The organism is Halomonas litopenaei (genome assembly GCF_003045775.1).
In the GTDB taxonomy this organism is placed as follows: domain Bacteria; phylum Pseudomonadota; class Gammaproteobacteria; order Pseudomonadales; family Halomonadaceae; genus Halomonas; species Halomonas litopenaei.
The window spans coordinates 574,888-622,139 of record NZ_PXNS01000005.1 but is presented as its reverse complement, the minus strand read 5'-3'; the positions used below and the strand labels follow the sequence as shown (position 1 = coordinate 622,139).

The following is a 47,252-nucleotide window of genomic DNA, read 5'->3' as shown; positions in this document are numbered from 1 at the left end:
ACCATCTGAGGGTGGTATCAGATTGATGGGGTGAAGGTGCCCCATCAACCATTAAATCCGTATACCCCAAAAAATCTCGTCAGGTCCTGGCGCAGAGCCATCCAAAGGGAATACAATTTAGACATTCCGTCACAGATATGACCCAGAGGAAGCCACATGTCCCTGTTCCCGGACCTCGATAAGCAGGACGCAGCCGACCCAACGGCCCACACGTCCCACTACGACCTGCTGGATGACCGTCAGCTGCTGGAGCGGGTGCTCGAGATCTACGACCAGGGCACTGTCGCTGCTGCCCTGCGGGAGGTAGACGACCGCTGGTGTCGCGAAACCCTGAACCGCACGATCAAGGGCCGGGCGAAGCAGAGGATCACCCGTAACGAGGCACGCCGCCTGATCGCCATGCTGCCGAAGGCCCCCCGCCATCAGGGCCGTGCCGCTTTCACCTTCATTGACCTTTTCGCCGGCATCGGCGGGATTCGTCAGGGGTTCGAGTCGATCGGCGGCGAGTGCGTCTTCACCTCGGAGTGGGACAAGTACGCAGTTCGCACCTACAAGGCCAACCACTACTGCGACCCGGCAACACACCGATTCAACCGCGACATTCGCGATATCACCCTGTCGGCACGCACCGACGTGGATGAGGAAACGGCCTACAAACATATTCACAGGGAGATCCCGAACCACGACGTTCTGCTCGCCGGCTTCCCCTGCCAGCCTTTCTCACTCGCCGGTGTTTCCAAGAAGAACTCGCTGGGCCGCAAGCACGGGTTTGAATGCGATGCCCAGGGCACCCTGTTCTTCGACGTTGCGCGGATCATCGCTGCCAAGCGGCCACCGGCGTTCATGCTCGAGAACGTCAAGAACCTCAAGAGCCACGACAGGGGCAAAACCTTCCGCGTGATTTGCGAGGCACTGGACGAGCTCGGCTATGATGTGGCCGACGTGGAAGCCCCGAAGGGACAGGATCCCAAGGTCATCGATGCTCGGCACTTCGTGCCCCAGCACCGTGAGCGCATCGTGCTGGTCGGCTTCCGCCGGGACCTGAACGTGCACCAGGGCTTCACCCTGCGGGATCTCGGGAAGGTCTACCCGAAGCATCGCCCCTCCTTCAGCGATCTGCTGGATGACGACGTCGACGACAAGTACATCCTAACGCCCAAGCTGTGGGAATACCTGTACCGCTACGCCCAGAAGCATCGCGAAAAGGGCAACGGCTTCGGATTCGGCCTCACCGGCCCGAACGACGTTGCGCGCACCCTTTCGGCCCGCTACCACAAGGACGGCTCGGAGATCCTGGTCGACCGCGGTTTTGATGATCTAAAGCCCTTCGACTCACCGGAAAACCTGCGCAACCGCCCCCGCCGCCTGACCCCTCAGGAGTGCGCACGCCTGATGGGCTTCGACGCACCCGGCGAAAGCCGCTTCGTCATACCGGTCTCGGACACCCAGGCCTACCGCCAGTTCGGAAACTCGGTCGTCGTCCCCGTGTTCGAGGCTGTCGCCGAACTGATGAAGCCCCGCATCATCGAGGCGCGTCGCAAGCTCAGGGAAATGGAGCAGTCAGAGCAGCAGCAACCCGAACTGCAGCTTGCCATTTAGGGCCACGTTACCGCAGCATGGCGTTACTCTATCCGAGATGAGGGCGGCCACTGGCCGTCTTCTTCGTTTTCGTTGTGTTATGGAACGGCCATGTCATCTCTCAGTCACCATTTTGCCGGGATCTCCATCAAGCGTCTGAGCGCCGTCGAAACAGAGCGGCACACCTCAAATCAGCACGAATTCAACGGCACCAACGCCATGAAGAGCTATCTGGGAGTGGACCGGAGAATCTTTCCCGCTGCATTCATCTATCTTGGCGAGGCCGAGGAAGACCGCCTTGCACTGGATGATCAGGTAACCTGGTACGACGCACGGGAGCGTCATCCTTCACGAAGCGAACATAGGCTCTACTTTCGCGATAACGAGGTAATGCAGAAGGCTGCCGAGGGCGACACGCTGATCAGCGCGCTTCGCCACGACGGCACAATGCTGCTTTTGATCCTCAGTGAGGAAAGCCCTGACCGAGGCGACATCCTTTGGTTGTTCGGGATGTCGAAGGTGCCGGGCAAGAGCTTCACCACGATCGACACTGATAAGGTCACTCCGCAGTCCAATGCCCTTTTCAACTACGTGGCAGAGAGTGCCGGGCTTGAAGTCGAGGAGGAGGCCTCCGACACCTGGCTGGAGCTCATGCTCGACCGCTTCGGCCCCAGATTTCCGAAAACGCGCGAACTCTCGGGACTGGCACTGGAAACGCTTGGGCAGGATATCAACGCAATCGAGATTCCGGATGAAACACTGGTCAGGCTGATCGACCGTGAAGAGACGCTGTTCCGGCAACTGGAAAGCCACATAGTCAGCGCTCAACTCAGGGGCAAGGCCGAGACCTGGGCGAACAATGTCGATGAATTCATGCAGTTCTCGCTTGGCGTCCACAACCGTCGAAAGTCCCGGGCAGGTCACGCGCTGGAGAATCATCTCGAATGGATCTTTCTCGAAAACGGTGTGGATCACCAGCGAGGGGCCCAAACCGAAAACCGATCAAGGCCGGACTTTCTTTTTCCCGGCGCCGAGAAATACCAGGATCCGGACTGGCCTGATGCTAGGTTGACGATGCTTGGCGTCAAGACCACTTGCAAGGATCGCTGGCGACAGGTGCTGAATGAAGCACGGAGGATCCCCGAGAAGCATCTTCTTACCCTGCAACCTGGGATATCGGAGCATCAAACCACGGAAATGAAGCAGGCAAGCCTGACCCTTGTCCTGCCTCGGAGACTGCATGAAACCTATTCCACGACGCAAACGGGCAACCTGATGGACGTTTCCGAACTCATTACCCTATTGCGAGAGCGTCAGACACTCCAGCTATAGCAGGGGGTTAGTTGAACGACATCGTCGACCCACAGACTCGGTCGCGGATGATGTCCGCGATCAAGGGCAAGAATACCAACCCCGAGCTTGCCGTACGTCGCTACCTGCACGCCCGGGGCTTCCGCTATCGTCTGCACCGCGCGGGCCTGCCGGGAAAGCCGGACCTCGTCCTGCCAAAATATCGACTCGCGATCTTCGTTCACGGCTGCTTTTGGCATCGTCACGCGGGCTGCTTCTACGCAACCTCCCCTGCCACTCGAAAAAATTTCTGGCGTGAAAAACTAGATGGCAATGTCGCTCGTGACAAGCGCCAACAGACGGCCTTGACTGACGCAGGCTGGCGTGTGCTGGTGATATGGGAATGTGGTTTAAAACATAACTCCAGTGAAGCATCCCAAATCGATGATTTGATTATGGGCGAAGACTCCTGGACAGAGTGGCCAAAAAAACCTCCCAAAACTCGGCCGAAAAAAACATGAATACGCAAAGCACATCAAGAAACTGCTGAAGCGAACAACTGTAGCTTAACCAGAAAAGAAGATTCAACAATCAAAGAGAGAAAATGAAAAATAACCCAGAGCTCGATATTGAAAAACCATCTGAAGATGCCGATGTTTTATTGCAATTCCTCGACAGGGCCAGCCAAGTATTTGTCAAAAAGCTTGAGAATAATGATAGAGACTGGTCTTATGACCAAACCAAACATCAGAATGGCGTATACATCCCGCACGCACAGCGTGACAGTGGCTTCTTTCCGACATTGACATTAAAAGAGCGAGAGGATGGGAAAACCAATGAGATATGGGAGGCCTATTTTTTAACATACTGGCCGCAATTCGAAAAAGGATATAGAAAAAGTCGTCTCGTAAATTATCGAAGCAAGAGTGAAGAGACTCATCTGACGAGGATTCCCAAGTCAGCTTTTTCAGAACTGTTACCCGCTTCATTCCTGCTTATAGGCTGTATCCAGCTCGCCGACGAGACGGTTTTTGAGTGCCTTACTCTGGATTCGGCTAGCGAAGAAACTGCCCTTCTCTCTGATATTTTTAACCTCGACCCTGATTTCAAAGTCGGCATCTTCAGGCCTGAAGAAAAAAAGTCAGAAGAAACTGCGCGAATCATGGATTTCGCCGAAGAGGTTATTTCAGCCTGGGAAGACGGCGCCATTGCAAGGTTCGCAGCAGAAAATTCTGTCATGCCAACAAGTTATGAGATAGCTTTTCGTGCAAGACAGGTTTTCATGAAAAGACATGGATTGGTAAACATTAGTCCATTTTCCATGGATTCTCCCGGAGACGCTCTTCGAGAAATTAGCCGAAAGATTGAGTGGGGTATTTTTCGCGAATTTCAACGTCGCGAACGCTCTGTGGAGCTTATCCGAATAGTCATGGGCGACGAGCCAATCAAAATAAGGACTTCAGACATTATACGCAAACTGATTGACGAACTGCCCGCTATTGATGCGTTAATGCTCTCGGCTAGTCAGCAGCGTAAATCTCGTGCCGGTTATTCATACGAGCACCATATCGAGGCAATGCTAGGCGATGGAAAAGTTCCATTCGAAAAGCAGGTTATTCTCGCCTCAAAAAAACGTCCTGACTTTATTTTGCCCTCACTCGAATTCATCGACAGCAAAAAAGAAGGATCGGAAACAGGCTTGATCCTTAGTGCAAAAACGACTCTGCGCGAGCGCTGGAAGCAGGTCGAACGCGAAATGGAGGGCCGCCGCCTGTTTCTTACCACAGTCGACGAGAACATTGCCAGCAATACTATCGAAGATATGGCTTCATTCGGCGTGCATTTAGTGATTCCAGAAAGCCTAAGAAAATCAAAAGAAACCGAGTACGAGGGGCACGAAAACGTCCTCAGTTTCCGGGAATTCTGTGATGAAACCCTTACTCCGAACCTAAAAACTTGGATTAAAACTGGTTCATCGCATTGACAATAAAGCCGGTACGAAGATTGGCATTATGCAGCAGGAATTCTGGCAGTTTGCGTTCAGCATAAAAAATGTATGATAACCGGTGCCGCCCAAAAGGCAGCACCGGTTTTATGCCGTGGCTAGTAATCACGGGTGTGGGTGAGTCTAGGTCAGAAGGCATGTGATTTTAAAATTCGTATTCATGCGAAGCTATCAAAAAAGGCGTTAATCCACGGGTTGTATCAGTAACCGGAATGCAACATTGACCTATCAGGTATCGTGCTGCCATGATCCGTTGCCACATGTAGGGTCCCGGATGATGGAGCTTCTTCAGAGAATCATCCGGGAAAAGATGTGCGGGCTTATAAATGTCACTATTAGAGTGACGTTAATTCATCTACATGCTGGAGGAAGATTCAAAACTGGGAGGGTAGGTTAGTCGTCTGAGCCTACGTATGCGTATCTATCGTAGTTCGACCGTATAAAATTCTCGATAAGCCTGATCTGCTCCTCAGTCAGCTCATCATCAGGAACATACTCAAACCCTAATGCTCTCTTCGCTTCTTGCCATACATCCGGGTGAACCTCGACCACGCTGCTTCTCCTTGAGTTGATTGGTGAGAAAAACAACGAATTTGAAGGAACTCATCGAGAAATTCAACGAAGCTGCTTGATAATGGCAAAAAAATTTAGATGATATGCCGGCGCTGCCCAAAAGGGCAGCGCCGGTGAATGTCGTGATACGCTTTCAGAGAAACCCCAGCTCCGCGAATGAAGCACACCCGTCACTCCCGACCACGATGTGATCGATGACCCGGATTTCCATCATTCCTAGCGCTTCCTTCAGGCGCTGGGTAATCCGTCGATCAGCATCGCTGGGCTCGGGGTCGCCCGATGGATGGTTGTGGACCAGAATCATCGCAGCGGCGTTGCAGGCCAAAGCCTGCTTGACCACTTCGCGCGGGTAGACGCTGGCCGAGTCGATGGTACCGCGAAACAGTTCCTCGAAGCAGATCACCCGATGCTGACTGTCTAGGAACACGGCGCTGAAAACCTCGTGCTCGACGTCCTGCAGCAGGATCTGCAGGTACTCGAAGGCCAGCGCCGGCTGGGTGATCTTGCGCCCCCTGGCCAGCCGGCGACGGGCAAAGGCTTTGGCGATGCTCAAGAGCTCCGCTTCGGTCACCGTGTCGGTGATGCGATAGGTGCCGGCGTTCTCGCCGGCGCTAAGCTTGCGGTGGTACATGTTCTCTCCTCATGCCGCCATGACCATGGTCAGGCGACGCTCCAGTTCCTCGTGGAACGCCTCGACACGCTCGGCGATGGTGCGGATCAATGCATCGTCGCGGTAGGCCCGCTTCACGAACAACGGCATGCCCGGCCAGTAGCTGACGAAGTCGATCCACTCCCGCTCGCTGACCCACAACCCGCCCTGACACTGGGCGACGTGCTCCGAGGGGATCTCACCGGCGAGCAGCACCTCGATCTGGTATCGGGGCAGCTTGGTCTTGATCTCGGCCAGGCCGCGGCTGTCCACCAGACAGTCCGGCGAATAGCCGACGCCGTGGTTGAGAATCAGGCCCACCTGCTTTAGGTGTGGCAGCCCCGTGGCTTCCTGATAAAGCTCGCGGGCCATGGGTTCCAGTTCATGACCCCGCTGGGTATGGGCGTTGCCCTGAAAGGCATCGGCCGGCTCGCCGGTGATGCGTTCGCCAATCAGTTGATGCATGTAGCTCAGGGCCCCGGTGCCGAAACCGCCGGGTCCCTTACCCTTGACCAGCAATGTCTTGAGCTCGGACATGGTGATGATGCCGAGGCGCGCGGCCTGCCACTCGGGCGTGCCCTGTTCCATGGTCAGGATCTGCATGACATTCTCCTTCTTGGGTTATTCGTCGGGATTTCGCCGAGACGGCATAGATGGCGAGGGGCGGTCCCCTCGTTGGCCGGTCAGTGCTGTCGAGGATTGGGCTGGGCCCGCTTGTGCAGGGAAGCCCGCAGCTTGTCGAAGTCGCTGCGTGGCACTCGCTCGGCCTGGCCGTACTTGCCGATGAACCATTCCTGGGTGGCCGGCGGGCAGGCGGTAATCAGCTGTTGGAGCTGGCCGGCCTGGAAGGGTGTGACCAGCTTGACCGGGGCGGCGGTCTGGCCATTGTCGTCCTGGCCCCGGGTGGTGATGTTGAGCAAGGCACAGAGCACGTAGCGCTTGCCGTAGCTGGTCGAGGAACCGAAGGCCTGCACGGCGTTCTTGTTGCCGCTGCCATCGGCCGGCAGCAGCATGCTGGTCTCCTCGCGATGACCGTCCTGGTGCATCAGTACCCCAGTCACCTGAATGCCGCGTTCCTGGGTCTGAATGCGGAAGCTCACCGCAAAGCCGTGCTTTTTCATTATCGGGCGCACGGTATCGACGATATCCTCCAGGGTGGCGTAGTGACCGTTGTTGGTCTTGCCACGCTCGACGATGCTGGGTAGTTCGGTCTGCATGGCCGCCATGGCGGCGCTGTAGGCCATCAGCGCCTGGCGATCCAGCACACGCTCCTGCATTTGCAGGAGCCTCTCAAGTTTGTCGATATCGACATCCGGATTGAGCGCAGCGCGCTCGATCACTTGGATGATCGCGGTGCTGTCGGGTTGAGACTGGGTAACGACCGGGATCGGCTCGATCGCTGTCTGTCGGGTCTTAGGGGTGGTAGCCATGGTGATATCTCCCGATTCATTCATAGGCGTTGATGACGTCGCGCACCTGCTCCAGCGGTACCGGGGTCAGTTCGACGGTGACGCGATAGATCCGGCCGCGAGCCAGTACGTGGGTCCGGGCCTCCTGGCGCTCGCTCTCGAGCAGTTGTCGGGCCAGCTGGGTTAGCGACTGGCACAGTACAAAGGGCAATGACGAAGACATGAGTGACACTCCAAACAGAAACGCCCGGCCCTGAGGAGGCCGGGCGCTATGCCGTGATGGGTCAGGGGTGAAAGGGCTGACGGGGATAGAGGAAACAGGGACGACTTGAAGGACCGTTGCGCCGGGGACGCCTGGCGTTAGGCGACCAGCGCAAGCGCCGACGCAAGGGCCTTGTCTTTGAGGTTGGCGCCCTGGCCGAACCACGCAGAATCCATGCGGTAGTCGTTGCTGCGGGCGCGTTTCTCGTGGTCGACATACTCGGTGACGGCGTTGAGCAGGCCCCAGGCGGTGTCCCTGGCGGTACACAGATCGGCGCCCCGGCCCTCGCCGTGATAGAGCTTCTGGACGCGATTAAGCGCACGGTAGTTGGGCAGCCTGGACGGATCGTCCAGCGGTTCCTCGGCATTGCAGATCACCGCCTGGAAATACGCCCTGGCCTCATCCCGGCTGATCTTGCGCTCGGCGAGGGCCTTCATGCGGACCATGAAATCGTCCCACTGGGAGACCGAGATACCCAACTGCTGCTTGACGCGCCGGGCATCGAACTCAGTGCTGTGCGGCACCCTCACCCCCTGGGTCATGCCATCCACGGCGATGGTCAGGGTGTTGTTGCACACCACGCGGACCGTGGTCGGTGTGGCCACGGTGGCCAGCGAGCCATCGCAGGACGTGGCCAGCAGCAGGTAGCCGTTGACCGCATCCTGGCCCTTGAGTGAGGTGCTCAGGCCGCTACGCGCCAGTGCCCAGAACTTGCGTCCACCCTTGAGGACCCCGGCGGTCTCGAGCTCGTAGCCGGCGGATTCGGTGAGGTCGCGATAGAACTCCATCACCTCCGCCGGCTGGACCACCTTGTAGCGTTGGGAAACCACCGACAGCGGTGCCTGGGTGTCGGAACGATAGAGTACCTTCTGCTCGGGGAAGGCATGGATGCTGCCCAGGTGAGACGTCGAATTGGCGACGAAGCGTACCGGGGCTTCTTCGATCCGCCAGTCCATGCCGGCCTGCTGCTGCCAGATCTCGAGGGGCTGGTGGCGCGACAACTGCTGCCCCAGCCCGTGCCAGGGGGTATCGCCGACGTAGGCCATGCGTTCGATCTGATGGGCCATGGGAATGACTCCTGTGTGAGGGTGATGAATACGGCATAACGACCCGCCGCCGGCGAGGCCGCGGGCCATGGGAAGAGAAAGCGAGGGAACAGCGGGCTAGCGCGAGGAGCGCTTGGAAGTTACGGGGTGGATCGGAAGGTGTGGCGGCAGGCCAGGCACTCGTGGTTGTCGAGCACCCGGGCATCGAGTTCATTACCCAAGCGGGCACCGGTTATCCCGCCGGCAGTGCCGCCGACCAGTCCCCCAAAGACGGCCCCGGTGAGGCTGCCGAGGGCCAGACCGACCGGCCCGGCCCAGGCACTGACCAGGGCGCCAGTCTCGGCCCCGCTCAGGGCCCCGGCAACGCCACCGGCAGACCCCGCTGCCATGCCGATGCCGGCCCCGGTCTTTCGCCCCCGATGCAAGGGACGCGTGCGCAGCGAGCCGCAGCTCGGACACGTGATCGTCATGCTGACCTCCTGATTACGGAAAAGACGCGTCGAGATAGTCATTGCTTCCCGACTTCAGGGAGGTAATACGTGGCTGAAAATTTTTTAAATTTAATCGGGAACGAATTCTTGAGATGACGCAGGGATAGCGATGAATGCCCTTCCCACTAGGGCAACACTGCGTAAAACAGGCACTATCCGAATCGCTGACAGCCAAATTCCTGCGCTGCCGTATTTTTTCACCACCAGGGTTAATGACATGAGACGGCGTCAGAGGCGAGTCACGAACATAATTGCGAGCCTGGTTGGCTCGCGTTATTTAGAGCAATCCGAGTGGGATAACTTTTTACAGCAGCAGGCGCGCCAATCGCTTGGCCACACTAACGTTTATTAATTGAAAGATGAGGTGAATCATAGCCAGGGAAATAATCCAACTCCGGTAAACGGTAGTATGGTGTCCTAGACACCTAGATGTTGCTTGTCTTATATAGCACCCAAAGCAAACCCAACCAACTTATAAAATAATAGTACTTATTGAAACATAGGCAACCCTACCCAAGGGTTGCCTGAGTGTTATTAGATCATACAACCTGCTATTAAAACCTCGCCCAGGACTACCATCTATACCTGGTATTCGATTCATTAAACTGCCGACTCGTCTACACGTTATCTAGCCCTGCTTAACAAGGCTTAGGGACCATATTGCTGTTTAGATGTGAGCTTATATCCCAACGACCCTTCTCTCAATCCCTTAGCGGAGACAAACCCATGTCCATGAACCCGAATTCCATCTTTTATCTTTACCCCAAGCGACATCCCCTGCGCAAGCACCTAACTTGCCACTGGGCCAACACTTACCGTGGCTACCATGTTAAGCAAGATCGTAAAAAAGGACCTTTGGTATTGAATTATTTAAATGAGGCGTTTGCGCTTATTAAATATCTACAGTCAAAGTACTATCATACTTTTGGCTTTCGGGTAGATCTGCATACTCCTGAGAAAATGACTGACCCGCTGAAATACGATCATAACGGCTTAATACGAAAATTCCAAGATCGATTACAAGCGGAGTTAAATCGAGCGAGCGGTAAGCGTTCAGCCAAACTGCATGCGATCTGGGCGAGAGAGAAACTGGACCGAGTATGGATGAAGCGCAAGCGTCGACGGGGCGATAAGATCCTTGACCCTGACAAGGCCAAGCCCCATTACCATGTCCTCATTCTAGTCAACGGTGATGCCTTCAGACACTTGGGGAGCTACAAACCGACGCCTGAAAGCGATGGTCAGTACCTGAGCAACACAATGGCGCACCGCGTGATACGGGCTTGGGCTTTCGCCCTGGGCAATCGTGCTCATTCCGAAATGCCTGGATTGGTCGAGTTCTGTAAGCAACGCCGATTTAAGGACATCCCGGCCAAGGATGGAAAACCGGCCAAGAAGATTATTATCAAAAAAGTCGTACCCTTCCATATCTACCGCAAGGATGGTCCAGAAGGCTTGGTCGAGATCATGTACGCGGTCAGTTACCTGTGCAAAGCCTACTCGAAGGATCTGAGCCCGGGCACTCGTTGTTTTCAAACCACCCAGTTTTCCCCAGATGCCGCACATGCGGTTTGGATGTTTGAAAATGAAAAGGACTACTACGGCAAGCCTTACGCCTTGCGCCAAGGGCTCGATTGGGAAGCAGGCGCCGATTGAACCACCCAGCATGCGGTTTCGCCATGCATGCTGCTCAGTCATCTTCTGAGGCAACAGCAGCCCTGCTGGTCCTTGGTTCACGACCGCATATCTAAAATTATGATGAATGTACTTGATGTTAAACGCGAAATCCGCGAATATTCGCACTTTTCGCAACACACAAAAACTTTAAGATATGCAAAAATACGATGCAGCCGTCCCATTTGAATTTCCCTTACTTAGTGACAAGTGGCCCCGGCTCAGCGCGTCATCCAGGTTACAAAGCGCCGTTGACGAAGTGGCCAATGAGCTGCAGGTGAGCCCTGAAATGGCCCTAACGACAGCGCTTGGGGCGCTTTCTGTCGCCTGCCAAGCCGGTTATATGGTCAAGATGCCGAACCGGAATGTGATCCACCCTGTCTCGCTGATGCTGCTGACGGTGGCTGAGTCCGGCGTCCGCAAGACCGCCTTGGAATCAAAATTTTTCAAGAGCATTCGCGATTTTCAAAAAAAGCAAGAAAACGAAAATAAAAAGCGTCTGCGTAAGCATGAATTCGAGCATGAAGTATGGAGCACCAAACGCCAGACATTGCTTTCTGTATTACGCAAGGCCGTAAGAAGAGGGGAGGACTGCGAACAAATTGAAATGCGACTTAGGAACATGGAAGACGAAAAACCCGAGCTTGCTAAAACTATTAATTTGCTTCATGAAGACACCTCGATACAGGCGCTTCTGAACTCGATGCACGATCATTATCCCGTTGCTTGCTTAGTTTCCAGCGAGGCGGATGAGATCCTTAATGGCCTGGCCATGCAAAGCACCAGTGCGATCAATGCACTGTGGAGCGGTAGTGATGTTACGGTGGGGCGTAGTAGCCGGACAAGTTTTACCATTACGGAGGGACGCCTGACCGCAGCCCTGATGACACAGAAAAGCTCCGTTGAGCATTACCTGGAAAGACGCGGGAAACGAGCTCGCGGATCAGGACTATTAGCCCGTTTTTTAACGGTCTACCCTCGCTCTTTTATAGGTTATCGGGATTCTAGCGAGGGAAAATCCGAAAAAACCCCATACTGTGACGCGTTTAACCTCCGCGTTCATGATCTGCTACTTAAAACGCTTCGTGAGGATGGCTTAAAACTATCCAAGACACAAGTTATCGAGTTTTTACCAGAAGTGACTGAAGAGTGGAACTTGACCGAAAAGTTCATTGAACATCAATGTCGTGTGAATGGCATTTATGAGCTAGCCACGGACCATGCCGGCAAGCTAATGGAAAACATGGACCGCGTCGCGGCTCTTATTCATCTTTGTGAAAACGACAGCGACCGCATTACAAAAGAAACTTTTATCAGCGCCCGAGATATATGCATGCATTACTCCATGCATTTTCTTGAATATCTAGTGCCCGAGACACAGGCGCAGAAAGATGCTAAGAAATTATACGATAAGATGTATGCTTACCAAGATCAATATAATAGCATTTTTGGAACCAGCTGGATGCTCCGCTACAGCCACCTCACTCGCGACCGCCTGGACGAAGCGTTGGCGATACTTGAAAAAAATAAATATGTAGAACGCTTCCAAAACAACCATTATCGATTTTATCCCGACAAAGTCGGAGAAAAGCCAAGACTCAATCCCGGATTCTATAGAAGCATGCGACCTCAATGACTAAATGCAACACTTGGCCATAGTTTAGAAACGTTCATCGACACAGTTGGCCGCCGGTGTCGCATTGACATTCATATAGACACCGACGCCCTCACCACCTGTGTGGTGTTCATCCGGGCCTCCTGGAAAGCTTGGTTGATTCGCATCTTCAGTCTCCCGGTAGGCTCCGGAAGAATCACTTTCCGAGAGATCACCTCTAGACTTACACCATCTTACCCTATACATTTACGTATAAGCAAATTTGAAGGCTAACGTGCATAGGCTGTCCCATATGAATGATGACGCTTCCATCGGCTCACGGCTACGAAGGCTTATGGAAGAGCAAGAGCTCGGTGAAAACGAGCTTGCTCGTCGAACAGGGGTCCCCCAGCCAACCATTCATCGCATTCTCAAGGGGGCTAGCAAGTCTCCTAGGATTTCTAATTTAGAAAAGCTGGCCAATGCCTTAGGCACCACTGCCAGCTATCTCGCTCATGGTGATGTGCTACCTCAGCGCGCTGGTCTGAACGAGGTTTCGAACCATGATTCAACGGCCTCCATGTCTGGCCCATCAGGCTTACCGTTTCCAAATGTTCTAGCCACTGTGGCCACAGCGGGCGTGCACAGATTGGCAAAAGCAAAGCCAGCTCCCCCCACCTACCACTATCCCCTACTTCGCTGGACACAGGCAGCAGCTATTCTCCAGTCCTACAGCGCTGCGGAATCAGTTGATCTGCGAGTTGAACCCAGTGGCTTCCAGACTAAAGGCACAGGCTTCTGGCTTGAGGTAAAGGGCGATGCCATGGCTGCCCCAACCGGGGTGGCACCCAGCCTGCCAGAGGGAACCATGGTGCTTTTCGACTCTGACGAGCCCGCCATACCTGGAAAACTAGTCCTTGCCACGATTCCGGACAGCCAAGGTGCCACGTTCCGTAAGCTCATCGAGGAAAGCGGGCAGCGGTATCTGAAACCTCTCAATCCATCTTATCCTTTGATTTTATTGGATAAAACCTCAGAAATTATTGCAGTTGCCCTCGAAGCCAGAACCCGCCTTTAAGAGCAGCCTAACTTCCCACCGCCTACTCGGCGAGCTTATACGACCATATTAATACGAAAACGCATTGACGAAATAATACGTTTGCGTATTATTGGCTCAACACCAAGTTTTTCTTTCGGGGTAGTGCTAAGGGGAGGGGCAACTATGGGGGAGAGTCTACTCCGTCCGGAGCAGGTCGCACGCCAGCTGGGTATGAGCCTGAGCTGGGTATATGGGCACAAGCACGAAATTGGCTTTATCCAATTCGGGAGCGCGGTGCGCTTTGATAGGGAGGCGGTTGAAGGGTACGCTCAGAAATGCAGGCGCGATCCTCAACCCAAAGAGGATCGACTATGGGATACACAGTCTCGCAAAGGAAAGATCGCGGCACGTGGGTCGTACGCTGCACCGTCAACGGCCAGCGTACTCAGCGAACTTTTCGCACAGAGGGAGAAGCAAAGCAGTATGCCCTGAAGGCGGAGGCTCAGCGGCAAGAAGATGAGTTCAACGGCGTCATGGGGCGTAAGCAAAAGTACACCTTTTCCGAGGGGCTGCAGCGGATGGTCAGCGAATACGATGTACGCTCGCAGAAGCAACACATCTTGCTGGTGGCGAGGTGGATGGACGAGCATGCTCCCGGCGTAATCATCGGACAGGAACTGCTGGACGCGGCGCGCAGAATGCAGAAGGCTCTCAAGGAGAAGGGACTGGCGCAGTCGACTATCAACAACCGCATACAGGTCGTCAAGCGGGTACTCTCGCTGTCGTACCGCGAATGGGACTGGATCGACCTACCGCTGGACGGCAAGCTCCGCAAGCCATCGCCGAAGAACGAGCGCCATGTCTACCTAACCGAGATGGAGCTTGCCGAATTGCTTGAAGCAGTACCGAAGCGCTACAAGGTCGAGCGGAAGGTGATCTTGCTGGCGATGCTGACGGGCATGAGGCGTGGGGAACTGATGGGGCTGGAGCCGGGCAACGTCTACAACGGCCGCATCGTGCTCAGGCCCAACCAGACGAAAAGTGGGAAGCCTAGAATTATACCCTTGACAGAGGAAGCCCTACCGCTCGTGCTTGGTTTGCCGTTCGATACGACCGGAGACAGAGTGCGTGGCGCTTTCGAGAAAGCCAGGGAGAGGATTGGCCGCCCTGATATCCGCTTTCACGACTTGCGGCACTGTTATGCCTCGTTGCTGGCCAGCAAGGGGGAGGCGCTGACGAGCATAAGGGATCTGCTCGGTCATTCGTCACTGACGGTGACTAGCCGCTATGCGCATGCCGATCCGGCAAGGTGGGAAAGCGTGGTGGCCAAGTTGCCGCGTATCGGCAACCAAACCGCAACCACACATTGATGGAAAGTGACTCTTGGTCACGTAACCACTTGATTTCATTGGTGGGCCCAGCTGGACTCGAACCAGCGACCAAGGGATTATGAGTCCCCTGCTCTAACCAACTGAGCTATAGGCCCTTATCAGCGCGGGCGTATGATAGCGAAAGCTGCGGCCGTAGGCTAGCGGGTTTCGGGTGGACGCTTGCCACTAGTCAGTATGGCGGCTTTCGAGGCGCTTTAGCTGTGCCCTTCCTGGCACTTTCTCGCCTTACAGCCCTTCTCGAATCATCGCTCTGGCGCCTCGAGAACCGGTTTTGACGGCTGGGTGTACCGCTGGCGTACCCGCAGCGCCCACACGTTGCCCCCTCCTCCTCACGCACTCTTTCCCTCCACACGCTCCCTCTTTCCGCGCCCCTTCTCACGCGCAATCAATCGCTATCGCTACTTGTCACTCTCTATCCCTCTTTACTCCACTCCAGGGCTATCCAGTCTCCGTCTCCCCATCCTGGTTCGATGTGGCGTTGTGCCGTGCCTGAACCGCTTCGTGCCTACTGCACCAGTCCGAGGATGGTGTAGGGGGCTTCGCAGCAGCGGCGTTCGTCGCGTTCGCTGACGCTGTGCAGGTCGTAGTTGCGGTCGTTGTCGTAGGCGACGAACAGCCGCTCGCGGTCGAGCACGGCGAGGCCTTCGGCCTTGTGTTCGAACTCGAGCACCTTGTCGTTCTCGTCGCGTACCAGGGTGGGTGCCCTGCCCTGGCGGAAGTCGTGCAGCGACATCACCCACAGATAGCCGCCGATGAGCTCGTCGTCGCCCTCTTCGGTCTCGAAGCTGGTCAGCAGGTAGAGCTGGCCGTGGTAGGGGTCGTACTCGAGGCTCGACAGGCCACAGATGTGCTCCACGCCGTCGTAGTCGCCGGGGTCGAAGCTGAAGACGTCGTGCAGGGCGTCGACGAACTCCAGGTTGTCGTCGTCGTTGATGATGTAGTGGGCACCGATGACCCGGCGCACGTAGTCGAAGTCATCGTGGGCATTGCCCTGCTCGCGGATGCCGAACAGCAAAAGGCCATCGCCACGCTCCCCGGGGATCGCGGCCAGACCCTCGATCTTGTAGTAGGGCTCGCCTACGGCGGCGTCCATCTTGCGCCGGAATTCGAGCGAGCCTTCCACACCGTCACGGGGGTCGGGGTCCACCACCTGGACCCGGTCAGGCTCGTGAAGTGGCCAGATCAGCAGGTGGTTGTAGGCGTTGAGTTCGTGGGTCTCGTCGTCGATGCGATCGAAACCGGTGGTGGCGATCATGTGGCGCCCATCGGTGGTCAGGGCGAAGTCTTCATACTTCACCGCTTCCTTGATGGTCTGCTGGGTCAGGTAGTCGATGCGGCTGTCGTCGGGACCATCGGCGGTCAACGGCAGGCTGAAGGCGGCAGAACGCTCGTGGCCGGGGATCGGCTTGTCGCTGGCCATCAACAGTCGCTCGCCGTCGTAGGCCACCGCGGAAATCTCGGCGTTGACCAGCTCGCCCTGGTCGTCACGCAGGCCGGGAGGAAAGCAGTGGATCGTGCCCTGCTTGAGGATCTTTACTCGTGCCATCAGGCCTCCTGATCGTCGCGCGGTAGATGCATCCAGCCTACGCCTTGTGCCTCTGATCGGCGAGGGGGTGAGCTTGACTTGCACAAATCATGAATTTTAATACGAACGCTTCGCATTATTTTCACAATTCGCTATATTGCTTGCCGCTGCCGAAGCTGCATATCTGCCCCACGGCCAACACGCAGCTCCCTCGGCAGGTGGCGCGAGACGGGCCGCCAGAAGCCCGATCCGCACTGTCCCATCGGCTCGTCTCGGCAAGCCGGTCAACATCAGCCAAGCGATCATTCCATGCCTTCCCAGATTTCGACTCAGCTCCACACACGCCCGCGTCCCCTTACTACTGCGCCAATCACCGGCGTCACGTCATATGGCGGCCCTCCCTCGTCAGCGTCACTGTCCCTCGGTGCAGGCCTTTTGTTGCTGGCCGCTGCTCCGTCGCTTAGCTGGGCGCAGGCGGTTGGCGTCGATCAGCCAGGCACCGACGAGGCAGCCGTCCAGTCCCAGGAGACCATGGTGGTGGTCGGCTCGCGCACGCCGAAGTCGATCAGCGAGATTCCCGGTGCGGTGTGGGTGGTGGATCAGCAGCAGCTGGAGACCCAGATTGCGACGGGCGCGGACCTCAAGACCGCGCTGGGCCGGTTGGTACCGGGGCTGGATCTTGCGCCCCAGGGACGCACCAACTATGGCCAGAACATGCGTGGCCGCAGCGTGCAGGTGCTGATCGACGGCGTCTCGTTGAACAGCTCCCGGGGCCTGTCGCGCCAGTTCGACGCCATCGACCCGTTCAACATCGAGCGCGTCGAGGTGCTGTCCGGCGCAAGCAGTCTTTATGGCGGTGGCGCCACCGGCGGCATCATCAATATCGTGACGAAGAAAGGTGACGGTCCCGGTCGCCACTTTTCCACCGCGACGAGCGTCACCAGCGGCTTCAATGACAGTGACGACGCCGACTTCCGCCTGGCCCAGTCGATCAGTGGCGGCAGCGAGCGTGTCCAGGGACGTCTGGCGGTGGCCTATCAGGACAATGGACGCTTCTATGACGGGCGTGGCGACGAGATCTTCCCGGACATCGCCCAGACCGACCTGCAGGACAATCGCTCCATCGACATCATGGGCAGCGTCGATCTGGCACTCAGCGCCGAGCAGACGCTGACGCTTGGCGCTCAGCTATACCGCTCGGCCTATGAGGGTGACCGTGGGCTCTACTTCCCCAACCTGGCGCTAGGCAATCTGGAAGGCGCCGAGATCCGCGACGGCTATTCGTCGGATCGCGATCCCGAGACGGATCGTCGCATGGTCAACCTGCAGTACCACCACGCCGACCTGCTGGGTCAGGACTTCTACCTGCAGGCGTTCTATCGCGAGGAAGAGGCAAGCTTCAACGCCTTCCCCTACGCCACCACTCAGGGCGTCGAATTCCGCGCCTCCAAGCAGGACACCGACCTGGGTGGTATCAAGGCGCTGTTCGATGCCGAGCTGGGCGAGCGCGTCTCGCTGACCTATGGCCTCGACATGGACCGTGAGTCCTTCGACGCCGACCAGATGTACTTCGACATCGCCACCTCGAATGCCAGTGGCGGTCTCACCCAGGAAGAGCGCGAGATCGGCCCGCGCTATCCAAGCTACGAGGTCGACGGCTACGCCGGCTTCGCCCAGGGCGACTGGCGGGTCACCGACGGCCTGACCCTGTCAGCAGGTGTGCGCCAGCAGCACATGGACGTCGAGGTCGATGACTTCAACGGCGTACCGGGTGGCGAGAATGACTATGACGCCACCCTGGTCAACGCAAGCGCCCTCTACGATTACGGCAACGGTCATCAGAACTGGATCCAGTTCAGCCAGGGCTTTGAGCTGCCGGACCCGGCCAAGTACTACGGCAAGAGCGCCGATGTCAGCGTCGACGACAACCCGCTGGACGCCATCAAGACAGACCAGGTGGAACTCGGCTGGCGCTTCAATGACGCCGACTGGAGCACCCAGGCGGCGATCTACTACGCCTGGTCCGACAAGGCGGTGGAAAATGCCGAAGACCTGTCGGTCAGCGTGGTCGAGGAAAACAAGCGCGACTACGGCCTGGAGGCGGCGGTGACCCGCTTCCTGGACGGCGGCTTCGAGGTCGGCGGCACCCTGCATCTGGTGCGCTCGGAGCAGGAAGACGAGAACGGCAGCTGGGAAAAGCGTGACGCCCGCTATGCGTCGCTGTCCTCCGCCACCGCCTTCGTCGGTTGGCAGGACATGGCGGCAGGACGCAGCGCCCGGCTGCAGGCCAACCATGCCCATAACCTGGAAGATGACGATGACCGTCAGATCGACGGCTACACCACGGTGGACATGGCGCTGGCCCAGGATATCGATATCGGCCGTCTGACGCTGGGTATCGACAACCTGCTCGACGAGGAATATTCCACCGTCTGGGGACAGCGAGCGGCAATGTTCTACTCGCCCTACTATGGTCCGGAGTACCTGTACGACTATCAGGGTCGGGGACGGACCTTCACCCTTGGCTGGACCATGGACTTCTAATATTCATCCAGGGAATTCCCATCCCCACCAAGCGCCGGGCCATTTCAGGTCCGGCGCTTATGGTTTCAGGCTGGTGGCATCGCTCACCTGGCGCGACGACTTCGGGTAGTATTCCTCTCTCCTCTCATTTGATAATGAATTGCATTTGCTTTTGCATCATGGCATGCTCTTGGCCCTCCGCATTTCCGCTTTCCAGGACTGTGAGACGGTTCATGTTCCAGGCCCGGCCCACCAACACACTCGCCAAGGCCCCTGCGTCGCGGGGTGCTGAGCCGTCTTCCGATGCCTCGTCGAAGACCCGCGCCGGGGGAGCCTGGGTGCTGGTCAGCGTGTTGTTGGGCACCTTTACCGTCAGCCTCAACAACAGTGCACTGAACCTGGCGGTGGCGGAGCTGATGGCGACCTTCGATGCCAGCGCCAGCCAGGTGAACTGGGTCATCACCCTGTTCATGATCAGCATGGCCATGACCATGCCGCTGACCGGCTATCTGGCCGACCGCTTCGGCCGGCGGGTGATCTACCTGCTGGGGCTGGTCGGTTTTATCGCCGGTTCTGGTCTCGGCGCCGTGGCCGACAGTCTAGACAGCATCATCATCGCCCGGGGCGTCCAGGGCATGGCGGCGGGGCTGATGATGCCGCTGTCGCTGGCGCTGATCTTCGCCGCCTATCCGCCCGAGCAGCGTGGCCGCGTCAGCGGCATCTGGGGGTTTGCGGTGATGATCGCGCCGGCCATCGGCCCAAGCGTTGGCGGCCTGCTGCTGGAGGTCAGCCACTGGCGGGCGCTGTTCGTCATGAATCTGCCCTTTGCGCTGCTGGGGCTGGTGGTCGGCTGGCGATGCCTCCATCGAGAAGCGCCCAACCGTGCCAGACGCTTCGACCTGCCGGGCTTTGTGCTGATCACCCTCGGTATGGGCGCGGTGCTGTTTTCGCTGAGCCGAATCGACAGTCTGGCCGAACTGCTCACGCCCTCGGCGCTCGTCCCCCTGGGGCTCGGACTTGCCGCTCTGGCAGGGTTCGTGGTGGTCGAACGGGGTATGGAGTTCAAGGCGGGACGAATGCAGGAACGGAAAGCCGACCCCACAGCAGTCCAGGGCACCCCGGCGCCTTTACTGTCGCTGTCCCTGTTTGGACACCGCGCCTTTCGCCTGAGCGTCGTCCTGGCCTGCCTGCAGTCCATCATCCTGTTCGGCTGCGTGCTGCTGGTGCCGCTGTGGATGCACCAGGTGCTCGGGGCGAGTCCGCTGACCACCGGGCTTGTGTTTCTGGCCACGGCCTTGATGGCGTCGCTGTCTTCGCCCATCGCCGGGCGCATGATCGACCACCACCCGCCCCAGTGGTGTCTTCTCGCGGGCCTGATGCTGACCGCTGTCAGTCTGGCGGGGCTCGCGCTGATGTCGTCGGCGGCGCCAGCCTGGGTAGTAGGGCTGTGGATGGGGACGCGTGGCATTGGCCTTGCTGGCGGCTATCTGCCCTCCACCACCGTGGGCATGCGCGCCCTGCCCGACCGGGACATGGCCCAGGCTTCGGCCATGAACAATATGGCGAGGCGGCTGATCGCCTCGCTGGGTCTGGTGGCACTCTCGCTTTACTACGACACCCGCGTAAGTGGCGTCACCGCCACAGGCGTGAGTGCCGCCGAGGCCAGCGCCCAGGCCCTGCACGAGACCTTTATCGCCCTGGCCGCCATTGCCCTGCTGTGCCTGCCGCTGGCCTGGGCGCTGGGCCGAGAAATCGGCCGCTCGTCGGGGCGCCAGACACGCCAGTCTCCGGGGCGCCAAGAAAACCAGGCCTCCGCCCAGCCCGCAAGCTCACGTGACGGAACCTCCTCATGACCCCCACGCCATCTCTGCGACCGCCGCCGCACTCACGCTTGAGGCCGCCTCCTTCCCGGCAAGCCCCCTCAGTGCTGCGCAGTCTGTTGCTGGTGCTCGGGCTGTTCGCCGGTGTGCTGGCCTTTGTGGCACTCGCCCTGCTCGCCGGGATGCTGTTGTTTGCAGGCACTGCCGAGGCCGACATCAGGGCTGATACAAGGACTTATGCAAGGTCTGACTCGGCGGCCGCTGCCCCGGCAGTCTCCTCGGCTTCGGCGCCACGTCTGGTCACGCTGTATCAGGGGGCCACGGACAGCGCCGTGGCGCTGGGGGTAACGCCCATCGGGGTGGTCGATGCCTGGATGGAGAAGCCCACCTATCGCTACCTGCGCGAGGCGCTCGATGGCGTCGAGCACGTGGGCCTGGAGACCCAGCCCAACCTGGAAAAAGTGGCCTGGCTCGATCCCGGGGTGATCGTCGCCACCCGCTTTCGACACGAACGGGTGCGCCCGCTGCTCGAGCAGATCGCGCCAACGGTGTTCTCGTCCACGGTGTCTGACTTCAAGGCCTCGCTCACGCTGGTGGCGGCGGCGACCGGGCGCGAGGCCAGGGCCGAACAACTGCTGGCCTGCTGGGACGACCGGGTAGCGGATCTGCGCGCGAAGATTTCCACGGCGCTGGGCAACGCCTGGCCACAGAAAGCCGCGGTGGTGCGCTTCAAGAGCGACCACGTGCGTCTGTATTCCTCCGGCTTCGCCGGCAGCATCCTGGAGGAGCTGGGCTTCCGCCAGCCTGACGCCGCCGCAGACCAAGGCTGGGGCATGAAGTTGACCAGCGAAGAGAACATCCCCGCGCTGGACGCCGACGTCATCTTCGTGCTGCTGGAAGACGACCCTGCGATCCATGACACCTACCGCCACTGGACCGCCCACCCGCTATGGCAGCGACTCACCGCGACCCGCGCCGACCGAGTGTACGAGGTGGACACGGTCAACTGGATCATGGGCGGCGGTATCCTCGCCGCAAACGCCATGCTCGATGACCTCTATCGCCACTACGGCCTGGCGCCGCAGGCGCTCTCCCCTTCCTGCGCGCGGGGTGACGCGCTCGGTGAGGAGCCTTCAGCTGTGAAAGAGCCTTCAGCTATTAAAGAGCCGTCGCCCACAACAGACGAGGGTGCAGCCTGATGCTGGAACGCACCTCGACCCGGGCCGCCGGACTGATCCTCGGTACCCTGCTGCTGCTGGCGGCGTTCGGCGCCAGTGTGGTCCTCGGCACCACCGAGATCACGCCGCTGACCGCCCTTGAGGCCGTCACCGACTACGACGGTGGCAGGGTCAGCCATATCATCATCCTCAGCGAACGCCTGCCCCGGGCGGTGATCGCCACCCTGACCGGTGCAAGCTTGGCGGTGGCAGGTGCGCTGATGCAGACCATGACGCGCAACCCGCTGGCCTCGCCAAGCATCCTCGGCATCAACGCCGGCGCCATGTTCTTTGTGGTGGTGGCGGTATCGCTGCTGCCGCTGCACACCCCCGGTCAGTACGTGTGGGCGGCCTTGCTCGGCGCGCTGGTCGCCGCACTCGCCGTGGTGGCGCTCAGCCGTGGCCGGCGCGGCGAGCTGTCACCGCTTCGAGTCGTGCTCGCCGGGGTGGCGGTGACGGCGATGTTCGTGTCCTTCAGTCAGGGCCTGTTGATCATCGACCAGCAGAGCTTCGAGAGCGTGCTGTACTGGCTGGCGGGCTCGGTCTCCGGGCGCGAGCTTGAACTGGTGGTGCCACTGCTGCCGCTGTTTGCCCTGGCCCTTGCGATCACCGCGGCCCTCGCCCGTCAGGCCAACGCCCTGCTGCTGGGCGATGACATGGTCACCGGCCTCGGCATGCGCGCCGGCACCCTGAAGCTTACCTTGGGCCTGTGCGTGATCCTGCTGGCCGGCAGTTCGGTGGCGCTTGCCGGGATGATCGGCTTCGTCGGCTTGATCGTGCCACACATGGCCCGCGGCCTGGTCGGCATCGACCATCGCTGGCTGCTGCCGGCGTGTGCGCTGCTCGGAGCCACGCTGCTGCTGGTCGCCGATATCGCCTCGCGCTTCCTGATAGCGCCCCAGGAGATCCCGGTCGGTGTCATGACCGCACTGATCGGCACGCCCTTCTTTATCTATCTGGCCCGCAAGAAGCAGGTATCCGCATGAACAGCTTGTCTGGCGCCAACGCCGAGTCCGCCACACGGGAACAGACACCGGGCCATACGCCGGGCCATACACAAGATCGGGCCAACCGACGCTATCGCCGCCTGGTAGCGCTGCTGGCGCTTGCGCTGGTGGCAAGCGCAGGCCTGTCGCTGTCGCTGGGCAGCTTCCCCACTCCACCCATCGAGGTGCTGAAAGCCCTGGCCGCGCCCCAGGCCAGCGACATCGGCTTTATCGTCTGGGAGTTGAGGCTGCCGCGCATTCTGCTGGCGGTGCTGGTGGGGGCGGCGCTGGCGGTGGCCGGCGCGGTGCTGCAGGGCATCGTCAGAAACCCGCTGGCCTCGCCGGATGTGATCGGTATCACCAGCGGCGCAGCGCTGGCGGCGGTGGTATTTTTGGCCGGTTTTGCCAGTCAGCTGAGCATCCACCTGCTGCCACTCGCGGCTCTGGGCGGCGCCATAATAGCCACCGTGCTGGTGGTGGCGCTGGCCTGGCGCAAGGGGCTCAATCCCAGCCGGGTGGTGCTGGTAGGTATCGGGCTGTCCGCCGCCATGGGGGCGGCGACGACCCTGCTGATCGTGATCAGCGACGACGCCTCGGCGCTGCACGCCTACGTCTGGCTCACCGGCAGCCTGTATGCGGCCCAGTGGCGCCATGTGCTGTCGCTGCTACCCTGGCTGCTGGTGGCGATTCCGCTGTGCCTGAGCCTGGCTCGGCATATGGACGCCCTGGCTCTGGGCGACGCCGTGGCCGTCGGGCTCGGTGTCGATGTGCTGAGAAGCCGGCTGATTCTGCTGGCCCTCAGCGTGGCGCTGGCCGGCGCGGCGGTGGCGTTTGCCGGAGGACTCAGCTTCGTCGGCCTGGTGGCACCCCATCTGGCGGCCCGCCTGGTCGGGCGCAGTCTTGCACGGCTGGTGCCGGTGGCGGCGCTGTGTGGCGCGCTGATCGTGCTCTACGCCGACTTGATCGGCCGAGTGGCCTTTCTGCCCAAGGACCTGCCCGCCGGGGTCTTCGTCTCCGCGGTGGGTGCGCCCTTCTTCGTCTATCTGCTCTATCGCACCCGGCAGTAATGGTGCTAGGTGCCTCGCCGTGCTCTGGTCAGCACTTGCTCAGCAACACGTCCGACAGGAGGTCCAATGTTCCATATTGCCCGACGCAGGGACAGCTTCAGCCAGGCACAGATCGATCGCTTCGCCGGGCTTGCCACCTCGACCCTGGGCCACTTCAGTGACTTTGGCGCCATCGCCTCGCTCGAGCCTTTGCATCGTCCGGTACGCCTGGTCGGCACCGCCCTGACGGTCCGAATTCCTCATGTCGACGGCGCCATCATCCGCGAGGCGCTGACGCTCGCACGCCCCGGTGACGTGCTGGTGATCGACGTGTCCGGTGATCATCGTCGCGCCTGCTGGGGCGAGTTTCGCGCCTACGCGGCGCTGACCAAGGGACTCGCCGGTGTCGTCACCAATGGCGCTGTCACCGACAGGGAGACGCTGTCTCGGCTGACTCTGCCGATGTTTGCTGCAGGTACCAGTCCGCTGACTACTCGCTCGCTGTCGCTGGAGGGTGAGATCAACACCCCGGTGGCTATCGACGGGGTCTCCATCGCGCCCGGCGATCTGGTGCTCGGTGACGACGACGGTCTGTTCGTGGTGCCCCCGCACCGGGCCGACGAGCTGGCCGAAAAAGCCCTGGCCAAGCAGCAGGACGAAACTCGTCGGCGCGAGGCGATGCTCGCTGAGCATCCCGAATGGCTTCGCTGAATATCCCGTCTCTTGCGCACGAAAAAACGGCGGCATCGGTGTTCACCGATGCCGCCGCTCGTTTACCTGACGATGAGATCAGGCTTGCTGCAGTGTCCCCAGACGGTCGGCTTCGCCAGCACTACCGACACCCTGTTCAACACCGGCAGTTGCCTCGGCGTTCTGAGGCGTCAGCGCCCCCTGGCAGGCCCTCAGCGGATTGACGGTCTCGCTGACGCCAAAAGGCATGCTGCCGGGGCCGCCCGCACGCTCGATGATCGGGGCGATCAGGCGCTTGTAGGGCCAGCGCTCGCGCTCGAACAGCGCGGACTTCAAGGCGTTGCGCTCGGCGGCATCGAAGGGCACGGCGTCGAGCTGGGCCTTGAGCTGAACCGCCAGATCCCGCCATAGCGCGCGCTGGCAAAGGCCATAGTGCCCCGCCAGGGTGTCGATGATGGCGCGCAGGTTGACCTGGATCGCCAGGGTCTGCAGCCAGAACAACAGCGCCTCCTGACTGTCGTGGTAGAGGGTGTTGGCGTGACCCGGCTTGATCCGGTAGCAGGGATCCTGCATGCCGTGACGCTCGAGCTGGCCGACGTTGATACGAAGCGAATCATGATCACGCAGCAACAGTCCCTCGACCCTACCCTGGCGCACCACCAGCACGGCGTTCTGGCCGTGCACCTCCGCCAGCATGCCGAGCCTCAGCATGCGCAGGTTGATCTCGAAGAAGCGCGCACACAGCTCACCGAACAGCGCCTGTGCGCTCGCGGCGCTGGCTTCCATGCCACGCTGCACCATCCAGTCATCGAAGACGTGATGGGCGCTGATGCGTGCTGGACCTGACGCCCCGACCATCGGTAGCGGCGTACCCAGGGTCGCCATGGGTACCAGTTGGGTGCCGGCCTGCTCGAGCAGCGCCTGAGGATAGCTGCGCACCATGGCGCTCAGATGGCGCGGGGCCTCATCGAACAGACTGGCGTCCCCGGGCAGGTAGGCCCACCACTTGCCTTCGTCACACAGGTGCAAGGCGCTTTCCAGCAGTGGATCACGCTGCCGGGCTTCTTCCAGCAGCCGTGCGCTCAGATCGCCATTGATCATCTTCACCGCCGGCAGGTAGCGCGAGGCCCCCAGCGAGTGGATGGCCATGGGCAACTTGAGGCTATGCGCTGCGCCGTCTGACGAGGGCGCAGCCGGCAGCAGCGAGCGCAGCGACGAGGTCGGCCACCAGCGCCCGGCGCTAGCCTCCAGGGTGATGCAGTGACCAGCGGCAAAGTCCTCGGCGAGCCACTTCGGCAGGGCATGATCGTGCTGCCAGGGGTGCACCGGCAGCGCCAGGTGGCTATCGGCGATGCCCTTGGCGCGCATCTCATCGGAGAGTGCCTGACGCTCCTCGGCCGCGAGCAGCCAGTCTGCGGGTTGTTCCAAAGGGGCGCTCTCTCTATCGGCGCCCGAAGTCGCTCTAAAGGCGCCCGACTCCGCGCCGGCTGTCGCTCTATCGGCGCCCGAAGCCGCTCTATCGGCGCCCGACCCCACGCCGGCTGCGAGAGCCCCCACCCCTGCTCCATGGGTCAGCCGGTCACGCGCTACCGCCACCCAGTAGAGCTCGACGGGGTTGGCAAACTCGGCCATATAGGCGCGGTACTCGGCGGCGCTAAGCCCCTGCTTGGCCTTGGCGGTGGGATGGTAGGGCCGGTCGAGCAGCGACGCCCACTGCTCCAGAATGGTGAAGTGCTCAAGGGTACCCAGGGAGGCTAGATGGCGGGTATCCACGCCGTGCGCCATGGAGGCCGTGGCTTGCCATAGGCTGTCCTCAAGGGCGTCGAGAAAGACGCGCTGGCCCGGTGTCAGGGTCTGGTCATCGCCGCCGAACACCCGGCGCATCAATGCCACGGGGTCCAGGGGCGCCGGTGTTCCCCCATGGAGCGCCAGCACTGGCGTGCCGGGCACCTTCTGCCAGTCCTGGGCAATGCCGGGCTCCAGCAGCATCACCAGGCTGATCTTTTGGCTAGCGCCCTGATCCCGCTCTTGGCGCCACAATCGCGCTGCTGGATGGACCACCAGCACCTCATCACCAAACAGCTCAGCGGCAAACGAACGGGCATCGCTGTCATCACCGGCCAGCGAGTCGATCTCGAGGATCCCCTCGACCAGCAGGCCATCTACCAGCGACTGAAGGATCTGCTCGCTGGCCAGGCGCCTCGCCTGGGGTGAAGGAACGGGTGAAGAAACGGAATCAAACGCGGCCATATTGGGCTCTCCTTGCAACTGCAACAATCGGGGGCACCGACGAAGGCGCGACAGCAGGGTTCAGGGTTCGGGCAACAGGGGCACCGGAAGCAAGCGACAGGCACCTCATGCGCGTGCCTCCTTCAAGGCGCTCGTCAGGGCGCGAAAGGCGATGCCCCGCTCGTCGCCGAGCAGGAAGGTACGCACTCCGCGCTCGCGCCACTCGGCCTTGGCGTCCGCATGGCGCAGGAAGGCGGCGTAGGGAAGGCCGTGGTCCGCCGCGCGCTGCTGCACCCGGCAAACCGCTTTTAGCACCTCGGGGTGGGCGGTCTGCCAGCTCACGCCCAGGGACTGGGACAGATCGGCGGCGCCCTCCAGCACCAGGTCGAGACCATCGACGGCGCACAGCTCGTCGATGCGCTCGACGCCGGCCCGGCTCTCGATCATGGCAACGACCAGGATCTCGTCGTTGGCCTTTTGAACGTATTCGGCCAGGGAGTGCTTGCCGAAGGCACCTGGGCGCCCGGCGTTGAGGCTGCGCGTGCCCTGGGGGGCGTACTTGCAGGCACGTATCGCAGCGGCCAGTCGCTCGGGGTCTTCGACGCTCGGCAACACGATGCCCTGGGCGCCGCCGTCGAGCAGGCGCAGCAGGGTCTTGGGGTTGTCGTCGGCGACCCGCACCAGCGGCGTCAGCTCATAGCTCTCGGCGGTGCGGATCATGTGCTCGACGGTTTCCGGGTTGATCAGCACGTGCTCGGTGTCGATCACCACGAAGTCGAAGCCGGCTTCGGCGATCAGCTCGATCGACGCCGCCGTGGGCAACGAGGCCAGCACTCCGTAGACCTCGCGCTGCTCGCTTAGCGCACGTTTCAGGCGATTGGTTCTCAGCATGGGGTACGCTCCTGTGTCGCTGCAGCCTTCCCCGGAGTCGCAGATGCTGGGCGCGGCACCGGTGCATGCACGGCCAGGGGATTGGGCACCCGCTTGATCTGAGGCATCTCGTCGCCGAACAGCCGCCGGCGGGTCAGTGCTTCCACTTCCCACTCGGGGACGAAGACATCGAACAGGCGATAGCGCTCGGCGTGCTCTGGATGGGCGTCCTGGTAGGCGGTGATGACGTCGGCGACCATGGCCCAGAAGGCGCCCTCGGTGAGTCCGAAGTGACACTCGAGGAAGATCGCCATCTCGGCCAGGGCAATAAAGAAGAAGGCGTCGCAGGAGTAGTCGCGCACCGCCGCCAGGTCATCGGTAACGATAAAGGAGTTGCGGTTGCGCGCGGCGTGGGCCGCCGGCAACGGCTCCAGGCTGGGGGCCAGCTCGGGGCGGGCCAGCGCCGACGGACAGTAACGCACCCCGTCGTGGAAGTCCTTGAGTGCCACCCTTAGCGGCCAGCCATCACGATGGATCACCACGATATTCTGGCCGTGGGACTCAAGCCCCACCCCTTCGGCGAACAGCAGGTGGATGATCGGTAGGGTCGCCACGCTCACCAGTTGACGGGTCCAGGCGTCGCGTCCGTGACGGGCGATCCAGTCGGTGATGAAGGGCTCTGCGGGCGCCCCGTCCGGGTCGCGCAGACTCTGGCTCAAGCCGTTGAAGGGAACCGCCTGCTCGCCGGGGGCGAGAAAGCCGTCGATGTGCTCACGCCACAGCGCGCCGGCCTGGCCGTACACCTCGTCATGGCGAAGGCCGCCAAAGGCGCGTTCGTCCAGGGCAACCCCGGCCACCTCACCGAGGATCACGACGTTGGCCGCCCCAGCGCCGGCGTCGCTCTCCAGAAGCTGCTTGAGCCAGGCCGTGATGATGGGGCCGTTGGTGATGGTATGGCGCGCCAGGATGCGGGTACTGGAGGTGTTGGTGATCCCCAGCGCCAGCTTGAGATAGGGCGTCGGGGACGCACGTCCATCACTGTCCAGCGGCGCCAGGGTACGAATCGACTGCTGCGGACGATAGCGGGTCTCGCCCTCGCCGAGCAGGATGATCTCGCCGCTGGCAAGCTCCGGGTAGAGCGCGCTGACCAGCACGTTTTCCCACTGCCAGGGATGCACCGGCAACAGCACCGCCTGCTCGCGCGCAAGGCCACGCTCGCCTAGCCACTCGGCCAGACGCTGCCTGGCCGGCGATCCCTCGTCACCCAGCTCGGCATCGGCCATGGCCGCGAACGTCGCCATGGCGCCGAGATCAGGGACAGCGCCCTGGTGTGCCAGCCGCGCCGGCAGCGCCAGCCACAGCACCCGCAGCGGCTGGCCGAACTCGGGACCGAAGCGACAGTTGTCGCCAAGCGTGAAACCGAGGCGAGACTTGTAGCAGGGATGGTAGCTGTGGGCGTCGGTGAAGTACTGCTCCAGGGCGTCGGCGTCGAGCGTGTGAGGCGCGCTCTGGCCGTCGACGGGCGCTGCTGTCGAAGACTGCAGGTCCTTGATCAGGGTCTGCTTGAGCTCGTTGATAAACCCCGGCTGCAGCCGCCCTTGAAGGTCTCCCTCGGCCCTGGCGCTCAGCGTGGACGCCAGGTCGTCCAGAAACTCCGAGAGTGACGGCGACTGGGTCCGGCCATCGTGTCCGGCCAGAGCCGGCGCCTTTGTCGACGCCCGAGCCGACGCCTTTGTCGACGCAACAGCCAGACTCTGATGATCGAGGCGAATCAACGAGAAGCTGTGGCACAGCCAGCCTCGCACGCGATAGTCGCGCTCCCCCAGCGAGACGACGAAGGTGGTTTCACGCCCCTGCCCTTCACCCTCAGTCGGGGCCAGGTGCTCGCAGCGATACTCGAGCACGTCTTCGTACAGCAGGGTCTGCAGCAATTGGCCGATGACCCGCCGCTCGATACGCGGGCGATGATGCCAGCCGTCGGAACTGGCAAAGGGTACGGCGGCGGGAACAGCACTGGGAGCAACACAGGGGGCAACTCGAGGCGCGGCGGCGTCAGCGGACCCCGTCGCGGGCTCGGCAACGTAAGAAGGTGATGACATGATTAACCTCAGCGTGCGGTGTCGGATGACGCCCTGTCGGCGCCAATGAATATCTGCGGCGGCCTTGGGTGGCACAGAAAGTCGGCGTGGGAGATGTTGTAGCCGTAGGCCCCGGCCAGCGGCAGCACCAGCAGGTCTCCCGGGGCGACGTCGCCAATCAATCGATCGCGCCCCAGCACGTCCTTGGGCGTACACAGCTGCCCCACCACCGTCCAGGGTCGCTTCTCGCCGGACGACGCTTCGCCGCGCTCCCCGCTCGGCAGGTGGATGACCGGGTGGTCGTGGCCCTGGGCCGCGGGCAGTCGAAACTGGTGGGTACCGCCACGACAGACGACGAAGCCCTGACCATGGCTGTGCTTGGTGTCCAGCACCTCGATGGCGTAGTAGCCACAGAAGGCACTAAGGAAACGGCCGATCTCGAAGCGCACCCGCGGGGCCTGAGCCATCGCCTTGAGTCGCGCGTCCAGATGGGCGCACAACGCCTGCCAGTCGAACTGACGCTCGGGTTCGAACGGCGCCATGTAGTCGACGCCGATGCCACCCCCGACATTGAGCTGGGTGACCCTGGCGGGCGAGGCGGCGAGTGCGCGCCATTCGGGCCAGCGCGCCAGGTAACCGTCAAGCAGCGCCTGGTGGCGCGCCACGCTCGTCTGGTGGGACATGGCGTGGATATGAAAGCCGACCAGGCTGAGATGGGCAGCGGCGTCCACCGCCGCCACCGCCTCGCCAAGCCTGGCTTCGTCGATGCCGAAGGGGGTGGCGGTACCGGCCATGCGCAGACGACTCGACAGCGCCTCGGGCAGGGTCGGATTGATGCGGATCAGCACCGCCTGGTGACGCCCCCTGGCCTTGGCGAGTCGCTCAAGGCGCGCGATCTCGCCAAGGCTCTCCACGTGAAAGGCCTCGATGCCCTCGTCCATGGCCAACGCCATCTCCGAGTCGAGCTTGCCCGGCCCCGACAGCACCCAGGGCAGCGTGCTCGTCGCCTCGCGCATGCGCCCGATCTCGCCACCGGAGGACAGCTCGAAGCCGTCCACGATGGGGGCCAAGGTCCCGAGGACCGGCGCCTCGCTATTGGCCTTGATGGCGTAGTAAAGCTCGACACCGTCGGGCAGTGCGGACTTGATCGAACGCGCCCGGGCGGCCAGCGCCTCCAGGTCATAGAAGAAGGCGGCAATAGGATCTTGCGCTTCGGCCTGGTGGCAACGTATCGCCTCCCGCACCGCTGGCGGCAGCCGCTGGGCCTCGCTGCGCCCCGAGACAGCAACACTGTCAGCCATGGGCCACCTCCAGACGCTCACCTGCGAGCTGATGCCAGGGGTTGGGCAGCCACACATAGTCGGCGTGACGATCGGCCCGAGCCATCAGCCTGAGCTTGAGGTTGGTCTTGCACGGCAAGTCGCCGCCTGCGAGCAGGCCATCGAGCTCGGGCGTGGCGACTCCGAGCCGTTGCCTGACCCGCGAAAGCTCCTCCCCGGTGGCCTCCCACAGACGCTCGGCCAGGGCCGGGCGGCGCCAGCTCAACGCCAGGATCGCCTCGGCTAGGTGATTGACCAGCAGGCAGTAGGCGATGCGCTTCCAGCCCTTGTCGCGACTGTAGGTCATCGACGCGCGCACGCGCTCATCCAGCGTCTCGCCGGCGAGCCAGTCAAGGCCCTGATCCTCGGTCAGCTTGACGCCTTCGAAGTCGCGCAGCAGTACGCGACGGGGCCAGCCCTGGTCATGGATCAGCACACAGTTCTGCAGATGCGGCTCGACCACGATGCCATGACGGAAATACAGCGCCAGCACCGGCTCGACCAGGGCGCCAAGATAGGCCTTGTACCAGTCGACGATCCTGTGTTCGGGCACATCGTCGGCGGGGGCGCCGCTCACAGCAGCGGACGCAGGCGAACTCGCGCGCGCCACCAACGATGGCGCCATCGGCTCCAGTTCGGTGTCACGGGCGAATACCGTCGCCGCCAGCAGGCAGCGCTCGGCGCCGAAACGCCGACAGAAGTTCTCGCGCAGGATGACCCCGGTCTGCTCACGGAACCAGCGGCGCTGATCGTCGTCAGCGTCCTGCGGGGCCCAGTGCAGGGTGGCGGGCTCCCGAGCCAGCTCGAGGGTCTCGAGCGCCGGGTCTTCACTGTCGATCAAGCGACTCATGATGCGATCGATCACCAGGGTGCTTTCGAGCTCGTACCAGGCGTTCTTGCGCACGCAGTTGGTGATGCGCACGTTGAGCGAGCCCTTGATGAACCAGGGATGCTCGGGCGCATGCCAGGTACGCATCGAGGCGGTGGGCAGCGCCAGCGGGCCGCTTCTGCCCAGGTCGCGGATGCTGCCGTCGTTGATCCGCGCGGCAACATCCGGCGCCTGGCGAAACAGCTCGGCCTGGACCGGGTGCATGGCCAGCACCACCCGCCCGGCCTCGGGCTCCGTGCTCTGGTCGGCGGCCTGGCTGAGCACCTCACCGGGCTCCAGGCCATTGCAGGCGATCCGTAGCCCTTGCGCCGGAAACGAGAACTGGTGCAAGCGGGTACCCTGACCAAACTCGGGGGAGCAGTCCCTGCCCTGCCCCTTCAAGCCTTGCGGCCACTGCCTGGCCTTGGGGGTGGGGTGATTGGGATGGCCGAACCACAACCCCTGTTCGCTGGCGGCGTAGTCCTTGAGCGGGTCATGGGGGCGTCGCCGAGCGTCCTCGATGATGGAGGCCATCACCGCCTGGCTCTGCAGCACCTGGTCGCCGAACTCGGGGTTGGGGCTGGCCTCGCGCCAGGGGCCATCTTCCAGCAGGGCCGATACCAGCTCGTCGGTATCGGCCTCCCGCCAGGGCTGATCGAGGCTGCGGCGCAGATACAGCGGCGACACAACCTGATGGCAGCCCATCGCCGAGTGGCGATCGACCAGCACGAACAAGGTTAAAGAAGACGACCAGGCGACCTGCAATGGCAGGCCCTGGAGGCTCGTTGGCAGGCCACGCCTGTTGGCGGGCCAGTGGTGGCTCAACAGGTCGTGGGGGATAGCCACTTCCTTGATGATGCCGTTGAGCAGGGCATGCTGTGAGGCATGCCGAGCGATCTCGCCAGGGGTGCGAGTACATGGGGGGAATTGCATGTGCAACCTCCGCAAGGATTCCTTCCTTGTTTTGCTTCCCCGGACGTCGAATCATCGACGCCTTTCGTCAGGGGAAACCGCGCTTTCCTGGCTAGTCACTTGGCGAAGGGTTGTTGTTATGGCGTAGTTGTTATTGCGTACGTTGTTATGAAGTCGTTGATCTGAAACTGATTCTGTAGATGGCCTGAAAGCAGCCTCAGGCGCAGCCTGGTGTCATCGAAGCGGCACCACGGTCCGTCCGCGTGGACCGCCGCCGTCCTGGCGGCGGTCCGGGTCAGCCAAATAGCAGCGCTTTCCAGCAGCGGCGCTCTACAGCAGCGGTGCTTTCCAGCAGCGGCGCTTTCCAGCCGCAGTGCTTACAAACGCGGCCTTTAGAAGTCGACGCTATACCCTACCGTCAGGGTACGACCACGACCGGCGAAGTAACGGTCGTCGTTGACCAGCGCGCTCTGGGAGTAGTAGGTGATGTAGTCCTCGTCGAGCAGGTTGGACACGCCCACATTCAGCTTGCCGGTAGGCAGTTGGTAGCCCACCGCTGCGTCCACCAGCAGATAGCCGTCGAACTCGCGATCGTCCTCGTCATAGGTCTCATCGAACGAGTAGTTGGCCTGGAGGAAGGTGGACACCTTGTCTGTCCAGTTGGCGGACCAGCTACCGATCAGACGATCCGGCGAGACATCGAGGCCGGACAGTTCGGCATCGAGGTCGCCATCGTCGTCGCTGTCATACAGCCCGGTCATGTGGGAGTAGGCCAGGCGACCGGAGTGGCGCTCGGTAAAGGCGTAGTCCACCGAGGCCTCGATACCGGTGATCTGGGTCTCCTGGCGGTTCATGATGAAGACGCCGTCTTCTTCGGTCAGGCGGCTGCCGAAGTCGGAGGTGGACTCGTAGTAGCTCAGCTCTGCCGACAGGCGATCCCCTTCGAAGCGCACGCCGGTCTCGACGTTTTCGGTCACGATGGGACGCAGGTTGTCGATGCTGTCGACGGACTGTCCCGGGGTATCGATGCCGCGCAGCGCACGACCGACATCAGGGATCGAGAAGCCTTCGGAGTAGTTGGCAAACAGGCTGACGCGATCGACAGGCTTCCACACCGCGCCGACGTTGTAGAGCGTCTCATCGAAGTCGGGATTGCCGCCCTCGACGTCGACGCCATTGTTGGCCCACACCGTCTGATAGTCATCGATATCCAGCTCGGCGTACTCGTAGCGTACCCCGGCGGACAGCAGCAACGAGTCGATCGGCTGCAGTTCGGCCTGGAAGAACGGCGACAGGTCGGTGTAATCGGTGGGCGGCACGTAAGTGCGGTTGCTCTGATACAGGTACTGCTCGGTCTCGTCGAACAGCGTATCGAAGCCACCGGTCAGCTTGAGCCGGTCATCCCACAGGTCGTCCTTGGTCAGCGAGACCTTGGTGCCGAACTTCTCGGTCTTGGCCGAGCTCTGGTCGTAGTAGGTGCCTACCGGCGCCAGTGACGGATCCTGGAAGCTGCTGGAGTCGGTGGCGCCGAACAACGCCTCGTAGTCCTGATAGTAGGCCTGGGCGCTCAGGTGCATGCCGGCCAGGTCGTAGTTCTCGTAGCTAAGCCCAGTGGTCCAGACCTCGTTGAAGGGGGCGTCGCCCTCGGGGGTGCCACGCTCGGAGGTGGTCGGAATCCCGGCGTCGCGATCGCCGGTCACGCTGACGTAGTCGTTGTGACCTTCGATGTCGTAGTGGTTGAGGGTGAACTGGATGCGCTGGTCATCGTCGATCCAGTAGGCGATCTTGCCGAGCAGGTCATAGCTGCGCGAGTCCATCAGGTCGCCCTGGGTGTTGTCGACACCGACCGGGTCGTCCTTGGCGTCCAGGTACAGCCCCTGGTCCTCGTAGCTCAGACCAAACAGGTAGTCGACGTTACCCTTGTTGCCGCTGAAGCCGTAGTCGGTCTTGTCGCTCAGGGTGTCCTCGTCCAGCTCGCTGGTCGGGGTGGTCATCTGCACGCCGAAGTGCTGATTGAAGGAACCCGGCTCCGGACGCTTGGTGATGATGTTGATCACCCCGCCGGCTGCGCCGACGCCGTTGGTGGCGTTGGCGCCCTGGATCACCTCGATCTGCTCCACCTGGGAGAAATCGATGGTGTGGGCCTCACGACCGGTCGGACGCAGCGGATTCGACTGGGGAATGCCGTCGATCAGAAACAGCGGTGTGCGGCCCCTCAAGGTCTCGCCGCTGCCGGTCATCTTCTGGCGGTTGGGCGAGTAGGACGGCAGCAGGTTGCTCAGGATCTGGGAGGAGTCGGTGGTCACGTCCAGCTGCTGGGCGATCTCCTCCTCGCTGATGATGCGCACGGTCTGCGGCGAATCTTCCTTGGTGGTGTTGGTCCGCGAGGCGGTCACCACCATGGTCGGGGCCTCGTCGGCACGGGCGCCGTTCGAGGAAGAGGTATCGACGGAGGTCTGCGCCGCGACCTGCTGTGCGGCCACCAGGCCAAGCAGTGAAACGGTGGGCCAGAGAGCATGACGTTTCATGTCGTGCATCGTTCCTTTTGCTAAATCGAATGATCGCGCAAACGCTGACTCGAGGTCTGGCGAGTCCCTCACGCCAGGACGTTGCTCTCGGACGTCGTCCCTGCCCCGTGCTGCCGCTCCCGGCGAGCGGTGGCGATGCGATTCGCCACCTTCCCGAAGGGCCGCACCTTACCGAAGCCTCGATGCCGCATTGCGTCGTTTATTGCCATCTCACATACAAATGAGAACGATTATCCTAATTAATCGCTTTCCTGCTGTCTACGAAATGCGAACCATTCGTTCGGCATAAGCTAACAACACACTGTGCTAAAACGCCGCGCGCCATGCCGACAAACCGCGCCGATACGGGCTTGGCCGGATTGAAAATGAGAATTTTTTGTCATACCGTGCTGCTGCCACACACCCCAGGCGGGCCTTGCATGACCTCATCTCAGCCTTCTTTGCCGACCACACCCTCGTCCAGCGCGGCACCCCGACACCGGTCCGATGCATTGTCAGATGGATCGTCTGACGTGCCGTCCGATGGATCGACCGCGGCGTCCGCGCTCGGCCACCAGTTGGCGGGACATTCTCTCAAGGTCGGCTACGAGGAACGGCTGGTACTGGACGGGGTGGATATCGCGGTGGCGCCAGGCAAGCTGACGGTGCTGCTCGGTCCCAACGGCAGCGGCAAGTCGACCCTGCTGAAGACCCTGGCACGCACCTTGAAGCCCCAGGGCGGTCAGGTGCTGCTCGACGGTCAGGATATCCACCGTCGCTCCACCCGCGAGGTCGCCCAGCATCTGGGACTGCTGCCCCAGGGGCCGACGGCACCGGAGGGGCTGAGCGTGCGCCAGCTGGTGGCAATGGGACGCTTTCCCCACCAGCGCCTGTGGCAACGCGATGCCCGTCGCGACGCCGAGGTGGTCAAGCAGGCGATGGCCTACACCCGGGTCACCGAGTTCGCCGAACGCCACGTCGACACCCTGTCCGGTGGACAGCGCCAGCGCTGCTGGATCGCCATGGTGCTGGCCCAGCAGACCGACCTGATCCTGCTCGATGAGCCCACCACCTTTCTTGACCTCAAGGTCCAGGTGGACCTGCTGGAGTTGCTCTCGGGACTGGCCCACGACCAGGGGCGCACCCTGCTTTTGGTGTTGCACGACCTCAACCTGGCCGCCGCCTACGCCGACGAGCTGGTGATGATGCGCGACGGCCGCATCCTCACCAGCGGCGCACCGCGAGAGGTGTTCACCGCCGATAATCTGAAGCGCGTCTTCGACCTGGATGCCCACGTCATGATCGACCCTGAAAGCGGCAAGCCGCTGTGCGTACCTTTGCTGGGGCGCCGCGAATCGCAGACGCCGCAGCAGAGACCAACCGACGAGTCGCCGGCGCTGCACACTCAGGCAAGGCATCCTTCGACAACGTCAGGGCCGAGGCCATGAGCCACGTCTTCTGCACCGACCTGTCTCGCGAAGCGGGGGATCCGCTGCCCGGCAGCGGCGCCCACGCCGAGCGCAATCTCTTGATCAGCTGGCCCCGGGCCAGGTGGCAGCGCAACCTGCGCCACGCCAGCGACATGGCCCCCGAGCTGGCAGCACAACTCGACGCCCTGGCCGCCAGCGGTCGCCGAGTCAATCTGATCCATCGTCGTGATCAGCCTGCCGAGGTCCACGAGGTGATCCTGATGCCGGAGCGTCGGCGTCTCCAGCTCGAGCGCAGCGCGCTGTTGGCCTTTGTCGAGGCGTTGGCGGCGAGCGAGGATCTCGAGCGCTGGCCGTCCACACCACAGCACCACGACCTGGTGCTGTGCTGCACCCACGGCAAGAAGGACAAGTGCTGCGCGCGCTACGGCTATCGCAGCTACAAGGCGCTGGCCCGCGCCGTGGAGGAGCATCGCCTGCCCTTCGACGTGTGGGAGAGCAGCCACCTGGGCGGTTGCCGCTTCGCCGCGAGCATCATCCTGCTGTCACCGGTGCGCAAGTACGGGCGTATCGAGCCCGACCAGGCCCTGCCGATGCTGCAAGCCGAGGCGCAGGGACAACGCTTCCTGCCCGGCTATCGCGGAGCCTCCCACCTGACCCCGGCCCAGCAGTGCGCCGAGGTCGCCGCGCTCCAGTGGCTGGCCAGGGACTTGGCCCTGCCCTGCGTCGAACTGGCGCTGGTGGAGGACAACGCCCTGGCACCGGAGGAGATGCCCGGCCAGCACACATACAGCGACAGCGACAACGAACCGCAATACCGGCGCCAGATCTGGCGCTGGCGCAAGTCCGGCGAGGGCGAGGGCAAGGCCAAGGGCGAGAGAGCGAGCGGTGAGCTGGTCGTCCATTGCCATACCCTCACGCTTGCACGGATCGACATGTGCTCGGATATCGACCAGGGGCCCAGCCCCAGCCAGGTCTGGCGGGCCGCCAGCGTTCAGTCGATCGACGCCGGCTATCGGCAATATTCTTGATAACAATTCGCATTTAATTTATGGTGTCCACCGTTGGTCTTATGACCTCAAGCCTCCGGCCTGCAGGACACCCCATGACATCAGCGCTGCCTCGTCTGTATTGCGGTCCCCTGGAACACCTTGCCGTACCCACCGTCGCGGCCGAGCTACCCGACGACGCCATGCCTGCCGAGCGTCTGCTCGAACCTGGCGTGCTGGACGAATTGCTCGAGCGCTTCGCCGCCCAGTACCAGGGCGATGACCTCAAGGCGGTGGCCTCGCTCTGGTCCAAGTGGCATTTCAGCGCCATGGCCGCCCATACCCTGGCCTCCAACCTGCTGCTGGAGCGCGACCTGCCGGTAGCGCTGGATCAGATGGGTCTCTATCTCAGCGACAGCGGCCAGACAACCGGCATCGCCCTGCCCCATGAAGGCACCCCGCTGGGGTCGCTGGACGCCTTCGAGCGCTTCGAACGCCTGCTGCAGGGGCATGTGGCACCGCTGGTCGACATGCTGGGCTGCGTCTCCGGGGCCTCTCCCAAGGTGTTCTGGAGCAACTTCGGCAACTACTTCGAGTACTTTGCCAAGGCTGCCGTGCACCACCCCATGGCCTCACCTGGGCTCGGCGACGAGGCGCTGCGCCTGATCGACCACCGGGTCTACCCGGATGGCCGGCGCAATCCCCTGTTCATGCCGGTGCGCTACCTGCCCGACGAACACGGCGAGACCCAGCGCACACGGCGGCTATGTTGCCTGCGCTATCGGTTAGAGGACTTCGGCTGCTGCGGCAACTGCCCGCTGGACGATGCCGCCGTTGCCAGGGCGAGCAGCACGACCAGCAACAAGACCGGCAACAAGGTCAGGCAGCCCAGGACCACAGCGATGCCTCAGAGCACGGGGGCAGTGGTGCAGACCTTCCCCTCCCGCGGCGAAGCCCGCCGCCTGGTCGCAAGCTGAAGATGAGCGCTGCAAGCCACGCGCAAGCCTGCGAGTCGAGTGGCGATCAGCCTCGCTCGCGCCCGCTGGCCGGAGCCGCCGCGGGACTTGGTGATACCCGGGTCATCCGCGCGCGGGACTTTCTGCGATTCGGCCAGCGCCACGGCATCGACTACCGCTTCGACGGCGCCCGCTTCCCGGCGGTGGCCCACCACCTGGAAATTCTCAGAGGCCGCGTCATCGAGGAAGAGGTGCGCAGCGGCTGGCATCTGACCTTTTCCGATGTCGAGGTGCTCAAGCCCTACGACTCCTGCTCCACCATGGCCTCGCCGCTGTTCGTGTGCGTGGTGATGGAAGGCGCCATCGTGGTCGACACCGGGGGACGGCGGCAGCGGCTCACCGCCGGCAGCGCACTGAGCGCCCGGCTCGCCGATCAGGTTTCCCTGCGCGTGCATCAGGATGAGGGGCAGCGGTTGCGCACCCTGAACCTGTCGCTGGACCAGGCTGCGATCGCCTCGTTGAGCCAGCGCCCGGACATCACCGAACTGCTCGACGCCCCGCGTCCCCATCTGCACGTCTGGCCACTGCCCGGCTACCTGGCGCCGATGCTCGAACAGGCGGTCATGCCGCAGCCTTCCCCCGGCCAGCGCCAGCTCTTGATGGAGGCCATTGGCCTGCAACTACTGGCCCACGGCCTGCGACATCCCGGCCCGCGCCAGCGCGGTGACCTGCCCCTGCCGGAGCGCCAGCGGCTGGAGCGGATCCGCCAGCGGCTGCACGACTTTCCCGCCGAGTCCTACTGCCTCGAGCAGCTGGCGGCGATGGCGTCCATGAGCGCCTCGGGCCTGCGCGCCAAGTTCCAGCGCCTGTTCGGCGTTTCGGTCTTCGACTACCTGCGAGAACGCAGACTGACCCTGGCCCACGAGCTGCTGGCCCAGGGCGCCAGCGTGCAGCAGGCCGCTTTCGAGAGCGGCTACAGCCACGCCTCCAACTTCTCTACCGCCTTTCGGCGGCGCTTCGGGGTCTCACCCCGCGACGTTGGCTAGACGTTTCCAGGACCTTCGCCCTTCGCCCAGCCCCCCTGGGCAACTCTCCCCCCGAGACCTCAACTGGACGCAGTACACCGCAACGGCACCCAGCCGTCGGGCGGTGCTTCGTCGATGACTGGACCCACTACATTAGCTAGGCGCTGTCCGAAAAGTCGACGAGCGAAGGTTAGACAAGGCAAAAATCGGTGAGAAAGCGCAGTTTACGGGGTGTAAATGAGCATTTTGACCGGGCTGGCGCACCAGCCGATTTTTAACGCCGTATTACCGAGCGCAGGCACTTTTCAGACAAGCCCTAGCACTCGCTACGCCGATCGCACTTGTCTACTGAGGTTTCATTATCGGTGCAGGTCCTGTCACCCCGCATAAGGTTCTTGGCGCCGCGCATAAACAGGCCCACTCGCAAAATGTAATAATTCGCATTACCGAAACATGACCGCTTTGTTCAGGTGCCTACCCCGTGGCGCCATTCCCTGCTCCCAATGGTAAGCGACAACATGCGTATCACCTCGACCCTGCCCTTCGCGCTGACGCCTTTCGCCCTGAAACCTTTCGCCTTGAAAGCTGGCCCGGCGCTGTTGGCGGCCAGCGTATCCTCCGCCGCACTGGCCCAGACCACCCTCAGTGACAATGCCGTCAATGCTGGCACCTCCACCAATACCGAACTGGGCACCATGACGGTTACCGGCCAGGCCGCCACCAAGACCGATACGCCCTTCCTCGAGACGCCCCAGGCCACCTCGACGGTCAGCGCCGAGCAGATCGAGCAACGTGGTGCCCAGACGGTGCAGCGGGCGCTGGACTACACTCCAGGGGTCTATACCAACCAGGTCGGGTCGTCCAACCGCTACGACTATCTGGTACTGCGAGGCTTCTCCGACGGCAGCCTGAGCAATACCTTCCTCGACGGCCTCAAGCTGATGGGCGACACCAACAGCTTCAGCTCGCTGAAGGTCGACCCCTGGATGCTCGAAAGCATCGAGGTGGTAAAGGGACCGGCCTCGGTGCTCTATGGTCGCGCCTCCCCTGGCGGCCTGGTCGCGCTGACCAGCAAGCGCCCCGAGTTCAGCGACACCCCCACCGGCGAGGTGCAGGTCGGCTTCGGCAACAATGACCAGCAGCGCGCCGCCTTCGATGTCACCGGCAGTGTCGACGAAGGCCAGCGTGCCGCCTTCCGCCTGACCGGCATCGCCCGCTCCTCGGATACCCAGTTCGATCAGGTCGAGGAAGAGAGCTACGCCATCGCGCCGTCGCTGACCTGGGACATCACCGACGCCACCACCCTCAACCTCAACGCCTACGTCTCGCGTGAGCCCGAGGGCGGCTATCACGCCGGTCTGCCCTACGACGGCACGGTGACCAGCCATGCCGGCGGGCATATCGACAACACCTTCTTCGAGGGCGAGGACGACTACGACAACTTCGAGCGCGACCAGACCCTGCTGGGCTATGAGCTGGAGCACCGTTTCGGCAACGGCATCACCGCTCGCCAGAAGCTCAAGTATCTGGAATCCGACGTCGAGATGGACCAGGTCTACGCCTACGGCTGGGCCAACGACACCGAGCTCAACCGCTACTACTCCGGCGCCGACGAAGACCTCGAGGCCTGGACCGTGGACAACCAGCTCGAAGCCAACTTTTCCACCGGCGGCTTCGAGCACCGGGTGCTGACCGGGTTCGATTACCAGACCCGCGAGAACGACGTGGTCTGGTCCGGGGGCACCTTCCCCAACATCGACGCCTTCAACCCGAGCTACGGTGCTGGCCCCATCGGCGATATCGTCGTGACCACCCGTGAAAAGCACGAACTCGACCAGACCGGCGTCTATCTGCAGGACCAGCTCAGCTGGGATCGCTGGCACCTGACCCTGGGTGGCCGCTATGACTGGGTCGATATCGAGAACACCAACCTCGATAGCGGCGACAGCTCGGATCTCGACGAAACCCAGTTCAGCGGCCGCGCTGGCCTGCTCTACGCCTTCGACAACGGCGTCTCGCCCTACGCCAGCTACTCGACCGCCTTCACCCCGACCAGCTTCGTCGATGCCTCCGGCGATCTGCTCGAGCCGATGGAGGGCGAGCAGGTGGAAACCGGGCTCAAGTACCAGCCGTTGGGTACCCAGGACCAGTACTCCATCGCCCTGTTCCATATCACCCAGGAAAACGTGGCCACCAAGGAGCAGCCCACCGATCCGTATCGTGCCGTGGGCGAGATCGAATCCCAGGGGATCGAGCTCGAGGCGCGCACTCAGCTCACCGAGGCACTGAGCCTCCAGGCCGGCTACGCCTACACCGACATCACCTACGCCGAAAGCGATGACCCCAGCGAGGAAGGCAACGACGCCATCTACTCGCCCAAGCACATTGCCTCGGTGTGGGGCTACTACGACTTCCTCAAGGGACCGCTGGCCGGACTCAACACCGGCCTCGGGGTGCGCTACCACGCCGATATCCAGGCCGACCGCGACAACACCAAGTCGGTCCCGGACTACACCCTGGTCGACGCCACCCTGGGCTATGACTTCAGCCAGGTCGGACTGACCAACGTCAGCGGCCGCCTCAACGTCAGCAACCTGCTGGACGAGGACTACGTGGCCTCCTGCAACTCGCTCGAATTCTGCTACTTCGGCGCCGAGCGCAGCGTCAGCGCTACCCTGAGCTATCGTTTCTAGAAGACCAGCGCTCACCGGTAAATTACCAAAGCAGCCTCGTCACCGGCCCTCGCCCCCGAGGGCCGGTGCGTCCTGGTTTCAGGCGGAATAAAAAGCGACAACACCGATGGTGTCCGCAAAGCGACCTGCGTCAACTCTTCTGTGGTGTGGCGTCTGCCAATACCTTCACCGAGGCTGACCAGGCCCGGATCCAGCCATCGAGCAGTACGGAGTTGACGATGCACTATTAATTGGGGGTACACTAAAAAACATCAAGGAGAATCCCGCCGTGGCCGAGATCGAATACGACCTCAACAAGCGGGCAACCACCCTGGAAGAGAGAGGGTTGGATTTCGAGGATGCTCCGCTGCTGTTTGCGCAAGCACACATCAGCCGAGAAGATGCCAGGCAGGACTATGGCGAGACTCGCATCATTACCGTGGGCACATTGCACCATCGTATGGTGGTGATGGTGTGGACATGGCGGGACACCAAGCGCCGTATCATCTCCATGAGGTATGCCAATGAGCGTGAACAAAGGCGATTCCACCCCTACTTGGGTTGACCCCGACGATGCACCGGAATTGACCGAAGAGTGGCTGGAGGGCGCCCACCTTTATCGGGGCGACCAGTTGCTGAAGCGGGGCCGCGGCCGCCCTCCTCTGGAACGCCCCAAGATCGCGGTCAAGGTTCGCTATGACCAGGATGTGATCGACACCTTTCGCGCCTCTGGAAAGGGCTGGCAGACACGAATGAACCTCGCCCTGCGTCGATTTCTTGCCGAACATGATGTCAGCGAGTTGGATCAGCGATAAAAAACTACCGTAGCTAACATCAGGGGCGTTCCGGTGGCGGGTGCCCGTTCCCGATAGTCCCCATACCCGTCGGGTCAGAAATAGCGGACAGAAACGGGCACCTAGCCCTATTTTCAGCAAATTGCTGGCGCGTTTACGCCAACGTTTAATGCACCACCGGTGTTCACCTGGCAGCTCACACCCTGCCTCTCAGTTCCCAGAGTCATGGTTCCAACGGGCAAGCTGCCTCAGATGGTCATCGCGGGCACGCTCCGGCGACTCCGGCACCAGGCGCACCTCGGTGCCAGGCAGGCACTGGGCCAGACGGGCGCAGGCCAGCGGGGTCAGCGCCCCCAGGCGCGGGTAGCCGCCGATAGTCTGGCGGTCGTTCATCAGAATGATCGGCTGGCCGTCCGGCGGTACCTGCACCGCCCCCAGCGGAATGCCCTCCGACACCATACCGCTCATGCTGCCCTCAAGCTGCGGCCCGGTCAGGCGAATCCCCATGCGATCGGCGCGCTGATCCAGCGTCCAGACGTCATTGAAGGCGCGATACAGGCTGGTGCCCGAGAAGCTCGCGATCTGGGCCCCGGGCACCAGCGACAGCGCCAGTGGCCCGTCGCTTGCCGTGACCAGAGCCCCCTGCTCTCGATCAGCGTCCCGCTGCCCCTTGTCGGCGTCCCGCCGTGGCAGGCGACGATCGCCGCCCGAGGGCCGATCCTGCTTTGGCGTCAGCACGTCGCCCTGGGCCAGCGGCTTGCCGAAACCGTCGAGGCCACCGAGCCCTTCACGCACGGTGCTCGTGACGCTGCCCATGATGGCGCTCGCCTCGATCCCGCCCGGCAGTGCCAGATAGGTGCGCAGGCCACTTTTCGGCCTCTCGAACACCAGCCGCTGACCACGCTTGAGCGTTACCGGTTCCGCCAAAGTCATGGGTTCGCCGTCCAGAGTCGCGCCCAGGTCGGCCCCGGCCAGCGCCACACTCATGTCGGCCTCGGCCACCAGCGCAAGGCCGCCCACCATGATCTCGATGCCGGGGGCGTCCGGGGCGTTGCCCAGCAGCCAGTTGGCCCAGCCCAGCGCCACCCAGTCCATGGCACCGCCCTGGGTCACGCCCAGATGGCGCACGCCCTGGCGACCACCATCGACCACCAGCGCCAGGGGACCTGCGCGTTCCACCTTGAGACTCATGCGCCGCTCTCCTCGGCCGGGGGTTGGGGAGTGGTGTCGCCACCCTGCGCCTCGAAGGTGGCACGGTCGATGGCCACAAAGCGCACGCGATCGCCGGGCTTGAACAGGGTGTAACCCTCGCGCTCGCGATCGAACAGCCGGGTGGCGGTGCGTCCGATCAGGTTCCAGCCGCCAGGCGACGGCGCGGGATAGACGGCGGTCTGGCGATCGGCGATGCCGACGCTGCCCGCGGCCACCTTCTGGCGCGGTGTCTTGAGTCGAGGCGTGGCCAGGGCGTCCTCGACCAGCCCCATGAAGCCGTAGCCGGGAGCAAACCCCAGCGCGAAGACGCTGTAGTCGTGGGCACAGTGGCGCTCGATGACCTGATCGGCGGTGATGCCTGCGCGCTGAGCGATCAGCTCAAGCTCAGGGCCGACGCTTGCGTCATACCACACCGGGATCTCGTGCAGGCTGCCGTCCTCCGTCGCCCGAGGCGAAAGGTTCGCCAGGGCCTCGCCGAGGCGCGCTCGGGCCTCGCCAAGCGACAGCCTGCGGATATCGAGCTGCACCAGTACCGTGGTGTAGGACGGCACCACCTCCAGGGCATCCTCACCCAGCCGCTCGCGGATGGCGTCCACCGCCGCCAGCACCCAGGGCATATGCGACTCGTCGATGGCGTCGAACAGCCGCACGATCAGGCTGTCGAAGGCCACCGTCTCCAGACGTGGGCTCGGCGTCATGCCCCCTCCAGCTGGTCGAAGGCCTCGCGGATGGCACGCACCGCCGCCACTGAACTCTCGTTGTCGCCGTGCACGCACAGGGTATCGGCGGGAAGGACCAGTTTGGTGCCGTCGCGGGCGGTCAGCGCCTCGCCCCGGGCCAGGGTCACCGCCTGGCCGACGATGGTGTCCTCATCGTGATGCACCGCGTCTGGCTCACGCCGGGATACCAGCCGACCTTCGCCGTCATAGGCACGGTCGGCGAACACCTCGAACCACAGGCTGACGCCCTCCTCCTCGGCAAGCGCCCTCACACCGGCGGTGTCGGCGGTGGACATCACCAACAGCGGCAGGCTTTCGTCATAGGCCTTGACCGCGCGCATGGTGGCGCGCAGCAATTCCATATTGGTGGCCATGTCGTTATAGAGCGCGCCGTGGGGCTTGACGTAGCCGACCCTGGTGCCCTCGGCACGACAGACGCCGTCGAGGGCACCGATCTGGTAGAGCAGCAGATTCTCGGCTTCGCTCGGGGACACCGCCAGGCTGCGCCGGCCAAAACCCACCAGGTCGGGATAGCCGGGGTGGGCGCCGATCAGCACCTCGTTGGCCACCGCGTAGCCTACGGTGCGTCGCATCACGTCAGGGTCGCCGGCGTGGAAGCCGCAGGCGATGTTGGCGCAGTCGATATAGGGCATCACGTCGGCGTCACGGCCCATCTTCCAGGCACCAAAGCTCTCGCCAACGTCGCAGTTGAGTCGGGGTATCGGCATGAGGGCAGCCTCTGTTGTCGACGTCCTTTGGTGAACCTTCGCTAACGGACGTCAGGTGGTTAACGAACCTGTTATTGTCGTCTTCCGCTGTCTTCTGTCGCCATCGTGGCGCCCAGCGCGCGCTCCGAGCGCTTGCCTTCGAGCCCTTTCGCAGATGCTTCGATCGCGTTGCCGGGGCGCCACACAATATTCTCTTGTCAGTTGAATCTAACGCCCGAGTCGATTCCCGACAAATTCGGCAAGAAGATTGACGCCACGATCCTCCCCGGCCAAGAATCAGTGATATACCCCTTCACCTACTCCGGAGTTTCCCCATGGCCGTCAGCGACCCCTTCCATCTTGCCATTCAGGTCCGTGATATCGACGAGGCCCGCGAGTTCTATGGCAACTTTCTCGGCTGCCCCGAAGGCCGCAGCTCCGAGTCCTGGGTCGACTTCGACCTCTACGGCCATCAGTTCGTCTGCCACCTGAACCCCGGTCTCAAGGACGCCGCCGACGCTGCCCACAAGAACCCGGTGGACGGCCACGGTGTGCCGGTGCCGCACTTCGGCGTGGTACTGGAAATGGACGCCTGGGAGGCCCTGGCCGAGAAGCTCAAGTCCCATGGCGTCAAGTTCGAGATCGAACCCTACATCCGCTTCAAGGGCGAGCCCGGCGAGCAGGCCACCATGTTCTTCAAGGACCCGTCCGGCAACGCACTGGAGTTCAAGGCGTTCAAGGATCGCGAAAGCCAGCTGTTCAAGAAGGCCTGAGAGCCCAGCGGCATCGGCAAGGCGGCTTGATCTTCAACGCCATCCTGCCCGATGCTGCATAGTCAGACTGATACCTCCATCACGACACGTCGTTTTCACAGCCACGTTTCTACAACAACAAGGTAGGCATCATGACTCGATACTCCTCCCTGGGGCTGGCCGTTGCCGTGGCCACACTCTCCACCGCCACTGCGGTCAGCAGCGCCCAGGCCGCCGAATGGAATCTGGCGACGCCCTATGGGGATGCCAGCTTCCACACCGAGAACACCAAGCAGTTTGCCGAGGACGTGCGCGAAGCCACCGATGGCGAGCTCGACATCACCGTGCACTCCGGCGGTTCGCTGATCAGCCACGGCGAGATCAAGCCATCGGTGCGCCGTGGTACCG

39 protein-coding genes, 1 tRNA gene and 1 pseudogene (1 of these 41 running past the window's edge) are annotated in these 47,252 nt (G+C 62.0%); 24 read left to right on the top strand and 17 right to left on the bottom strand.

The window, feature by feature from the left end:
• The first annotated feature begins 156 nt into the window (after nt 1-156).
• The 4 genes from dcm to C6W88_RS11500 all read left to right on the top strand — a co-directional run bounded on the left by dcm (nt 157) and on the right by C6W88_RS11500 (nt 4,852).
• Complete coding sequence (gene dcm / locus C6W88_RS11515; RefSeq protein ID WP_108132533.1) at nt 157-1,599, top strand: DNA (cytosine-5-)-methyltransferase; 1,443 nt, start codon at nt 157-159, stop codon at nt 1,597-1,599.
• A gap of 90 nt (nt 1,600-1,689) precedes the next feature.
• Nucleotides 1,690-2,910, top strand: coding sequence for a type II restriction endonuclease (locus C6W88_RS11510; RefSeq protein ID WP_108132532.1), 1,221 nt, complete (start codon nt 1,690-1,692; stop codon nt 2,908-2,910).
• 11 nt (nt 2,911-2,921) lie between these two features.
• The gene (locus C6W88_RS11505; protein ID WP_108132531.1) at nt 2,922-3,389 is read left to right on the top strand and encodes a very short patch repair endonuclease; all 468 of its coding nucleotides are present in this window, start codon (nt 2,922-2,924) and stop codon (nt 3,387-3,389) included.
• 83 nt (nt 3,390-3,472) lie between these two features.
• Nucleotides 3,473-4,852: a type II restriction endonuclease gene (locus tag C6W88_RS11500; protein ID WP_108132530.1), complete on the top strand. Its 1,380-nt coding sequence runs from the start codon at nt 3,473-3,475 to the stop codon at nt 4,850-4,852.
• A 727-nt stretch (nt 4,853-5,579) separates the two neighbouring features.
• Here C6W88_RS11500 and radC read toward each other — a convergent pair.
• From radC to C6W88_RS11470, 6 genes are all read right to left on the bottom strand, one after another.
• Nucleotides 5,580-6,077, bottom strand: a complete 498-nt coding sequence (gene radC / locus C6W88_RS11495) for a RadC family protein (RefSeq protein ID WP_108132529.1) — start codon at nt 6,075-6,077, stop codon at nt 5,580-5,582.
• 9 nt (nt 6,078-6,086) lie between these two features.
• Nucleotides 6,087-6,698, bottom strand: a complete 612-nt coding sequence (locus tag C6W88_RS11490) for a lambda exonuclease family protein (protein ID WP_108132528.1) — start codon at nt 6,696-6,698, stop codon at nt 6,087-6,089.
• A gap of 80 nt (nt 6,699-6,778) precedes the next feature.
• Complete coding sequence (locus C6W88_RS11485; RefSeq protein WP_231498619.1) at nt 6,779-7,525, bottom strand: ERF family protein; 747 nt, start codon at nt 7,523-7,525, stop codon at nt 6,779-6,781.
• A 16-nt stretch (nt 7,526-7,541) separates the two neighbouring features.
• Nucleotides 7,542-7,727, bottom strand: a complete 186-nt coding sequence (locus C6W88_RS11480; RefSeq protein WP_108132527.1) for a hypothetical protein — start codon at nt 7,725-7,727, stop codon at nt 7,542-7,544.
• 137 nt (nt 7,728-7,864) lie between these two features.
• Nucleotides 7,865-8,833 (bottom strand): TIGR03299 family phage/plasmid-derived protein, encoded by a 969-nt coding sequence (locus tag C6W88_RS11475; RefSeq protein WP_108132526.1) that lies wholly within the window; start codon nt 8,831-8,833, stop codon nt 7,865-7,867.
• Between the two features lie 119 nt (nt 8,834-8,952).
• On the bottom strand, nt 8,953-9,282 hold the full coding sequence (locus tag C6W88_RS11470) for a hypothetical protein (protein ID WP_108132525.1): 330 nt from the start codon (nt 9,280-9,282) through the stop codon (nt 8,953-8,955).
• Between the two features lie 747 nt (nt 9,283-10,029).
• On the opposite strand from C6W88_RS11470, the gene C6W88_RS11465 reads away from it, so the two are divergent.
• From C6W88_RS11465 to C6W88_RS11445, 5 genes and pseudogenes are all read left to right on the top strand, one after another.
• Nucleotides 10,030-10,959: a YagK/YfjJ domain-containing protein gene (locus C6W88_RS11465; protein WP_108132524.1), complete on the top strand. Its 930-nt coding sequence runs from the start codon at nt 10,030-10,032 to the stop codon at nt 10,957-10,959.
• Between the two features lie 295 nt (nt 10,960-11,254).
• Nucleotides 11,255-12,613, top strand: coding sequence for a YfjI family protein (locus C6W88_RS11460; protein ID WP_231498618.1), 1,359 nt, complete (start codon nt 11,255-11,257; stop codon nt 12,611-12,613).
• Nucleotides 12,614-12,884: 271 nt separating this feature from the next.
• Nucleotides 12,885-13,649, top strand: coding sequence for a helix-turn-helix domain-containing protein (locus tag C6W88_RS11455; protein ID WP_108132522.1), 765 nt, complete (start codon nt 12,885-12,887; stop codon nt 13,647-13,649).
• Nucleotides 13,650-13,793: 144 nt separating this feature from the next.
• A pseudogene (locus C6W88_RS22080) lies at nt 13,794-13,931 on the top strand (helix-turn-helix domain-containing protein); the annotation flags it as partial.
• 50 nt (nt 13,932-13,981) lie between these two features.
• Complete coding sequence (locus C6W88_RS11445; protein WP_231498617.1) at nt 13,982-14,980, top strand: tyrosine-type recombinase/integrase; 999 nt, start codon at nt 13,982-13,984, stop codon at nt 14,978-14,980.
• 39 nt (nt 14,981-15,019) lie between these two features.
• Here the strand turns inward: C6W88_RS11445 and C6W88_RS11440 are convergent.
• Nucleotides 15,020-15,096: transfer RNA gene (locus tag C6W88_RS11440), tRNA-Ile, on the bottom strand.
• Nucleotides 15,097-15,506: 410 nt separating this feature from the next.
• The gene (locus C6W88_RS11435) at nt 15,507-16,547 is read right to left on the bottom strand and encodes a hypothetical protein (protein ID WP_108132519.1); all 1,041 of its coding nucleotides are present in this window, start codon (nt 16,545-16,547) and stop codon (nt 15,507-15,509) included.
• A gap of 417 nt (nt 16,548-16,964) precedes the next feature.
• Here C6W88_RS11435 and C6W88_RS11430 point away from each other — a divergent pair, with 417 nt between their 5' ends.
• From C6W88_RS11430 to C6W88_RS11405, 6 genes are all read left to right on the top strand, one after another.
• Nucleotides 16,965-19,070 (top strand): TonB-dependent receptor, encoded by a 2,106-nt coding sequence (locus C6W88_RS11430; RefSeq protein ID WP_231498616.1) that lies wholly within the window; start codon nt 16,965-16,967, stop codon nt 19,068-19,070.
• A gap of 212 nt (nt 19,071-19,282) precedes the next feature.
• A complete protein-coding gene (locus tag C6W88_RS11425; protein ID WP_108132517.1) occupies nt 19,283-20,902 on the top strand; it encodes an MFS transporter in 1,620 nt (539 codons plus the stop codon).
• Nucleotides 20,899-22,068 carry an ABC transporter substrate-binding protein gene (locus tag C6W88_RS11420; protein ID WP_231498615.1) on the top strand — a complete coding sequence of 390 codons (1,170 nt, stop codon included), beginning with the start codon at nt 20,899-20,901 and terminating at the stop codon, nt 22,066-22,068. The genes C6W88_RS11425 and C6W88_RS11420 overlap by 4 nt, the downstream gene beginning before the upstream one ends.
• The gene (locus C6W88_RS11415; RefSeq protein WP_108132516.1) at nt 22,068-23,072 is read left to right on the top strand and encodes a FecCD family ABC transporter permease; all 1,005 of its coding nucleotides are present in this window, start codon (nt 22,068-22,070) and stop codon (nt 23,070-23,072) included. The genes C6W88_RS11420 and C6W88_RS11415 overlap by 1 nt, the downstream gene beginning before the upstream one ends.
• On the top strand, nt 23,069-24,139 hold the full coding sequence (locus tag C6W88_RS11410) for a FecCD family ABC transporter permease (protein ID WP_108132515.1): 1,071 nt from the start codon (nt 23,069-23,071) through the stop codon (nt 24,137-24,139). Before C6W88_RS11415 ends, C6W88_RS11410 begins: the two co-directional genes overlap by 4 nt.
• Before the next feature lie 66 nt (nt 24,140-24,205).
• The gene (locus C6W88_RS11405) at nt 24,206-24,829 is read left to right on the top strand and encodes an RraA family protein (RefSeq protein WP_108132514.1); all 624 of its coding nucleotides are present in this window, start codon (nt 24,206-24,208) and stop codon (nt 24,827-24,829) included.
• 78 nt (nt 24,830-24,907) lie between these two features.
• On the opposite strand, the gene C6W88_RS11400 is transcribed toward C6W88_RS11405, so the two are convergent.
• The 6 genes from C6W88_RS11400 to C6W88_RS11375 all read right to left on the bottom strand — a co-directional run bounded on the left by C6W88_RS11400 (nt 24,908) and on the right by C6W88_RS11375 (nt 35,612).
• Complete coding sequence (locus C6W88_RS11400; RefSeq protein ID WP_108132513.1) at nt 24,908-27,058, bottom strand: IucA/IucC family protein; 2,151 nt, start codon at nt 27,056-27,058, stop codon at nt 24,908-24,910.
• Nucleotides 27,059-27,163: 105 nt separating this feature from the next.
• Nucleotides 27,164-27,928 (bottom strand): HpcH/HpaI aldolase family protein, encoded by a 765-nt coding sequence (locus C6W88_RS11395; RefSeq protein WP_108132512.1) that lies wholly within the window; start codon nt 27,926-27,928, stop codon nt 27,164-27,166.
• On the bottom strand, nt 27,922-30,006 hold the full coding sequence (locus C6W88_RS11390; RefSeq protein ID WP_108132511.1) for an IucA/IucC family protein: 2,085 nt from the start codon (nt 30,004-30,006) through the stop codon (nt 27,922-27,924). The genes C6W88_RS11395 and C6W88_RS11390 overlap by 7 nt, the downstream gene beginning before the upstream one ends.
• An 8-nt stretch (nt 30,007-30,014) precedes the next feature.
• Entirely contained in the window at nt 30,015-31,286 is a 1,272-nt protein-coding gene (locus tag C6W88_RS11385; RefSeq protein WP_108132510.1) for a type III PLP-dependent enzyme, read from the bottom strand.
• A complete protein-coding gene (locus C6W88_RS11380) occupies nt 31,279-33,105 on the bottom strand; it encodes an IucA/IucC family protein (RefSeq protein ID WP_108132509.1) in 1,827 nt (608 codons plus the stop codon). Before C6W88_RS11380 ends, C6W88_RS11385 begins: the two co-directional genes overlap by 8 nt.
• A gap of 371 nt (nt 33,106-33,476) precedes the next feature.
• Nucleotides 33,477-35,612 carry a TonB-dependent receptor gene (locus C6W88_RS11375; protein WP_108132508.1) on the bottom strand — a complete coding sequence of 712 codons (2,136 nt, stop codon included), beginning with the start codon at nt 35,610-35,612 and terminating at the stop codon, nt 33,477-33,479.
• 512 nt (nt 35,613-36,124) lie between these two features.
• Between C6W88_RS11375 and C6W88_RS11370 the strand changes: the two genes are divergently transcribed.
• The 7 genes from C6W88_RS11370 (at nt 36,125) to C6W88_RS11340 (ending at nt 43,475) form a co-directional block, all read left to right on the top strand.
• Complete coding sequence (locus C6W88_RS11370; RefSeq protein WP_231498614.1) at nt 36,125-37,039, top strand: ABC transporter ATP-binding protein; 915 nt, start codon at nt 36,125-36,127, stop codon at nt 37,037-37,039.
• On the top strand, nt 37,036-38,049 hold the full coding sequence (locus C6W88_RS11365) for a ferredoxin family protein (protein WP_108132506.1): 1,014 nt from the start codon (nt 37,036-37,038) through the stop codon (nt 38,047-38,049). Before C6W88_RS11370 ends, C6W88_RS11365 begins: the two co-directional genes overlap by 4 nt.
• Nucleotides 38,050-38,123: 74 nt before the next feature.
• Entirely contained in the window at nt 38,124-38,984 is an 861-nt protein-coding gene (gene fhuF, locus C6W88_RS11360) for a siderophore-iron reductase FhuF (protein WP_108132505.1), read from the top strand.
• 2 nt (nt 38,985-38,986) lie between these two features.
• Nucleotides 38,987-40,009, top strand: a complete 1,023-nt coding sequence (locus C6W88_RS11355) for a helix-turn-helix transcriptional regulator (protein ID WP_108132504.1) — start codon at nt 38,987-38,989, stop codon at nt 40,007-40,009.
• A gap of 497 nt (nt 40,010-40,506) precedes the next feature.
• Nucleotides 40,507-42,681, top strand: coding sequence for a TonB-dependent siderophore receptor (locus tag C6W88_RS11350; protein ID WP_181248697.1), 2,175 nt, complete (start codon nt 40,507-40,509; stop codon nt 42,679-42,681).
• Between the two features lie 268 nt (nt 42,682-42,949).
• The gene (locus C6W88_RS11345; RefSeq protein ID WP_108132503.1) at nt 42,950-43,225 is read left to right on the top strand and encodes a BrnT family toxin; all 276 of its coding nucleotides are present in this window, start codon (nt 42,950-42,952) and stop codon (nt 43,223-43,225) included.
• Nucleotides 43,185-43,475, top strand: a complete 291-nt coding sequence (locus tag C6W88_RS11340) for a BrnA antitoxin family protein (protein ID WP_108132502.1) — start codon at nt 43,185-43,187, stop codon at nt 43,473-43,475. Before C6W88_RS11345 ends, C6W88_RS11340 begins: the two co-directional genes overlap by 41 nt.
• A gap of 189 nt (nt 43,476-43,664) precedes the next feature.
• Here C6W88_RS11340 and C6W88_RS11335 read toward each other — a convergent pair whose 3' ends face one another.
• From C6W88_RS11335 to C6W88_RS11325, 3 genes are read right to left on the bottom strand one after another with little or no spacing between them, the layout of a single operon-like run.
• Nucleotides 43,665-44,645 (bottom strand): 5-oxoprolinase subunit C family protein, encoded by a 981-nt coding sequence (locus C6W88_RS11335; protein ID WP_108132501.1) that lies wholly within the window; start codon nt 44,643-44,645, stop codon nt 43,665-43,667.
• On the bottom strand, nt 44,642-45,364 hold the full coding sequence (gene pxpB / locus C6W88_RS11330) for a 5-oxoprolinase subunit PxpB (protein ID WP_108132500.1): 723 nt from the start codon (nt 45,362-45,364) through the stop codon (nt 44,642-44,644). The genes C6W88_RS11335 and pxpB overlap by 4 nt, the downstream gene beginning before the upstream one ends.
• The gene (locus C6W88_RS11325; RefSeq protein ID WP_108132499.1) at nt 45,361-46,113 is read right to left on the bottom strand and encodes a 5-oxoprolinase subunit PxpA; all 753 of its coding nucleotides are present in this window, start codon (nt 46,111-46,113) and stop codon (nt 45,361-45,363) included. Before C6W88_RS11325 ends, pxpB begins: the two co-directional genes overlap by 4 nt.
• 314 nt (nt 46,114-46,427) lie before the next feature.
• Here C6W88_RS11325 and C6W88_RS11320 point away from each other — a divergent pair, with 314 nt between their 5' ends.
• Nucleotides 46,428-46,865, top strand: coding sequence for a VOC family protein (locus tag C6W88_RS11320; RefSeq protein ID WP_045992313.1), 438 nt, complete (start codon nt 46,428-46,430; stop codon nt 46,863-46,865).
• A gap of 131 nt (nt 46,866-46,996) precedes the next feature.
• Nucleotides 46,997-47,252: the beginning of a TRAP transporter substrate-binding protein gene (locus tag C6W88_RS11315; protein ID WP_108132498.1), read on the top strand. It continues 737 nt past the right edge of the window; the window shows 256 of its 993 coding nt (coding positions 1-256); the start codon lies at nt 46,997-46,999; the stop codon falls past the right edge of the window.

Bases quoted from the DNA above. Each gene is read 5' to 3' on its own strand.
- C6W88_RS11445 (WP_231498617.1), top strand. From the start codon at position 13,982: ATGGGATACACAGTCTCGCAAAGGAAAGATCGCGGCACGTGGGTCGTA.
- C6W88_RS11320 (WP_045992313.1), top strand. From the start codon at position 46,428: ATGGCCGTCAGCGACCCCTTCCATCTTGCCATTCAGGTCCGTGATATC.
- C6W88_RS11380 (WP_108132509.1), bottom strand. From the start codon at position 33,105: ATGCAATTCCCCCCATGTACTCGCACCCCTGGCGAGATCGCTCGGCAT.
- dcm (WP_108132533.1), top strand. From the start codon at position 157: ATGTCCCTGTTCCCGGACCTCGATAAGCAGGACGCAGCCGACCCAACG.
- C6W88_RS11325 (WP_108132499.1), bottom strand. From the start codon at position 46,113: ATGCCGATACCCCGACTCAACTGCGACGTTGGCGAGAGCTTTGGTGCC.
- C6W88_RS11485 (WP_231498619.1), bottom strand. From the start codon at position 7,525: ATGGCTACCACCCCTAAGACCCGACAGACAGCGATCGAGCCGATCCCG.
- C6W88_RS11490 (WP_108132528.1), bottom strand. From the start codon at position 6,698: ATGCAGATCCTGACCATGGAACAGGGCACGCCCGAGTGGCAGGCCGCG.
- C6W88_RS11410 (WP_108132515.1), top strand. From the start codon at position 23,069: ATGAACAGCTTGTCTGGCGCCAACGCCGAGTCCGCCACACGGGAACAG.
- C6W88_RS11480 (WP_108132527.1), bottom strand. From the start codon at position 7,727: ATGTCTTCGTCATTGCCCTTTGTACTGTGCCAGTCGCTAACCCAGCTG.
- C6W88_RS11425 (WP_108132517.1), top strand. From the start codon at position 19,283: ATGTTCCAGGCCCGGCCCACCAACACACTCGCCAAGGCCCCTGCGTCG.
- C6W88_RS11385 (WP_108132510.1), bottom strand. From the start codon at position 31,286: ATGGCTGACAGTGTTGCTGTCTCGGGGCGCAGCGAGGCCCAGCGGCTG.
- C6W88_RS11350 (WP_181248697.1), top strand. From the start codon at position 40,507: ATGCGTATCACCTCGACCCTGCCCTTCGCGCTGACGCCTTTCGCCCTG.
- C6W88_RS11475 (WP_108132526.1), bottom strand. From the start codon at position 8,833: ATGGCCCATCAGATCGAACGCATGGCCTACGTCGGCGATACCCCCTGG.
- C6W88_RS11510 (WP_108132532.1), top strand. From the start codon at position 1,690: ATGTCATCTCTCAGTCACCATTTTGCCGGGATCTCCATCAAGCGTCTG.
- C6W88_RS11335 (WP_108132501.1), bottom strand. From the start codon at position 44,645: ATGAGTCTCAAGGTGGAACGCGCAGGTCCCCTGGCGCTGGTGGTCGAT.
- C6W88_RS11400 (WP_108132513.1), bottom strand. From the start codon at position 27,058: ATGGCCGCGTTTGATTCCGTTTCTTCACCCGTTCCTTCACCCCAGGCG.
- C6W88_RS11395 (WP_108132512.1), bottom strand. From the start codon at position 27,928: ATGCTGAGAACCAATCGCCTGAAACGTGCGCTAAGCGAGCAGCGCGAG.
- C6W88_RS11420 (WP_231498615.1), top strand. From the start codon at position 20,899: ATGACCCCCACGCCATCTCTGCGACCGCCGCCGCACTCACGCTTGAGG.
- C6W88_RS11415 (WP_108132516.1), top strand. From the start codon at position 22,068: ATGCTGGAACGCACCTCGACCCGGGCCGCCGGACTGATCCTCGGTACC.
- C6W88_RS11405 (WP_108132514.1), top strand. From the start codon at position 24,206: ATGTTCCATATTGCCCGACGCAGGGACAGCTTCAGCCAGGCACAGATC.
- C6W88_RS11340 (WP_108132502.1), top strand. From the start codon at position 43,185: ATGAGCGTGAACAAAGGCGATTCCACCCCTACTTGGGTTGACCCCGAC.
- C6W88_RS11435 (WP_108132519.1), bottom strand. From the start codon at position 16,547: ATGGCACGAGTAAAGATCCTCAAGCAGGGCACGATCCACTGCTTTCCT.
- C6W88_RS11375 (WP_108132508.1), bottom strand. From the start codon at position 35,612: ATGAAACGTCATGCTCTCTGGCCCACCGTTTCACTGCTTGGCCTGGTG.
- fhuF (WP_108132505.1), top strand. From the start codon at position 38,124: ATGACATCAGCGCTGCCTCGTCTGTATTGCGGTCCCCTGGAACACCTT.
- C6W88_RS11470 (WP_108132525.1), bottom strand. From the start codon at position 9,282: ATGACGATCACGTGTCCGAGCTGCGGCTCGCTGCGCACGCGTCCCTTG.
- radC (WP_108132529.1), bottom strand. From the start codon at position 6,077: ATGTACCACCGCAAGCTTAGCGCCGGCGAGAACGCCGGCACCTATCGC.
- C6W88_RS11365 (WP_108132506.1), top strand. From the start codon at position 37,036: ATGAGCCACGTCTTCTGCACCGACCTGTCTCGCGAAGCGGGGGATCCG.
- C6W88_RS11355 (WP_108132504.1), top strand. From the start codon at position 38,987: ATGAGCGCTGCAAGCCACGCGCAAGCCTGCGAGTCGAGTGGCGATCAG.
- pxpB (WP_108132500.1), bottom strand. From the start codon at position 45,364: ATGACGCCGAGCCCACGTCTGGAGACGGTGGCCTTCGACAGCCTGATC.
- C6W88_RS11390 (WP_108132511.1), bottom strand. From the start codon at position 30,006: ATGTCATCACCTTCTTACGTTGCCGAGCCCGCGACGGGGTCCGCTGAC.
- C6W88_RS11455 (WP_108132522.1), top strand. From the start codon at position 12,885: ATGAATGATGACGCTTCCATCGGCTCACGGCTACGAAGGCTTATGGAA.
- C6W88_RS11465 (WP_108132524.1), top strand. From the start codon at position 10,030: ATGTCCATGAACCCGAATTCCATCTTTTATCTTTACCCCAAGCGACAT.
- C6W88_RS11500 (WP_108132530.1), top strand. From the start codon at position 3,473: ATGAAAAATAACCCAGAGCTCGATATTGAAAAACCATCTGAAGATGCC.